The organism is Streptomyces sp. NPDC045846, assembly GCF_056431605.1.
Genome location: NZ_JBWKKJ010000018.1, coordinates 57,672 through 111,263 on the forward strand (window position 1 = coordinate 57,672; position 53,592 = coordinate 111,263).

Sequence of the window (53,592 nt, forward strand, 5' to 3'; positions counted from 1 at the left end):
GTCGAGTTCGCCACCTGGATGTCGACCACCGAGGCGGGCGTCGACGCACGCATCAAGTCCGGTACGTCGAGCGCCTTCCCCGCCGACATCGCGCTGCGCCCCGCCGCCAAGAAGGCCTTCGACGCGAGCTTCTACACCGGCCAGGACATCTACCAGCTCTTCGACGCCGCGGGCGCCTCGATCAACGCCAACTGGGGCTGGGGCCCGAGCATGGGCACCACCAACACCACGCTCAAGGACCAGCTCGGCAAGGTCGCCGGCGGCTCCGTGAAGATCACGGACGCCATCCGGGCCGCCCATGACGCCACGGTGACCGAGCTGAAGAAGCGCGGCCTGAAGGTCGAGGGCTGACCACCATGAGGACGAAGCGGCGTCCCCCGGGACCCACCGGACCAGGAGGCACGGCCCCCGGCGCACGGCCCCCCGGCGGCGCGGGCGGTGACCATGCGGCCGTGACCGACGGCGACGGCCCGGCGGCCGGACGCGCCGGGCCGCCCGGACCGGCCCACCGGGCACCCCGCGGAGCCCGGGCCCGTACCGGCGCCGCGGCGGGGGTGCTCCTCACCCCGTTCTTCGTCCTGTTCACGGCCGTGACGGTGGTGCCGATCGGGTACGCGCTCTGGCTGAGCCTGTTCACCGAGAAGCAGTCGGGGCTCGGCTTCGGCGGCGCCACGTCCGTGTTCAGCGGGCTCGACAACTACACGGCGGCGCTGAGCGACCGGGCCTTCCGGGAGGGCTTCTGGGTGCTGGCCGGCTACTGCGTCGTCTACATCCCGCTGATGGTCGGCGGCGCCCTCGCGCTCGCGCTGCTGCTCGACTCGGCGCTGGCCCGCGCCCGCCGCTTCTTCCAGTTGGCGCTGTTCCTGCCGCACGCCGTGCCCGGCATCATCGCGGCCCTCGTGTGGGTCTACCTCTACACCCCGGGCCTCAGCCCCGTCGTGAAGGCCCTGAACTCCGGCGGCATCGGCTTCGACTTCTTCTCCTCCGGCGGCACGCTCCCCTCCGTCGTCAACATCGCGCTGTGGGAATGGCTCGGCTACAACATGGTCATCTTCTACGCGGCGCTCCAGGCCATCGACCGCTCCGTCCTGGAGGCGGCCACCATGGACGGCGCCGGTGAGTGGCGCACCGCGTTCGGCATCAAACTCCCGCTGATCCGGGCCTCGTTGACGATGGTGGCGCTCTTCACCGTCATCGGCTCGCTCCAGCTCTTCACCGAACCGCTGATCCTCAACCAGGGCGGCAGCTCCACGGTCACCACCACCTGGACGCCCAACATGTACGCCTACACCGCCGCGTTCAACCGCAACGACTACGGCCTCGCCGCCGCCTCGGCCGTACTCCTCGCGCTCGCCGCCGCCCTGCTCTCCTTCGTCGTCACCCGCCTCACCAACCGGAAGGGGGCCACGGCATGACCTCCCCCACCGCCACCGAAGCAGCGACCTCCACCGCGCCGGGTGGCGCCGGGCACACCGCGCCCGCCGGTCCGTCGCGTACCGGAGCGGCCCGCCGGGCGCCCAGCCGCTGGCTGTCCAGGACCGCCGTCAACGGCGCGCTGCTGCTGTCCGTCCTCTACACGCTGTTCCCCCTGGTCTGGCTGGTCACGGCCGCCACCAAGGACACCGGCGGCCTGCTGTCCGGCGAGGCCTTCTCCTTCAAGGGCTTCGACCTGGGCCACAACCTGTCGCAGCTCGCCTCGTACAACGACGGCGTCTACTTCCGCTGGTACCTCAACTCCCTTCTGTACGCGGGCGGCGGCGCCGCCGTCTGCGCGCTGGTCAGCGTCGCCGCGGGGTACGCCTTCGACAAGTACGCCTTCCGGGGCAAGGAGAAGCTGTTCGGCGTCGTGCTGCTCGGCGTGCTCGTGCCGACCACGGCGCTCGCCCTGCCGATGTATCTCCTGGCGAGCAAGGTCGGCCTGGTCAACACGTACTGGTCGGTGCTCATCCCCGTTCTGGTCAATCCGTTCGGGGTCTATCTGTCCCGGGTGTTCAGCGCGAGCTACATCCCCGACGAGGCCCTGGAGGCCGCCCGTATCGACGGGGCGGGCGAGCTGCGCACCTTCTGGTCGATCGGTCTGCGCATGGTGATGCCGGGCTTCGTGACCGTCTTCCTCTTCCAGTTCACCGCGATCTGGAACAACTTCTTCCTCCCCCTGGTCATGCTCAGCGACCAGAAGCTCTTCCCGCTGAGCCTCGGCCTGTACGCCTGGAACAGCAACACCCATGCCGAGCCGGGCTACTACCCTCTCGTCGTCACCGGCTCGCTCCTCGCCGTCGTCCCCCTGATCGTCGCCTTCGTCTCCCTCCAGCGGCACTGGAAGGCCGGGCTCGCCGCAGGCAGCGTCAAATGACCGGCCCGGACACCCCGTTACCCCCGGCCCAGCGCCTCGTGAGGAGCCCGCGTCCCACCATGCACCACACCACTGACAACCGGCCCGCTCTGCTGCTCGCGATGGGTCCCGGCATCGCGGACCGCCTCCTGGCCGAGCGCCACCGCACCCGGCTCGCCGCCCTCGCCCGCACGGACCCGCACCTGGTCGCCCACGACCTCGCCCGCCCCACCCCACCGGTGGCCGCCGCCCTCGCCGAGGCCGAGGTCCTGCTCACCTGCTGGGGCGCTCCCCCGCTGACCGCGGACGTCCTGGCCGCGGCCCCGAAGCTGCGCGCCGTGGTCCACGCCGCGGGCTCCGTCAAGCACCACGTCACCGACGCCTGCTGGGAACGCGGCATCGCGGTGACCTCGGCCGCCGCCGCCAACGCCCTGCCGGTCGCCGAGTACACGCTGGCCGCGATCCTGTTCGCGGGCAAGGACGTGCTGGGCTCCGCGCAGCGCTACGCCGAGCTGCGCACCGCCCCCGAGTGGCTGGGCGAGGGCGACCGCACCGGCAACTACCGGCGCACCGTCGGCCTGGTCGGCGCCTCCCGCGTCGGACGCCGGGTGATCGAGCTGCTGCGCCCCTTCGACTTCGAGGTCCTGCTGTACGACCCGTACATGAGCGCCGCCGAGGCCGCCACGCTCGGCGTCGCGTCCGTGCCCCTGGACGATCTGTGCGCCCGCGCGGGAATCGTCTCCGTGCACGCGCCGCAGCTGCCCGAGACGTACCGCATGATCGGCGCGCGCCAGCTGGCCCTGATGCCGACGGGCGCCACCCTGATCAACACCGCGCGCGGCTCCCTGGTGGACGAGCCCGCCCTGCTCGCCGAGCTGCTCTCGGGCCGCCTGAACGCCGTGCTCGACGTGACCGACCCCGAACTCCCGCCCCGCGAGAGCCCGTTGTACGACCTGCCCAACGTGCTGCTCACCCCGCACATCGCGGGCTCGCTCGGCAACGAGCTGCACCGCATGGCGGACCAGGCGCTGGACGAGGTGGAGCGGTTCGCGGCCGGGGTGCCGTTCGCGCACCCCGTGCTTCCGGCGGCGCTGCACCACTCGGCATGAGCCGTCCCCCCTCGGAATAAAGCGGGCAAAGCTCACTAAAATGGAGGTGTCCCGCCCCGAGCCAGCCGGGAGGAGCCATGACATTCACGCAGGTGATCGACTTCAGGACCGAGCGGTTCAGAGACGTGGACCGGCTCATGGACCAGTGGGTCGCACAGACCCAGGGCAGGCGGACCGCCTCCCACAGCGTGGTGGGCAAGGACCGCTCCAACGCCTCCCACTATGTGGAGATCATCGAATTCCCCTCGTACGAGGAGGCGATGGCGAACTCCGACCTCCCCGAGACCAACCGGATCTTCGCGGAGATGGTGGCGCTCTGCGACGGCATGCCCACCTTCACGGACCTCGATGTGGTGCGCAACGACCAGTTGAACGCTTCAACCGCCCGCCGGTTCTTCCACGAGATCGCCTCGGGAGGCAACCTCGACGCCATCGGTGAGGTGTTCGCGGACGACTACGCCGACCACGACATCCTCAAGGAGCAGGACACGGTCGTCGGCTCCGACGGGATCCGCCGCGACGTCGCCGGATGGCGGTCGGCCTTCGACTTCGCCTTCGAACTCGACCGGCAGATCTGCGAGGGCGACGACGTGGTGACGCTGTGGACCCTGAACGGCACCCACACCGGTGACTTCCGGGGTGTCCCGGCCACCGGCCGGCGGGTCAGCATGACCGGCACCACGATCTTCCGGTTCCGGAACGACAGGATCCAGGAAGGCTGGTGGCACTACGACGCCCTGAAGCTGATGAGGCAGCTGGGCCTGGGGGGCTGAGCGGCCGGGCCCCTCCCGCAACGGGGAAGGCCCCCGCCCCGCCGATGGCGGGAGCGGGGGCCTTCGCACGTGGTGCGGGCCTGACGGCGTACGACGTCAGTGGGAGTGGCCGTGACCGTGGCCGTGACCGGCCTCGGCCTCCTCCTCGGCCGGCTTCTCGACGACCAGGGTCTCGGTCGTGAGCAGCAGGGAGGCGATGGAGGCGGCGTTCTCCAGGGCGGAGCGGGTGACCTTGACCGGGTCGATGACGCCGGCCTTGACCAGGTCGCCGTACTCGCCGGTGGCGGCGTTGAAGCCGAAGCCCTTGTCCAGCTCGCTCACCTTGGAGGTGATGACGTAGCCCTCGAGACCGGCGTTCTCGGCGATCCAGCGCAGCGGCTCGACGACGGCGCGGCGGACGACCGCGACACCGGTGGCCTCGTCGCCGGACTTGTCGAGGTTGCCCTCCAGGACCTTGGCGGCGTGCACCAGGGCGGAGCCACCACCGGAGACGATGCCCTCCTCGACCGCGGCGCGGGTCGCGGAGATGGCGTCCTCCAGACGGTGCTTGCGCTCCTTGAGCTCGACCTCGGTGGCGGCACCGACCTTGATCACGCACACGCCGCCGGCCAGCTTCGCGAGGCGCTCCTGGAGCTTCTCGCGGTCCCAGTCGGAGTCCGTGGCCTCGATCTCGGCCTTGATCTGGTTGACGCGGCCCTCGACGTCGGCGCTGTTGCCGCCGCCGTCGACGATCGTGGTGTCGTCCTTGGTGATGGTGACGCGGCGCGCGGTGCCGAGCACCTCGAGACCGGCCTGGTCCAGCTTGAGGCCGACCTCTTCGGCGATGACGGTCGCACCGGTGAGGGTGGCGATGTCCTGGAGCATGGCCTTGCGGCGGTCGCCGAAGCCCGGGGCCTTGACGGCCACGGCGTTGAACGTGCCGCGGATCTTGTTGACGACCAGGGTGGAGAGCGCCTCGCCCTCGACGTCCTCGGCGATGATCAGGAGCGGCTTGGAGGCGCCGGCCTGGATGACCTTCTCCAGGAGCGGCAGCAGGTCCTGGATCGAGGAGATCTTGCCCTGGTTGATCAGGATGTACGGGTCGTCGAGGACGGCCTCCATACGCTCCTGGTCGGTGACCATGTAGTGCGAGAGGTAGCCCTTGTCGAAGGCCATGCCCTCGGTGAACTCCAGCTCCACACCGAAGGTGTTGGACTCCTCGACGGTGATGACACCGTCCTTGCCGACCTTGTCCATGGCCTCGGCGATGAGCTCGCCGATCTGCTTGTCCTGGGCGGACAGCGCGGCGACGGCGGCGATGTCGGTCTTGTCCTCGATGGGACGGGCGGTCGCGAGGAGCTCGTCGGAGACGGCCTTGACCGCGGCGTCGATGCCCTTCTTCAGGGCGGCCGGGGAAGCACCGGCGGCGACGTTGCGCAGACCCTCGCGGACCAGCGCCTGGGCCAGCACGGTCGCGGTGGTGGTGCCGTCACCCGCGATGTCGTTGGTCTTGGTCGCCACCTCCTTGACGAGCTGGGCGCCCAGGTTCTCGTACGGGTCGTCGAGCTCGACCTCGCGCGCGATGGTGACACCGTCGTTGGTGATGGTGGGGGCGCCGAACTTCTTGTCGATGACGACGTTGCGGCCCTTGGGGCCGATCGTCACCTTGACGGTGTCGGCAAGCTTGTTGACGCCGCGCTCAAGGGCGCGACGGGCGTCCTCGTCGAACTTCAGGATCTTCGCCATGGGAGCGGTTCAGCCCTCTCGAAAACTCGGGTTAATGACACTGCGCCCCTCGCCGCCCGGCAATCAGCGGGGTGACCAGGGGCGCAGCTCTCAAAGCGTTTCGCTTCGAAGAAGTACTTCGATGAATTGCTTCGGTGAATTACTTCTCGATGATCGCGAGCACGTCGCGAGCCGAGAGGACGAGGTACTCGTCGCCGTTGTACTTCACCTCGGTGCCGCCGTACTTGCTGTACAGCACGACATCGCCGACCTTGACGTCGAGCGGCAGGCGCTCGCCGTTCTCGAAGCGGCCCGGACCCACGGCGAGGACGGCGCCCTCCTGGGGCTTCTCCTTCGCGGTGTCCGGAATGACCAGGCCCGAGGCCGTGGTCTGCTCGGCGTCGAGCGGCTGGACCACAATGCGGTCCTCGAGCGGCTTGATGGCAACCTTGGAGCTGGCGGTCGTCACGATCCGGTCTCCCCCTTCGGAGATCTCACGGGGTTAACTGTCTGGGGTGGCGACCAGGTGGATCCGTCGTCGCGGGTGCCGGACCTGCCCGTCGCTGTGTTGGCACTCTCCGGTGGGGAGTGCCAGAAGCGAGACTAGGACGGCGATTAGCACTCGGTCAAGCGGAGTGCCAATCTGCCACCGCCGCGGCGGACGCCGGCGGGGCCCGGGCCCGCCTGTGTGACCCTGGACGGCATGCGCATTCTGGTCGTCGAGGACGAAACCGGGCTCGCCGACTCGCTGCGTCGGGGCATCTCCGCCGAGGGGCACTGGGTCGACGTCGCCCACGACGGCCACCGCGGCCTCGACCTCGCGCTCACCGGCGGATACGACGCGATCGTGCTCGACCTGATGCTGCCGGGGCTCAGCGGTTATGAGATCTGCCGCCGCATGCGACGGCTCGACGACCTGACGCCGGTCCTGATACTGACCGCCAAGGACGGCGAGTACGACGAGGCCGACGGCCTCGACTCGGGGGCCGACGACTACCTGACCAAGCCGTTCTCGTTCGTGGTGCTGCTCGCCCGGCTCCGGGCGCTGGGCCGCCGGACGGGAGCCGCGCGCCCGGGCCCGCTCCAGGCGGGCGACCTCACCCTCGACCCGGCGGCCCGGCGCTGCCGGCGCGGCGGGCGCGAGATCGAGCTGACCGCGCGCGAAGTGGCCGTGCTGGCCTGCCTGATGGCCGAGCCGGGCCGGGCCGTCGCCAAGCAGCACATCCTCGACGAGGTCTGGGACAGCGCGGCGGGCCCCGACGGCGGGATCGACCCGAACATCGTCGAGGTCTACGTCTCGTCGCTCAGGAAGAAGATCGACTCTCCGTTCGGCCGCCGCTCGATCCTGACCGTGCACGGAGTGGGCTACCGGATGGCCCCCGATGGCGGCTGAACCGCCGCGCTGGGCCCGGCGGCCGCTGCCCCGGACCGTGCGCGGGAAGGTCGCCGCGGCCGCCGCCCTCGCGATGGCGCTGCTGCTCGCCGCGGGCGGGATCTGGCTCTACATCGTGCTGCGCTCCAACCTCCTCGACAACACCACGGGCCGCACCGAACTGGCCGCCCGCAAGGTCGCCGCCCAGGTCGACGCGGGCACCGCACGCGAGCTGCTTCCGCCGCCGGACGGCGGCGTCGACCTGATCATGGTCCTGGACGAGCGGGGCCGGGTGACCGCGGCGAGCCAGGAGACCGCCGCCGCCCCGGAGGAGCTGGCCGGATTCCGGCCGCCCGAAAGCCAGGACTCGGCGTCCCGGACCCTGAACGACCAGGGCCGCCACGAGGTCGCCGTCGTCGTACGCGCCCAGCTGCCGGGCGGCCCCGCGAGCTATGTGTACGGGATGACCGTGCTCAGCGACGTGGACGACGCGACCGGCGCCATCGCCTGGGCCCTGCTCGCCAGTGCCCCGCCGCTGATCGCGCTCGCCGCGGCCATCGCCTGGGCCGGCACCGGGCTGGCGCTGCGCCCGGTGACCTCGATCCGCACCGAGCTCGCCGAGGTCAGTTCCCGCGAGCTGGACCGCCGGGTGCCCGACCCCGGCGGCGCCGACGAGATCGCGCTGCTCGCCCGGACCGTGAACGCCACCCTGGACCGGCTCGAAGCGGCCCACGTCCGCCAGCGCGAGTTCGTCGCCGACGCCTCGCACGAGCTGCGCAACCCCATCGCCGCGGTCCGCTCGCGGCTCGAAGTCGCCCTCGCCGCACCGGACTCGGCCTCGGTGCGGGCCGCGCTCGACGACACCGAGCGGCTCCAGCGGATCGCCGCCGACCTCCTGCTCCTGGCCCGCCTCGACGCCCACCCGCAGCCCCTGGCCGAGCCGGTCGACCTGGCGCTGCTGGCGGCCGAGGACACCGCCCGCCGCCGTGGCGCCCGGGTCCCGGTGGAGCTGCTGGCCGACGCTCCCGTGCCGGTGCGCGGCGACCCGGCGCAGCTGGAGCGGATGCTGGCCAACCTCGTCGACAACGCGGTGCGCCATGCCCGTACGGCGGTACGGGTGCGGGCCGCCCGCGAAGGCCCCGACGCGGTCCTCGTCGTCGGCGACGACGGCCCCGGCGTCCCGGCCGCCGACCGGTCCCGGATCTTCGAGCGCTTCGTCCGCCTGGACACCGCCCGCGCCCGGGAGAGCGGCGGCACCGGGCTCGGGCTCGCCATCGCCCGGGAGATCGCGCGGGCGCACGGCGGTGAACTGTCGGCCGGGGCGGGTCCGGGCGCGACGTTCACGGTGCGCCTGCCGGGGCGGTTCTGAGGCGGCGCGGTCCACGGGTGCGGGCGTACGGGTTCTGAAGGCGTCTTCAGGACTCTCAGGATTCCTTCAGCGCCATGGGCCCAGCATCGGTCGGCGTGAGCCACCGTCGAATGAGCCGCAGCCGAAGGACCAGCCGCCGCAGGAAGCGCTCCGGCCCGGTGCGCCTGGTGCGCGCGTTCGCCGTCGCCGCCCTCGTCCTGGTGCTGTGCGCGCTGGCCGGCGGCTGGTACCTCTACCGCGATCTGGCCGGGAGCATCGGCACCTCGCACGCGCTCGGCGACGACGCGCCCAAGTCGGTGGGCGGGGACACCAACATCCTGCTGATGGGCCTGGACAGCCGCAAGGACCAGAACGGCGAGGACCTGCCGCCGGAGGTGCTCGACAAACTGCACGCGGGCAGCGGCGACATCGGGGGCTACAACACCAACACCCTGATACTGCTGCACGTGCCGGCCGGCGGCGGCAGGGCGAAGGCGTTCTCCGTGCCCCGCGACGACCTCGTCGACATCCCGGGCCACGGCCAGGACAAGATCAAGAAGGCGTACGGCCTGGAGAAGGCCCGTACCGAGGAGAAGCTGGCGGCCCAGGGCGTCACCGACCGGCGGAAGCTGGAGACGGCGGGCCGCGAGGCGGGACGCCGGGCCGAGATCGAGACCGTGCGCGCCTTCCTCGGCGTGCCGATCGACCACTTCGCCGAGATCAACCTCGCCGGGTTCTACCACCTGGCCGACGCCCTGGACGGGGTGACGGTCTGTCTGAAGAAGCCGGTGAAGGACCGGTACTCGGGGGCCGACTTCCCGGCCGGGAAGCAGACCCTCGACGGGCAGCAGTCACTGGCGTTCGTACGGCAGCGGCACGGGCTCCCCGGCGGCGACCTGGACCGTACGCGCCGCCAGCAGGCCTTCCTCGCCTCGGCGACGCACAAGCTCGACTCGGCGGGCACCTTCACCGACCCGGTCCGGCTGCTGAACCTGATGAACACGGCCAAGCAGGACCTCGTCACCGACAAGGGCTGGGACCTGCTGTCCTTCGTCAAGCAGGCCAAGAACCTCTCGGGCGGGAACGTGGAGTTCACGACCCTGCCGATCGAGCGGTTCGCCAAGCACCGGGGCGAGGACGTCAACATCGTCGACCCCGCGACGATCAAGCGGCTGGTCGCCGAAGGCATCGCGCCGGTGCGCTCCACCCCGCCCGCCGCGCCCCAGGGCTCGCCGGGGCCGGGGCCGAGGAGCAAGGCACCCGAGCCGGGCGGTGCGGCCATCGACGGCGGCGGCATCCCGTGCGTGAACTGACCGGGCCAGGCGCTCCGGTGTGCTCAGAGGTAGTCCTCCAGGCGGCCCACCGTGAAACCCTGGGCCTCGATCTCGTCGAGGATCCGCGCGGTCAGCCGGGTCGCGCCCGCCTCCCCGCCCGCGCCGGGGCCCGGCAGGTGGGCCCGCACGATGTCGCCGGGCCGCAGCCGGTGGGCTCCCTCGGCGTACCGCAGGCCGTCGGCCGTCATCGTGGCGCGGGCCAGCACGACCGCCGTGACCCCGCACTCGCGCGCGACGCGCAGGGTGGTCGCGTCGTAGGCACCGTACGGCGGCCGGAACAGGTGCGGGCGGGTGCCGAACCGGGCGGCGAGCCGGTCCCGCTGGCCGCAGATCTCCGCGCGTTGCGCCGGGTGGCCCAGGGTGCGCAGGTCGGGGTGGTGCAGGGTGTGGTTGTGCACCCCGGCGCCCAGCGCGCGCAGCGCGTCGACGCGGTCGTAGCCGGGCGCGGACACGCTGTCGGTGAGGAACAGGGCGATCGGCAGCCTGAGGTCGCGGACCATGCGGGGGAAGTCGGGGTCGGCGCCCGGCCCCCCGTCGAAGGTCAGGAAGACCACGTCGGAGCGGACCGGGACGCGGTCGACGACGAAGGGCAGCGCGGGCCGGGCGCCGGTCGGGCGCGGGGCGGGCGTGAACGGCGCGGCCAGGCCCCAGCGCCGGGCGGCGGCGGCCCGGGCGTCGGGGCCGGCCCGCGGCACGACCTTCTGCGCGGCCTTGCGCCCGAGCCGCTGGAACGGGTCGACGGGGGCGGTCGGCTCCGTGCAGCCGGCCAGCGGGCCCAGCAGCGCACCGGCGGCGAGCAGCCCGGCCAGAGCGGCCCGGAGCCGGTGCGCGCGCTTCACCGCGGCTCCCCTGGCACGGTCACACGTAGTCCTCGAGACGCGCCACGGCGTACCCCTTGTCGGTGATCACCTTCATCACCTGGCGGACCATGTCGGGCATGGTGCCGTTCCAGTCCTCGCGGCCGCGGAAGTGGGTGAGGATGATGTCGCCGGGGTGCAGATCGCGGTCCCACTCGCGCCACTCCATGTGGTCGGTGAAGGCCTCCTCCGCCCACAGCGGGGCGGCCTTGATGCCGCAGGACTGGGCGGCCTTGAGGGTGTCCTCGTTGTAGTTGCCGTACGGCGGCCGGAACAGCCGGGGCCGGGCGCCCGCCCACTGCCCGATCTTGTCCTGCTGGTCGCAGATCTCGTGCCGCTGCTCGTCGTAGGAGAGCGCGGGCATGTAGCGGTGGTTGAGGGTGTGGTTGTTGAGCGTGACCCCGAGGCCCTGCATCTTCTTGAAGTACTCGTGGTCGTTCTTGACCAGGTAGTCGCTGAGGAACGCGCTGTAGGGGATGCGCAGTTCCTGCATCATCTTCAGGAAGGTGGGGTCCTTCTCGGCGCCGTCGTCGATCGTCAGGAAGACGATGCGGTCCTTGGTGGGGACGGTGGTGAAGACGGGCGGCAGCGAGTCTCCCCCGTCCGTCTCGAACCCGGGGCGGTTGGTGATGTGCGGCTTGACCGCGGGCGGGGCGGGCGCGAGCAGCGGCGGCTTGGCGAGCCCCCACTTCTTGACGGCCGCGAGCCGGGCGGCCTCGGCGCGCTTGAGCTGCTCGGAGTAGCCGGTGAGGGCTCCGGCGGGGCCCTGCTGGGCGGCCTGGGCGCCGGGTCTGCCGGACCCGCCGTCCTCGGAGGAGCAGCCGGAGACGAGCAGGGCGGCGCCGAGCCCGAGGGCGACACAGGCGACCTTCGTCCGGGATTTACCCTTTTGTCGTACTAGTTGCATGGCGCCGCATCCTGTCAGGCCCGGGCCCCGCCGCCCGGCCGACACCGCCGCCGCGGGCGCACCATCGCCCGCCTGGCCCACAGCGCGGCGGCGGCTGGACGACAATGACGGGGTGAACGACCTCGACACCTTCTCCCTGCTGCTCACCGACGAGGGCCGCGCCCTGCTCGCCTCCCTGCGGGAGTACGACCCCGCCCAGGAGCTGGCGGTCGCCACCCGGCTGCGCCGCGAACACGAGGCGGGGCTGGTGTCGGCGGCGCTCGGGCAGGCGCGGCTGCGGCAGCGGGCGGTGGCGAAGTTCGGCCCGGCCGACGCGCACCGGATGTTCTTCACGCCCAACGGCGTCGAGCAGTCCACCCGCACCTCGGTCGCCACCCACCGCGCGCAGACCTTCGCCGCGCACGGCGTACGCAGCGTGGCCGACCTGTGCTGCGGCATCGGCGGCGACGCGCTGGCCCTCGCCCGGGCCGGGATCTCCGTCCTCGCCGTCGACCGCGACCCGCTGACGGCGGCGGTCGCCCGCGCCAACGCGGCGGCGCTCGGCCTCGCGGACCTGATCGAGGTGCGCTGCGCCGACGTCACCGAGATCGACACGGCCGGGTACGACGCGGTCTTCGTGGACCCCGCCCGGCGCGGGGGCCGGGGCCGGATCTTCGACCCGGAGGCGTACTCGCCCCCGCTCTCCTGGGCGACCTCGGCGGCGCTCGCCGCGCCCTTCGCCGCGCTGAAGATCGCCCCCGGCGTCCCGCACGAGGCGATCCCGCCGCAGGCCGAGGCGGAGTGGATCTCCGACGGGGGCGACGTCAAGGAAGCCGTGCTCTGGTTCGGCACCGGCGTGACCCCGGGCGCCTTCCGCGCCACCGTGCTGCCCGCGGCCGCCGCGCTGTGGACCGCGGCCCCGCTCCCCGCGCCGCCGGTCGGGCCGGTCGGCCGCTATCTGTACGAGCCGGACGGCGCGGTCATCCGGGCCCACCTCGTCGCCGAGATCGCCGAGCGGTGCGGGGGGCGTCTGATCGACGAGACGATCGCGTACGTGACGAGTGACGAGCCGTACGTGTCCCCGTACACCTCGGCGTACGAGATCACCGACCAACTCCCGTTCAACATGAAGAAGTTGAAGGCGTTGCTGCGGGAGCGGGAGGTGGGGGTGCTGACGGTGAAGAAGCGCGGGTCCGCCGTGGAGCCGGAGGAGGTTCGCCGCAAGGTGAAGCCGCGGGGGTCGCACTCGGCGACGGTCTTCCTGACCAGGGTGGCCGGCGCCCCCACCATGCTCATCGGCCACCCCGCGTAACCCCCGACGGGGCTCCGCCCCCCGTTCACGCCCCGAGGCAGGGACCCCGCCAGGAGCGCGAGGAACTGCGCAAGCGGCCACACACGGCCCGCAGAACCCCTGGGGCTCCGCCCCAGACCCCAATCGCGCCTAAACGGCGCTCGCCCTCAAACGCCGGACGGGCTAAAGATGCCCATGCAGACCAGCACCGTCCCGCTAAGGGGCGCGGGGAACTGCGCGAGCAAGCAGACACGGCCCGCAGCAAACCACCCGGGGCTCCGCCCCGAACCCCGATCGCGCCTGAACGGCGCTCGTCCTCAAACGCCGGACGGGCTAAAGATGCCCACGCAGACCAGCACGACCCTGCTAGGGGCGCGGGGAACTGCGCGAGAAGCGGGCACGGCCCGCAGGCCGAGGCGGGGTCAAGGGGCGCGGGGAACTGCGCGAGAAGCGGGCACGGTCCGCAGATCGAAGCGGGGTCAAGGGGCGCGGGGAACTGCGCGAGCGGGCACGCACGGTCGCAGGCCGAAAGCGGACCCGGGCACGCGGCCCCGCACGGGCACGGGGCTCCGCACGCGCCCCGCACGGGCGCAGGGCTCCGCACAGGCCGGCCCCGCAAGGGTCAGGTGAGGTCCGTCAGTTCGTCCGCGTAGACCTGGGAGAGGGGCTGAGGCCCCACATACTGCTGGCAGTTGCACTGCGCAGACTCGAACCGCAGCGGCTTCTTGTTCTCGTCCCAGGCGACCGGAACCTCAACCCGCTCATGACACTTCCCCGCCTTGTCATGCTTGGCCAAGTGGTGCGTGCACCCGCACACCGGCTCCGGGGGCTTGTGCGCGGCCTCCACCGCGAGCCGTTCCTGCCGGGCCGCCTCCAGACGCTCCATCCTGCGCTCGTGCCGCGTACGCAGCGCGGTGCGGCCGTTGTCGATGGCCCAGCCGAAGCCGCCCATCCAGAAAACGATCAGAATCCACCAGTACCAGGCCATAGCGACCGTCCTTCCCCCGGGATGTCACCGCGCCGCGCGCGGCAGCTCCCAGAATAGGCCCGAGGTCAGCGCGGTGCTCCCGGCGCCAGGGACCGCAGTACCCAGCGCCGGTGCGCCGCCGCCTTCACTACCCCCACCAGCCCGGTCAGCCAGCAGATGAGGCCGAGCCCCATGCCGTAGACGACCAGCGCGTACGTGTCGCGGCCCGGGTCGGCGGTCGCGGGCAGCACCAGGCAGACACCGAGCCCCGCCGCGCACAGCAGCACCGAGGGAAGCAGCCAGGCCAGGCTCAGGCCGGGCCTGCGCAGGTTCCGGTCGAGCACCGGATCACGGTCCAACTCTCCCCACTGGTGCAGGAGTTGGCGGATGCGCCGGTCCTTGCGCAGCCCGGACCCGATGGCGAGCCCGGTGGGGATCATCACGCCGAGGCCGAGCAGCAGGAACACCCCGCCGACGATCGCGGTCAGGACGTCGGTCAGCGAGGTGAGCGCCGTACCGACCAGCGACCAGCCGAGCGCGAACAGCGCCGCGCACAGCCAGTGCAGCCCGAGCCGCCCCACCCCCAAATACCCTCTGACCAGGGCCTCAAGGACCCTCGCGCGGTCGGCGAGCAGCGCGTTGCGGTCGGGCCAGGCCCGTATCTCGGCCGGGGGCGGAGAAGGGGGCAGCGACGAACGGGGCGACATGCGCCAGAGATTATCGGGGGCGCCGCACGGACAGGAGCCCGCCCTGAGTCATGTGCACAACAGTTGGCCGGTAACGGGCCCCCGGGGGACGTCAGGGGCGTTCGAGGGGGTTGGCCGCGACGAGCTCCGGCAGTCCGCGCGCCACCAGACCGGCGGCCGCACAGTCCGGCTTGCGCACCGCCTGGTCCCGGAAGAGCCCGACGAAGGCCGCACCGAAACCCAACCTCGGGCAGGCGCGCAGGAGTTCGCCCGAGAGGCCCGCGTCGAACGCGTCGAGTCCGCCGCCGGAGACGTCGGCGGTGGTGCCGATCTGGAGGAGGTGGCTCTCCACGTCCTGCTCCGCCGACACGTCGTCCCGCATGTGCAGCACGATGATCTCGGCCGCCCGGTCCCGCCGCGGCGTGGCCCAGCCGAACCCGGCCGTGAACACCCGGGCGAGATGGCCGCCGGCCTCCTCGAAGGGCAGCGTGTGGCTGTCGAAGGGCGGGGTGAGCGCGAGGTCGTGCAGCAGCGCCGAGACGTACAACAGCTCGGCGTCGAAGGAGAGTCCGCGCTGTTGCGCGGAGGCGGCGCCGAAGACGTAGGACCGTACCGAGTGGTGGAACAGCGCCTGGTCCGCGTACTCCGCGCACACCTCCCGCGCGGCCTCGCAGGCCCGGCCGCGCGGCATGTCCACTCCGGCGATCGACGTGCTGAACCCGGTCATGACTCCCCTCCCCGCCCGGGCCCGTCACCCGCGGCTCCCTGAGCCTAAACCGCAGGTGGCACGGGGCCTGGAGAGGGGCGGACCATCAGTGGGGCCCGCTCCCGCCGCGCGGGCGTCGCCTCACGCGTCCCGCAGGGTCTGGAGGTCGAGCTTCTTCATGCCCATGACGGCCGCCATGACGCGGTCGGACTTCTCCGCGTCCTGGCCGAGCAGTTCGGGCAGTTCGGCGGGGACGATCTGCCAGGAGAGGCCGTACTTGTCCTTCAGCCAGCCGCACGGTCCCTCCTCGCCGCCCTCACTCAGCCGCGACCAGAACCGGTCGATCTCCTCCTGGTCCTCGCAGGACACCGCGAGCGAGAGCGCCTCCGTGAAGGAGAACTGCGGGCCGCCGTTGAGGGCGGTGAGGCGCTGGCCCGCGAGCTCGAAGTCGACGGTCATGACGGAGCCGGTCTCGCCGGGGGCCGACGCGGCGTAGTGGGTGATGCCCACGATGCGCGAGTCGCCGCCGAAGACGGAGACGTAGTGCTGGGCGGCTTCCTCGGCCTGGGTGTCGAACCAGAGGAAGGGGGTGATCTTCTGGGTGATCTTCGCGGACATCGGTCGGCCTCCTTGCCGTTGCCTGGCCCCCTGCGGGCGGCATCAACAGGTAGACCGGACCCGCGGACGGAACTCATCGCCGTACGGGCCCCTGATGCCGCCTGCTCGCGGCCCGGCCGTTCCAGCAGAGCACCGCGCGCGGCGGGCGGCAACACGTGCCGGGCGGCCGGAGCCGGGGCCCCGGCCGCGTCCGGCGGGCGTCCTAGCCCTCGGCGATCTCCCGCACCTCCGAGGTGACGTCCCACTCGGCGCCGTGGATGCGCAGGAACCGCTGGGTCCACTCCAGGGCCTCCGCCTTGTCCTTGGCCTGGATCAGGGCGTAGCCGCCGATGACCTCCTTGGACTCGGTGAACGGGCCGTCGGTGACGGTCAGCTCGCCGTGGTTCCAGCGGACCCGGGTGCCCTGGGCGGAGGGCGTGAGGCCCGCGGTGTCGAGCAGGACCCCGGCCTTGGTCATCTCGCCGATGAGCTCGCCCATCCGCTCCATGAGCTCGGGGCTCGGGCCGCCCGCGGGGGTGTTGTTCTCGTCGATGCGGACCAGGGAAAGGTAGCGCGGCATGACCGTCTCCGTTCGTGCGATGCGTGCGGTGCGGGGCTCGTTCCCCGCCTCTCACTCATACGTCGAACGGGAGACGGCCCGATCGACACCACCCGCGAAATCCTCCGGGATTTTTTTGCGGCGCCCTCAGGAGCTCGTGAGGATCACCAGCTCCTGGGTCGCCCGGGTCATCGCGACGTAGCGGTCGACCGCCCCCTCGACGCCGTCCCCGAAGCCCTCCGGGTCGACGAGGACGACCAGATCGAATTCGAGCCCCTTCGACAGCTCCGGGGTCAGCCACCGCACGCGGGCGGTGTCCAGGAACCGGCTCGCTCCCGGGTCTCCGGCGCCGATGACGCAGGCGATCCCGTCCGTGTGCCCGGCGAGCCAGCCCTCCAGGACCGCGTCGAGCTCCGCGACGGACCCGTGGCCCACCGGGACGCCGCTGCTGCGGATCGAGGTCGGCACGTTGGCGTCCGGCAGCACGGCCCGGATCACCGGCTCGGCCCGGGTCATCACCTCTTGCGGCGTGCGGTAGTTGATGCTCAGGGAGGCCACGTCACCGCGGTCGAGGCCGATCCGCTCCAGGCGTTCGCGCCACGACTCGGTGAAGCCGTGCCGGGCCTGGGCGCGGTCCCCGACGATGGTGAAGCTCTTCGACGGGCAGCGGATCAGCAGCATCTGCCACTCAGCGTCCGTCAGCTCCTGGGCCTCGTCCACGACGACGTGCGCGAACGGACCGGCCAGCAGGTCCGGTTCGGCGGTGGGCAGGGCGCTCTCGTCGATCAGGGTGTCCTGGAGGTCCTTGCCGCGCAGCATCCGCACGGCGCCCTCGGAGTCGTCGCCGGCCGAGTCGAAGTTCGCGGCCGAGACGATCTCGTCGATGACGCCGGCCATGCGGGCGCGCTCGGCGGCGACCACCGCGTCGTGCCGCCGCCTGCGCCGTTCCGTCTCCGGGTCGCCGAGCCGCTGCCGGGCGGCGTCCAGGAGCGGCAGGTCGGACACGGTCCAGGCCCACGCGTCCGCGCGTCGCAGTCGGCGTACGTCGTCGCGGCCGAGCCAGGGCGCGCACAGCCGGAGATAGGCGGGCACCGACCACAGGTCGCCGACGAGGTCGGCCGCTTCGAGGAGCGGCCACGCGCCGTTGACGGTGTCGACCAGTTCCCGGTCCTGGAGCAGCACCCGGCGGAACTCCTCGGGCGTCACCTCGTCGCCGTCGTGCCGGTCGAGCAGGATCGCGACGAGCGCCTCCCAGACCTGCTCGCGGCCCTCGTTGTGCGGGGTGCCCGGCCCGGGCGCCGCGAACGCCTCGGCCCAGTCGTCGGCGCCGATCCGGAGGTCGGACCAGGGCGTGGTGACGGTCATCGGCTCGGTGGGCGGCTCCTCGTAGAAGCGGACGGCGGTCTCGACGGCCCTCACCATGTCCGCGGACGCCTTCAGGCGGGCCACCTCGGGGTCGCTCTCCTCTGCGGCCGACGCGCCCTCGGCCACGAGGTCCCGCAGCACGCAGGTCCGCACGCCCTCCTCGCCGAGGCTGGGCAGGACGTCGGCCACGTAGTCGAGGTAGGGCCGGTGCGGGCCGACGAAGAGGACGCCGCCGCGGCGGTGGCCGAGGCGCGGGTCGGAGTAGAGCAGGTAGGCGGAGCGGTGCAGGGCGACGACGGTCTTGCCGGTGCCGGGGCCGCCGTCCACGACCAGGGCGCCGCGCGATCCCGCCCGGATGATGGCGTCCTGGTCGGCCTGGATGGTGGAGAGCACGTCGCGCATCCGGGCCGAGCGGTTGGTGCCCAGGCTCGCGATGAAGGCCGACTGGTCGTCGAGCGCGGCATGTCCTTCGAGCCCGTCGGCGCTGAACACCTCGTCCCAGTAGTCGCTGATCCGGCCGCGGGTCCAGCGGTACCGGCGGCGGCTCGCGAGGCCCATCGGCTCGGCGTGGGTCGCCGCGAAGAACGGCTCGGCCGCGGGGGAACGCCAGTCGAGCAGCAGCCGACGGCCCTCGCTGTCGGTGAGGCCGAGGCGTCCGACGTACAGGGGCTCGGAGCCGTCCGCGCCCACCATGCGGCCGAGGCACAGGTCGAGGCCGAAGCGGCGCAGGGTGCGCAGACGGCCGGTCAGCTGGTGGACCTCGATGTCCCGGTCCATCGCCGCGCGGCCGATGCCGCCGGGCGACCGGCGCAGTTCGTCGAGCCGGCCGGACAGCTCGACGATCGTCTGGTCGAGGCTCCGCGCGACGGCGGCGAAGTGCCGCTCGTCCTCCCCGACGAGCGCCGGGTCGGCCTTGGAGGAAAGACGGTCGGGCAGGTCGAAGGCGCTGGCGGTGGCACCGCGGAATTCAGAATCCGACAACTGAGCACGCACTTCGTGAATCTCCCATTTCCGCAGGTACTGGCCTGAGGCGAGCGATTCTGCGGCATGAGGGGGGCCTTGCCGCAAGCCCCCCAGTGCGCTATATCTTGAGAGTGGCAAGGAGAGGATTTACTCCTTGCCCTCTTTTTTTGTCCTCTTTTCCTGTCCGGGCCTTCGTTTCGGCCCGCGCCCCTTTCGCCGGGGTGCGGGCCGGGCCCGTCCTCGTCGTCCTAGACGTAGTCCTCCAGGCGGGCCACGGTGAAGCCCTGCTCCTGGATGTGGCGCAGCATGTTCGCGGTCATCTCCGTCATGGAGGTGCCCTTGAGCTCCTTGGGGCCGCGGAAGTGCGCCAGGATGATGTCGCCCGGGTGCAGCTTCTTGTCACCGCGCTGGTACTGCATGTTCGTGATCTGCATCGATTCGCGCCACAGCACGATCGCCTGGAGGTCGCAGGACTTGGCGGCCGTCCGCGTGTTCTCGTTCCAGTTGCCGTACGGCGGCCTGAAGAGCCGGGGCGCCTTTCCGTACTCCTTGCCCAGCTTCTGCTCCTGGGTGCATATCTCGTTCTTCTGCGCGGCCTCGCCCAGGGTGCGCATGTTCGGGTGCGAGAGCGTGTGGTTCTCGATCGCGTTGCCGAGGTCCTGCAACGGCTTGAAGTAGCCGTAGTCGTTGCGGATGATGTCGTCGGTCAGGAACATCGTGAAGGGGATCTTCAGGTCCTTCATCATCTCGACGAACTTGGGGTCCTTCTCGGCCCCGTCGTCGAACGTCACGAAGACGATCTTCTCCTTGGTGGGGATGTCGCTCACCACCGGCACCTCGCCCGGCTTCGCCTTCACCGGCTTCTCGGCCGGCGGGGCGGGCGGCGCCGCGAAGGGCTTGAGCCCCCACTTGCGGTACGCGGCCTCGGCCCCCGCGGTGTCGGTGCCCGGTGACGCCGACGAGGACGTGCCGCCGTCCTTGCCGGACGGGGTGGCCGCGGACGGCGTGCTGCCCGAGCCACCGCCCGACGAACAGCCCGCGACCAGCAGAAGTCCGAGGGCGGCCGCACCGACCGCCTTCTTGCGCACGAGCCAGCCCATGTTCAATTACCCGTCCGTTTCGGCCATCACCTGCTCATAGCTTGATGCCAAAAACGGTCACAAGGTTGCCTTGAACGATCAGACGACGACACGCGTCGCGCCGGGGGTGGCCGGGTCCCCCGACCGGAGCGACCCGCTCGGGGGAAGGGGCGAGGGGCGTCAGCCGACCGACTCGAAGCGCCAGCGGTGCACCGGCCGGGCCACCAACTCCCCGTCGGGCTCGGGGAGTTCGGGCAGTTCCGCGTCGTAGGGCGCGTCCCACCAGGTGATGACGAGGACCCTCTCGCCGGGCGCGCGCAGGACCTCGCGGCGCAGCGGCGCACCGTCCAGCGGCCGCTCCCGCACCCAGGCGAGCAGTTCGGCGCCGCGGCCCTCGGCGGCCCGGGCCTCCCACATCAGCGCGACGGTCATGAGTACAGGTTCTTCTTGCTGACCTCGTGCACGTGGTCGTGGTCGTGCGTGTGGGAGTGGGAGTGCGCCTCGCCCGGTACGTGCGGCTCGGTCACCGGCAGCGAGGAGTCCGCCGAGAGCTCCAGGTCGGAGGAGGGCCGGTTCCTGGCCACCATCTCGGCGCCGAGGGCCGCGACCATCGCGCCGTTGTCGGTGCACAGGCCGGGCCGCGGCACCCGCAGCCGGATTCCGGCCCGCTCGCAGCGCTCCTGGGCGAGCGCCCGCAGCCGGGAGTTGGCGGCGACCCCGCCGCCGATCATCAGGTGGTCGACGCCCTCGTCCTTGCAGGCCCGTACGGCCTTGCGGGTCAGGACGTCCACCACGGCCTCCTGGAACGACGCGGCGACGTCGCGCACCAGCACCTCCTCGCCCGCCTTGCGCTTGGCCTCGATCCAGCGGGCCACGGCGGTCTTCAGGCCGGAGAAGGAGAAGTCGTACGCCGGGTCGCGCGAGCCGGTCAGGCCGCGCGGGAACGCGATGGCGTTCGGGTCGCCCTCCCGGGCGAGCCGGTCGATGACCGGGCCGCCGGGGAAGCCGAGGTCGAGCACCCGGGCGATCTTGTCGAAGGCCTCGCCCGCCGCGTCGTCGATGGTGGCGCCCATGGGGCGGACGTCGGCGGTGATGTCGGGGGCGAGCAGCAGCGAGGAGTGGCCGCCCGAGACCAGCAGCGCCATCGTCGGCTCGGGCAGCGGCCCGTGCTCCAACTGGTCGACGCAGATGTGCGAGGCGAGGTGGTTGACCCCGTACAGCGGCTTGTTCAGGGCGTACGCGTACGCCTTGGCCGCCGAGACGCCGACGAGCAGCGCGCCCGCGAGGCCGGGTCCGGCGGTGACGGCGATGCCGTCGAGGTCCTTCGCCGAGATGCCGGCGGTCTTCAGGGCGCGCTCGATGGTCGGCACCATCGCCTCCAGGTGCGCCCGCGAGGCGATCTCGGGGACCACGCCGCCGAACCGGGCGTGCGTGTCCACGGAGGAGGCCACGGCATCGGCGAGCAGCGTCGTACCGCGCACGATGCCGACGCCGGTCTCGTCGCAGGAGGTCTCGATGCCCAGTACGAGCGGTTCGTCAGCCATCAGTCAGTCTCTTCTGTTCCTTGGACGTGTTCCTGGACGGTCAGTCGCATCACGAGCGCGTCGACGTTGCCCGGCTGGTAGTAGCCGCGCCGGAAGCCGATGGGCTCGAAGCCGAAGCGCTCGTAGAGCTTCTGGGCCCGGGTGTTGTCCACGCGCACTTCGAGCAGGACCTCGTCGCACTCGAAGGCGGTGGCGTGCTTGAGCAGGTCGGTCAGGAGGCGGGCGCCGAGCCCGGTGCCCCACTGGTCGCGGGCGGCGGCGATGGTCTGGACGTCGGCGAGCCCGCCCGCCGCGGCGAGCCCGGCGTAGCCCACGATCCGTCCCCGCGCGTCCTCGGCGACCACGTAGTGGCGGGTGGCGCCGGGTCCGCGGGCGTGGGCGAGCTCGGACCAGAACATCCCCGGCGACCAGGCGTCCTCGGGGAACAGCTCGTGTTCGAGGTCGAGCACCGGCGCGATGTCCCACCAGCGCATCTCGCGCAGCGACGGAGAGAGGTCGCCGCCGGACGGTGTCACCGAGGGGCCGGGGCCGGGCGCGGGGCGGGAGGTCACTGGGGGGTGACCACCTTGTAGTTCTTGGGCACCTGCGCGTCCGGGCGGCGCAGGTACAGCGGCGTCGGCGGCAGGAACTCCGAGCCCTCGGCGAGCTTGTGCGCGGCCAGCGCCGCGAGCGCGCCCGCCGACTGGTACTCGGGGCCGCGCGCCTCGGGGAACGCCTCCGGGTAGAGCAGGGCGCCCGCACCGACGACGGGCAGCCCGGCCAGCTGGTCCGCGATGTCGGCGGGCCGGTCGACGGCGGGCTCGCCCGAGCGCGTCCGGAAGTCGTCGTAGCGGGCCCAGTAGACCTCCTTGCGGCGGGCGTCCGTGGCGACCGCGAAGGGGCCCTCGATGCCCGAGGCGTGGGCGAGCCCGTCCAGGGTGCACAGGCCGTGGACGGGGACGCCGAGCACCGAGCCGAAGGTCGCGGCGGTCACCAGCCCGACCCGCAGCCCGGTGTACGGGCCGGGGCCGACGCCGACGACCAGGTCCGTCACGGCTTCGAGGGTCAGGCCGGCCTCGGCGAGCACCCGGTCGACGGCGGGCAGCAGCAGCTCCCCGTGCCTGCGGGCGTCGACCTGACTCGACTCGGCGACGACGGCGGTGCCGTCGTGCAGGGCGACGGTGACGGCGGGGGTGGCGGTATCAACGGCGAGCAAGAGCACGCGAACAGCCTACGACCAAGGCGGCGGGGGCACGGCGTCCAGCCCGAGCCGTCACCTGCTGCTACCGTCAGCCGCAGGTATGACCGTAGACATGCACGTACGTACGAAAGGGGAAGCCCAGGTGGCAAGGAGCAGCACGGGATTCGTGGCCGGGCTCACCGCGGCCGCTCTCGCGGTGGTCGGCTTCCTCGCCTACCAGGCCTCGGCGAGCGCGCCCCCGGCCGGTGCGCTCGCGGCCCCCGGCACCAGCGCGTCCCCGTCCGCGAAGCCGTCGAACGCGCCGCCCGCCGGCTCCCCCGCCTCCAAGCCCGACCTCACGGTGCCGGCGAACTCCGGCACCGGCGTGCGGGTCGTGTACGCGCTCGGCGCGAAGCGGGTGTGGCTGGCGGGCGTGACGAAGACGCCGCGGACCTTCGCGGTCGTGCCGTCCTCGATCAGCCCCAAGCCCGGCACGTACTTCGTGATGTCCCGCTCGGGCAACGTGACCGGTTCGGACGGGGTGGCCGTCGAGCACGTGGTGCGGTTCGCCAGCAGCGAGAACGTGGCGATCGGCTTCAGCGCGGCGGTCAACGGCTCGATGGCGGGTCCCAAGGGGGACAAGAAGACCGGCGGCATCCGCATGACGCGGGCGGACGGCGACGCGATGTGGACGTTCGCCACCCGCAACTCGAAGGTCGTCGTCGTCCCGTAGGGCTTGTTCGTGCGGCGTGCCACCGCCGCCCCGTTCGTCACCCGCGTCCCGCCCGCGCGGGACTGCGCCCCTGCCCCGGCCGACACCCGACAGGACTACGCGGCGTCCTGGCGCGCGTCACCCTCGTCGGCGGCCGGGGCGCTCTCGCGCGGCGGGGTCGACACGGCGCTGGCCGCGGCGCACGAGGCGAGCAGATCGTGTATCGACACCCCGAGCGGCACCGGGACGCCCCGCGGGGCCTGCGGCTTCGCTTCGCGTTCCGGCACGGTCATGGCGGCCTCCTGAGGCTGCGGGGAGAAGGCGCGGTTAGGTAGACCTAACCAGGTCTCTGACTCCATGTGACCACGCCTGGTGCGACCCGCGCAACATTTTGCCGACGTCTTGTCGGAACGTACGGCTCGCTCAAGCCCCGCCCGGGTTCCGCCTCAGAGTCCCTCGACCCCGGCACCGGCCCAGCGCGGCCCGATTCCGGTGATCGTGACGATCCTGCGGTCGTCGGAATCGGTGTCGACCCCGCCCGCGGCGCGGTCGATCAGCACCTGGAGCCGGTCCTCGGACAGGTCCTCGACCTTGCCCTCGCCCCACTCGACGACCACCACGGACTCGGGCAGCGACACGTCGAGGTCGAGGTCCTCCATCTCGTCGAGCCCGCCGCCGAGCCGGTACGCGTCCACGTGCACCAGCGCGGGCCCGCCGACCAGCGAGGGGTGGACCCGGGCGATGACGAAGGTGGGCGAGGTGACGGCGCCGCGCACGCCGAGGCCCTCGCCGAGCCCGCGGGTGAGGGTCGTCTTTCCGGCGCCGAGCTCCCCGGTGAGCATGACGAGGTCGCCGGGGCGGAGCAGTTTGGCGATGCGGCGCCCCAACTCCTGCATTTCGGAAGGGGAGTTGAGGGTCAGGCGGGTGCCGGCGTCAGCGGCCGGGCTGCTGTGCGGTGCTTCCATACGTCCCAACGTTAGCGGCCTGCGGCACCGCCCCGACCCGGGCCAGGAGGTCCGCGAGGCGGTCGGTGACCGTCTCGGGGTGCTCCAGCATCACCAGGTGCCCGCCGTCCGGCACGATGACCAGCTCCGCGTCGGGCAGCAGATCGGCGATGGCCTCGCTGTGCGAGCTGGGCGTGACCAGGTCGCGGTCGCCGGCCAGGACCAGGACGGGGACCTCCGCGAAGATCGCCAGGGCCGCCGTCTTGTCGTGCTCGGAGAAGGCCGGGTAGAACTCCGCGACCACGTCGATCGGAGTGCCCTCGATCATCCGCTCGGCGAAGCGGGCGACCGCCGGGTCGACGTCCTTGGAGGAGAACGAGTAGCGCTTGATCATGCCCGCGAACAGGTCGGCCGTCGCCCGCCGCCCCCGCTCCACCAGCTCGGCCTGCGAGCCCAGCGCCTTGAGCACGCCCGGCAGCACCCGGCGCACCGCGTTGACCCCGGCCACCGGCAGCCCGTAGTTGACCTCGCCGAGCTTGCCCGAGGACGTGCCGACGAAGGCGACGCCGACCACGCGGTCCCGGATGAGCTCGGGGAACTGGTCGGCCAGAGCCATGATCGTCATGCCGCCCATGGAGTGGCCGACCAGGACGAGCGGGCCCTCGGGGGCGGCCGCGTCGATGACGGCCTTCAGGTCGCGGCCGAGCTGGTCGATGTCGACCGGCACGCCGTCGCGCTGGGCCTTGCCACGGTCGGAGCGGCCGTGGCTGCGCTGGTCCCAGTGCACCGTGCGCAGCACCCCGCGCAGGGCCGCCCGCTGGAAGTGCCAGGAGTCCTGGCTGAGGCAGTAGCCGTGCGAGAACACCACGGTGACCGGGGCCGGGACCTTGCGGCCGAAGAGCCGTCGCTTGCGCGAGCCGTTGGCGCCCGCCTCCGGCTCGACCTCGTCGCTCTCGTAGTACAGGACGGTGCCGTCGTCGGCGACCGCCTTGCCCGGCATGCCGCGCAGCGACCCGTAGGGCCCGGACGCGTCGAGCGCGAGCCGCGCCTTCCTGCGCATCCCGCGCCCGACCGTCAGCCGCTCTATCGCGACCCCGGCCGCCGCGCCCGCCGCGACCACGCCTATCGCGGCCCCCGCGATCCCGGCGAGGCGCCAGTTCCCCACCGCCGACTGGGCATCCTGGACCGCGGATACGACGGCGTCCCCCGTGCTGCTCTCGCTCACCGTGCCGCTCCGCTCTTACTCGTCGTCGTCGGAACACTCATTCACGTAGACGCGGGGCACCCGTGAACCGATGCGCGTCACGATCTCGTAGCCGATGGTGTCGGCCGCCCGCGCCCAGTCCTCGGCCGTGGGCTCCCCGTGGTCGCCCGGTCCGAACAGCACGGCCCGGTCGCCCGGTTCGACCCTGTCCCCCTCAAGGTCGACCACGAACTGATCCATGGCAATGCGGCCCGCCGCGGTACGTACTTTCCCGCCCACCAGAACCGGACCGCGCCCCGAGGCGTGCCGCGGGATGCCGTCCGCGTACCCGAGCGGCACGAGACCGAGCGTGGTCTCGCGCTCGGTGACGTAGTGATGCCCGTAACTGACGCCGTGACCCGCCGGGACCTGCTTGGTGAGCGCGACCGACGCGGACAGCGTCATGACCGGCCGCAGGCCGAGCTCGCGCGAGGTGCCGAGCTCCGGCGCCGGGGAGATGCCGTACATCGCGATGCCGGTGCGGACGAGGTCGTAGTGGGCCTCGGGGAGGGTGAGCGTGGCCGGGGAGTTGGCGATGTGCCGCACCTCCGGCTCGGCGCCCGCCTTCCGGGCAAACGCGGTCATCTCCTGGAACACCGAGAGCTGGGCGGCGATCGAGGGGTGGCCCGGCTCGTCGGCGCAGGCCAGGTGCGACCACAGGCCGGTGACGTTCACCTCGGGAGTGGCGAGCGTCGCGTGCACCAGCTCCGGCCAGTCGGCGGGCTGGCAGCCGTTGCGGCCGAGGCCCGTGTCGGCCTTGAGCTGGATCCTGGCCGTGCGTCCGGCGGCGCGGGCGGCGTCGGTGACCTCCCGCAGCGCCCACATGCCGCTGACCGAGACGTCGATGTCCGCCTCGATCGCCTCCCGCCAGGGCCCGCCCGGCGTCCACAGCCAGCACATCATGCGGCCCCGGTCGCCGGCCGCGCGCAGGGCCAGCGCCTCCTGCGGGGTGGCGGTGCCGAGCCAGGCGGCGCCCGCCTGGCGCGCCGCCCGGGCACACGGCACCGCGCCGTGCCCGTAGGCGTCCGCCTTCACCACGGCCATCAGCAGCGCGCCGGACGAACGGGCGCGCAGCGTCCGCACGTTGGCGCGCAGCGCGCCCAGGTCGATCTCGGCACGGGCGCGTTCGGCGGGGTCAAGAGTCATCGCGGTCATCGCGCCCAGTCTCTCAGAGCGCACGAGGACTCGGATTGTGCCGCAGGACACACCGCCCGCGCGGCCGGTTTCAGGTGCCGTCGCGGTGTCCCCACACGTAGACGGCGTCGCCGGTGCGCAGGACGTCCCACAGCTTGCGGGCGTCCGTCAGGCTGAGGTTCACACAGCCCTGGCTGCCGACCGACGTGTACACGGTGTGGTAGATCGCGTGGAAGGCCTGCCCGCCGTCGAAGAACTGGGCGTACGGCATGGACTGGTGGTAGATCGTCGACCAGTGGTTCTTGTGCCGCCAGTAGACCTTGTGCCAGCCGCCCCGGGTGGGCAGGGAGGCCCGCCCGCTGCGGATGGGCACCGGCCCGAAGGTCACCTTCTTGCCGCTCTGCACCCACATCAACTGCCGCGTCAGGTCCACGCACGCGACCCGCTGCGCCTTCACCGGGCACTGGTGCGCGGCGTTGGGGTTCTTGCGCGCGGACAGGAACTGCATCCTGGACCAGGTGACCGGCCCCGCGAACCCGATGGCCGGCGAAATCCCCTGCGCCTGCTGGAACTTGCGGATGGCCGCGCAGTCCGATGCGGACTGCCTGCCGTCCGCCTTGAGCCCCAGCCAGCGCTCGACCTGCTTCTGGTACGGCCCGGTCTTGGCGGTGCAACTGCCCGGCTTCGCGGCGACCTCGGTCTGCGGTACGTACTCGACGAGCCGGTACGCGCCCTCCGGCGCAGCGGCCGGTTCGAGCCGGTCCTCCGCGGCGCCGGGCTGGTAGACGAGGGGCGGCAGCACCTGGTCGGGGGTGTCCAGCGGAGCCGCCTGCCCCTCGGTCACGACCCCCGGCACGAGCACCTCGGCGGCCTCGGGCACGCCGCCGCCCGGCGCGGGGAAGGGGGGCGCGATGCCGCCGTCGTCGACGGCCTCACCCGGAGCGGGCGGGGCGGCAGGCGCCGGTGCGACGGGGCGGCCGGGCGGCGGGGGCAGCGGGTCCCCGGTGCCGGGCGCGGCGGCCCCGAGCGTCAGGACGGCCGCGAGCACCAGCCCGCAGGCTCCCCATTTCTGAAGTTTTTTACGCTTTTGTTCCTGGCTCATGTGCCCAGCGAACCCCGCGCTCCGGGCGTGTCGCGGAAGCCGCGCGGCACATGTCACCCGGCAGCGGGCGGCGGACCGCCCCCGCGGGCACGGCGGCGGCGCGCGGGTCCCGCGGAGGCGGCCTCCTCACCCCGCGGAAGCGTGCGCCACGTCGCGCCAGACGCCCGGCAGCGCCTCGGCCACCGCGTACGCCGTCGTGGGGGCGCCCTGGGCGGCGTGCCGCCCGGCCAGGCCGTGCAGGTAGGCGGCCGCCGACGCCGCGTCCCGGGCGGGCAGGCCGCCGGCGAGCAGGGAGCCCGCGAGGCCGGAGAGGACGTCGCCGCTGCCCGCGGTGGCCAGCCAGGGGGTGCCGGTCGGGTTGACCCGGACCGGCCCCTCGGCCTCCGCGACCAGGGTGGTCGAGCCCTTCAGGAGGACGGTGGCGCCGTAGCGCGCGGCCAGCTCCCGCACCGAGGCGAGCCGCTCGGCCTCGACCCGCTCGCGCGGGACGCCGAGCAGCGCGGCCGCCTCGCCCGCGTGCGGGGTCAGCAGGGTGGCCGCCGTGCGCGCCCGTACGGCGTCGGGGTCGAGCCCGCGCAGCCCGTCCGCGTCCACCAGGACCGGCACGTCCGAGGCGAGCACCTCCTCGACGCCCGGGCCGTCGCCGAGCCCGGGGCCAACCACCCAGGCCTGCACCCGCCCGGCCGTGGCGGGCGAGCCGTCCGACACCAGGGTCTCGGGGAAGCGCGCGATCACCGCGTCGCCGCCGGGGCCGACGTAGCGCACGGCGCCCGCGCCGCCGCGCAGCGCCCCGGCGACCGCGAGGACGGCCGCGCCGGGGTAGCGGGCCGACCCGGCCACGACCCCGACGACGCCCCTGCGGTACTTGTCGCTCTCGGCGGCCGGGGTGGGCAACAGGTCGGCCACATCGGCGTGCTGGAGGGCCTCGACGGCCGGCACGGAGGGGAGGTCGAGGCCGATCGGGACCAGCCGCACGGCCCCCGCGTACGCGCGCGCCGGGTCGATGAGCAGACCCGGCTTGTACGCGCCGAACGTGACCGTGGCGTCCGCCCGCAGCGCCTCGCCGGACACCGTGCCGGTGCCCGCGTCCACGCCGCTGGGCAGGTCGACGGCGACGACCAGCGCGTTCGAGCCGCGGGCGGCGCGGGCCACGGGCACCGCGTCGGGGCGCAGACCGCCGCGGCCGCCGATGCCGGTGATGCCGTCGAGTACGAGGTCGGCGACGGCCAGCACCTCGTACGGGTCGTCGGCGACCCGGCCGCCGGCCCGGGTGAGGGCGGCGAGCCCCTCGGGGTGGGCGCGGTCGGGGGCGAGCAGCACCGCGCTGACGCCCGCGCCGCGGCGGGCCAGACGGGCCCCGGCGTACAGGGCGTCACCGCCGTTGTCGCCGCTGCCGACGAGCAGGACGACTCTGGTGCCGTAGACCCGGCCGAGCATGTCCGCGCAGGCGGCGGCCAGGCCGGCGGCGGCGCGCTGCATGAGGGTGCCGGGCGGGACCCGAGCCATGAGCTCGGCCTCCGCGGCCCGGACGGTGTCGACGTCATAGCCAGTACGCATGCCGCCCACTCTCCCCCACCCCCCAGCCCCCCACACCCCGACCCGCCCCCACCGCAGCCCGTGCCGGGTTGGCCGCACCCCGCTTCCATGCGCAGACCGTGCTCGGTTGCTCGCGCAGTTCCCCGCGCCCCTGGCAGCATGCGGCAACCACCCACACGGGACAGCCCCGCACCCCCGCGCCTCCACCCGCGGACCGTGCGTGGTTGCTCGCGCAGTTCCCCGCGCCCCTTAGCGGCATGCGGCGACCGCGCCCCAACGGGGGCAGCCCCACCCCCGCCTCCATCCGCGGACCGTGCGTGGTTGCTCGCGCAGTTCCCCGCGCCCCTGGCAGTACCGGTGCTGGCCGGCATGGGCAACCTCAGCCCGTCCGGCGTTTGAGGACGAGCGCCGTTCAGGCGCGAACGGGGTCTGGGGCGGAGCCCCAGGAGCGCACCTCAACCCCCGGAGGGTCTCGGGAAGGGGCGGGGTGGGGAAAGGCTCAGCCCTCTGCGATGACCACCGCGGACGCCACCCCCGCATCATGGCTGAGCGAAACATGCCAGTGCCGAACCCCGAGCTCGGCGGCCCGAGCGGCAACAGACCCCCGCACCCGAAGCCGCGGCTGCCCACTCTCCTCCACGTACACCTCCGCATCCGTCCACAGCAGCCCCGCCGGCGCCCCCAACGCCTTCGCGAGCGCCTCCTTCGCGGCGAACCGCACCGCCAGCGAGGCGACCCCGCGCCGCTCCCCGCCGGGGAGTATCAGCTCGCTGTCCACGAACAGCCGCCGCAGCATCGCGGGCGTCCGCTCGATGGACTCCCCGAACCGCTCGACCTCGGCCACGTCGATCCCGACCCCGATGATCACGCGCTCACTCCACCGTGACGGACTTGGCGAGGTTGCGCGGCTGGTCGACCTCGTTGCCCCGGGCCGTGGCCAGCTCGCAGGCGAAGACCTGGAGCGGCACGGTCGCCACGAGCGGCTGGAGCAGCGTGGGCGTGACCGGGATGCGGATGAGGTGGTCGGCGTACGGCACCACCGCCTCGTCGCCCTGCTCCGCGATCACGATGGTCCGCGCTCCCCTGGCCCGGATCTCCTGGATGTTCGACACGATCTTGTCGTGGAGCACGGAACGCCCGCGCGGCGACGGGACGACCACGACCACCGGCAGGTCCTCCTCGATCAGCGCGATCGGCCCGTGCTTCAGCTCGCCCGCCGCGAACCCCTCGGCGTGCATGTACGCCAGCTCCTTGAGCTTGAGCGCGCCTTCGAGGGCGACCGGGTAGCCCACGTGCCGACCGAGGAAGAGCACGGTGTTCTTGTCGGCGAGCGAGCGCGCCAACTCCCGTACGGGCTCCATGGTTTCGAGGACCTGGTCCACCTCGCAGGCGATCTCGGCGAGGTCGTGGACGACGGCCCGCACCTCGTCGCCCCACTTGGTCCCGCGCACCTGGCCGAGGTAGAGCGCGACGAGGTAGCAGGCCACCAGCTGGGTGAGGAAGGCCTTCGTGGAGGCGACGGCGACCTCGGGGCCCGCGTGCGTGTACAGGACGGCGTCGGATTCGCGCGGGATCGTGGAGCCGTTGGTGTTGCAGATCGCCAGCACCTTCGCCCCCTGCTCGCGGGCGTGGCGCAGCGCCATCAGGGTGTCCATGGTCTCGCCGGACTGCGAGATGGCGATGACGAGCGTGCGCTGGTCGAGGATCGGGTCCCGGTAGCGGAACTCGCTGGCCAGCTCCGTCTCGCAGGGAATCCTGGTCCAGTGCTCGATCGCGAGCTTGGCGATCATGCCCGCGTGGTACGCCGTGCCGCACGCCACCACGACGACCTTGTCGACCTCGCGCAGCACCGCGTCGGGGATGCGCAGCTCGTCCAGGGTCAGCGAGCCCGCCGCGTCGATCCGGCCGAGCAGGGTGTCGGCGACGGCCTTGGGCTGCTCGGCGATCTCCTTGAGCATGAAGTAGTCGTAGCCGCCCTTCTCGGCGGCGGAGGCGTCCCAGTCGACGTGATAGGCCCGGGTCTCGGCGGGCGCCCCGTCGAAGTCGGTGACGGTGACGCCGTCCCGGCGCAGCTCGACGACCTGGTCCTGGCCGAGTTCGATCGCCGAGCGGGTGTGCGCGATGAACGCGGCGACGTCGGAGGCGAGGAACGCCTCGCCCTCGCCCACGCCCACCACGAGCGGCGAGTTGCGGCGCGCGCCCACCACGACGTCCGGCTCGTCGGCGTGCACCGCGACCAGCGTGAACGCGCCTTCGAGGCGACGGCACACCTGTCGCATGGCCTCGGCCAGGTCCTCGGCCGAGGAGTGGCACTCGGCGAGCAGGTGCGCGACGACCTCGGTGTCCGTCTCGGAGTCCAGCTGGTGGCCGCGCTCGGCGAGCTCGGCCCGCAGCGCGGCGAAGTTCTCGATGATCCCGTTGTGCACGACCGCGACCCGCCCGGCGTTGTCCAGGTGCGGGTGCGCGTTCGCGTCGGTCGGCCCGCCGTGCGTGGCCCACCGGGTGTGCCCGATGCCGGTCGCCCCGGCGGGCAGCGGCGCTTCAAGGAGCGCCTTCTCCAGATTGACCAGCTTCCCGGCCTTCTTCGCCGCGGCCAGCCCGCCGTCGGCGAGGACCGCGACGCCCGCCGAGTCGTAGCCGCGGTACTCCAGCCGCTTCAGCCCCGCCACCACGACGTCCAGCGCCGACTGCCCGCCTACGTAACCCACGATTCCGCACATGGCGGCAGCCTACGACCGAGACCCCCCGTTCCCGGGACACCCGCCGCCCCGGCCCGTCCCTTCGTCCGGATTTCGTGCTGTGCGCCACGTGACCCACCCCACCCCCCACGCGGGACATACAGCCGCAACAATGGAGTCGTGATCACTTCGCCGCCACGGAGCGCCCACCGCAAGCCGGAGGCGACTCCCTACGTGGACCTGACGCGCGCAGAGTGGAGCGCCCTGCGCGACAAGACGCCGTTGCCGCTCACCGCCGAGGAGGTCGAGCGGCTGCGCGGGCTCGGGGACGTCATCGACCTCGACGAAGTGCGCGACATCTACCTGCCGCTGTCCCGGCTCCTCAACCTGTACGTGGAGGCCACGGCCAATCTGCGCGGCACCCTCAACACCTTCCTGGGCGACGCGGGCAACGGCCACGGCACCCAGCGCGGCACCCCGTTCGTCATAGGGGTCGCGGGCTCCGTGGCGGTCGGCAAGTCGACGGTGGCCCGACTGCTCCAGGCCCTGCTGGCCCGCTGGCCCGAGCACCCCCGGGTCGAACTGGTCACCACCGACGGCTTCCTGTACCCGATGGCCGAGCTCCAGCGCCGCGGCCTGATGTCGCGCAAGGGCTTCCCCGAGTCGTACGACCGCCGCGCCCTGACCCGGTTCGTCGCGGACATCAAGGCGGGCAAGGACGAGGTCAGCGCACCCGTCTACTCGCACCTGATCTACGACATCGTCCCGGACGAGCGGCTCGTGGTGCGCCGCCCGGACATCCTGATCGTGGAGGGCCTCAACGTCCTGCAACCCGCGCTGCCCGGCCAGGACGGCCGCACCCGGGTCGGCCTCGCGGACTACTTCGACTTCAGCGTGTACGTGGACGCGCGCACCGAGGACATCGAGACCTGGTACCTCAACCGCTTCCGCAAGCTGCGCGAGACGGCCTTCCAGAACCCGTTCTCGTACTTCCGCAAGTACACCCAGGTGTCCGAGGAGGAGGCGCTCGACTACGCCCGGACGACCTGGCGGACCATCAACCGGCCCAATCTGGTGGAGAACGTGGCCCCCACGCGCGGCCGGGCCACCCTCGTCGTGCGCAAGGGGCCCGATCACAAGATCCAGAAGATCTCCCTGCGCAAGCTCTGAAGCGGCCGCGACCCAGCCCCGCACACACACGCGGCCCGCCCGGAGAAACCTCCGAGCGGGCCGCGCGAGCGTCAACTGCCCTAGCCGAGCGCCGACTTGACGACGTCGGCGAGACGGCCCGCCACCGAGCGGGCCTGCTCGATGTCGGCGGCCTCGACCATGACGCGGACCAGCGGCTCGGTGCCCGAGGGGCGCAGCAGCACCCGGCCGGTGGCGCCCAGCTCGCGCTCGGCCTCGGCGACCGCGGCGCCCAGCTCGGCGGAGGTGGAGACGCGGGACTTGTCCACGTCGGGGACGTTGACCAGGACCTGCGGCAGGCGCTCCATGACCGCGGCGAGGTCGGCGAGCGTGCGGCGGGTGGCGGCGACCCGGGCGGCCAGCATCAGGCCGGTCAGCGTGCCGTCACCGGTGGTCGCGTGGTCCAGGATGATCACGTGGCCGGACTGCTCGCCGCCGAGCGCGTAGCCGTGCTCCTTCATCGACTCCAGGACGTAGCGGTCGCCGACCGCGGTCTGGACGAGCTGGATGCCCTCGCCCTCCATGGCGATCTTGAAGCCCAGGTTGGACATCACGGTGCCGACGACGGTGTTGCCGCGCAGCGTGCCCGCCTCGCGCATGGCGAGGGCCAGGACCGCGAGGATCTGGTCGCCGTCGACCTCGTTGCCCGCGCCGTCCACGGCCAGGCAGCGGTCGGCGTCGCCGTCGTGCGCGATGCCGAGGTCGGCGCCGTGCTCGACGACGGCCGCCTTCAGCAGGTCGAGGTGGGTCGAGCCGCAGCCGTCGTTGATGTTGAGCCCGTCCGGCTCGGCACCGATCGTGACGACCTCGGCACCGGCCCGCGCGAACGCCTCCGGCGAGACCCGGGCGGCCGCGCCGTGCGCCTCGTCCAGGACCACCTTGAGCCCGTCGAGGCGGTTGGGCAGCACCCCGATGAGGTGGGCCACGTACCGGTCGAAGCCCTCGTCGTACGTCCGGACACGGCCCACGCCCGCCCCGGTCGGGCGCTCCCAGGGCTCGCCCGTGCGGTGCTGCTCGTAGATCGACTCGATGCGGTCCTCCAGCTCGTCGGCGAGCTTGTGGCCGCCGCGCGCGAAGAACTTGACACCGTTGTCCGGCATGGCGTTGTGGCTGGCCGAGAGCATCACGCCGAGGTCGGCGCCCAGCACACCGGTGAGGTACGCCACCGCGGGGGTGGGCAGCACACCGGCCCGCAGGACGTCCACGCCCGCGCTCGCGAGGCCCGCGACGACCGCGGCCTCCAGGAACTCTCCCGACGCCCGGGGGTCACGCCCGACCACCGCGGTCGGCCGATGGCCCTCGAAGGTCCCCGCCTCGGCGAGCACGTGCGCCGCCGCGACCGACAGGCCGAGCGCGAGCTCAGCCGTCAGATCCGAATTGGCGACACCGCGCACGCCGTCCGTGCCGAAGAGTCGTCCCACGTCTGTCCTCCGAAAACCTCAAAGTGCGGGGTAGATAGACGAACGCCCCGGCAGCACCGAGAGTGCTGCCGGGGCGAACGAGAGCCGTAGTGGCAGGCGCGGATTTAGCGCTTGCTGTACTGCGGGGCCTTACGGGCCTTCTTGAGACCGGCCTTCTTGCGCTCGACCGCACGGTCGTCGCGGGAGAGGAAGCCGGCCTTCTTGAGGGCGCCGCGGTTGTTGTCCACGTCAGCCTCGTTCAGCGCACGGGCCACGCCGAGGCGCAGGGCGCCGGCCTGACCGGACACGCCGCCACCCGAGATGCGGGCGATGACGTCGTAGCGGTTGTCGAGCTCGAGCACCTTGAAGGGCTCGTTGACTTCCTGCTGGTGGACCTTGTTCGGGAAGTAGTCCTCGAGCGTACGCCCGTTGATCTTCCACTTGCCGGTGCCCGGGACGATCCGGACGCGGGCGATGGCGTTCTTGCGGCGACCCAGGCCGGCGGCCGGCTGCGGGTCACCGAAGCGGGAGGCCATCGACTCGGAGGTGTACTCGCCCTCGACGGGCACCTCGGACTCGAAGGTGGTCACTTCGGCGTAGGTCTCGTCGCCCTCGAGCGGGGTCTCGACGGTGGTCTCGGCCACGATTCTCCTCAGATTTCTTTACGTCTTAGGGGGTGGCCGGAACTACTGCGCGACCTGGGTGATCTCGAACGGCACCGGCTGCTGGGCAGCGTGGGGGTGCTGGTCGCCCGAGTAGACCTTCAGCTTCGAGAGCATCTGACGGCCCAGGGTGTTCTTGGGGATCATGCCCTTGATGGCCTTCTCGACGGCCTTCTCCGGGTTGTTCGCCAGGAGGTCGTCGTAGCGCACCGAGCGGAGACCGCCCGGGTAGCCGGAGTGGCGGTAGGCCATCTTCTGGGTCTTCTTGTTGCCGGACAGGTGAACCTTGTCGGCGTTGATGATGATGACGAAGTCACCCATGTCCATGTGGGGCGCATACACGGGCTTGTGCTTGCCCCGGAGGAGGTTCGCGGCGGTGGTCGCCAGACGACCCAGGACGACGTCCCGGGCATCAATGACGTGCCACTGGCGAGTGATGTCGCCGGGCTTGGGGCTGTACGTACGCACTTCGTAGCCTTCGCTTCTTAGTGGATGGGGTACCAGACACATTGCACCCTGAAGCGATCATGCAGCTGGGGCTCACAATGCCGGGGACGCTGCCCGTATGCGAGCCACTGGTAACTGCTCCAGGAAACTTACGTAAGGGCCCATCGCGTGAGAACGACCAAGCCAATACGCATAACGAACCAGAAGAATACCCGGGCGCCCCCGAGCGGGTCAAAACGGCCCGGGTCGCCCCAGGCCGCTTCCCACCCTACCGGGCCCTGAGCTGCGCAAACACCTAGCGCGCCCGCTCCACGCGGCGCTCGTCCCACACCGGCTCCGGCGTCTCGCGCACCACGCCGTCCGAGCCGAAGACCAGATAGCGGTCGAACGTCTTCGAGAACCAGCGGTCGTGGGTGACGGCGAGCACCGTGCCGTCGTACGACTCCAGGCCGTCCTGGAGCGCCTCCGCCGACTCCAGGTCGAGGTTGTCCGTCGGCTCGTCGAGCAGCAGCGCCGTGGTGCCGGCCAGCTCCAGGAGCAGGATCTGGAAGCGGGCCTGCTGGCCGCCCGACAGCTTCTCGAAGGGCTGGTCCCCCTGCCGCTCCAGCTCGTAGCGGCGCAGCACCCCCATCGCGGCTCCGCGGTCCTTGGAGTGCTCGCTCCACAGGATGTCGACGAGCGTGCGCCCGAGCAGCTCGGGGTGGGCGTGGGTCTGCGCGAAGTGGCCGGGCACGACCCGCGCCCCCAGCTTCCAGCTCCCGGTGTACGCCACCGACGGATCCCCCGCGAGCAGCCGCAGGAAGTGCGACTTCCCGGAGCCGTTGGAGCCGAGGACCGCGACCCGCTCGCCGTAGAAGACCTCCAGCGAGAACGGCTTCATCAACCCGGTGAGCTCAAGGTTCTCGCAGGTCAGAGCGCGCACGCCGGTACGGCCGCCGCGCAGCCGCATGGTGATCTCCTGCTCGCGCGGCGGCTCCGGCGGCGGGCCCGCGTCCTCGAACCGCTTGAAGCGGGTCTGCATCGCGTGGTAGCGCGACGCCATGTCCGGGCTGCTCGCCGCCTGGTTGCGCAGCCGCAGCACCAGCGCCTTCAGCCGCGCGTGCTCCTCGTCCCAGCGCCGCTTGAGCTCCTCGAAGCGCGCGAACCGCTCCCGGCGGGCCTCGTGATAGGTCGAGAACCCGCCGCCGTGCACCCACACGTCCGTGCCCGCGGGGCTCGGCTCCAGGCTCACGATCCGCTCGGCGGCCCGCGAGAGCAGCTCCCGGTCGTGCGAGACGAACAGGACGGTCTTGCGGGTCTCGCGCAGCCGCTCCTCCAGCCAGCGCTTGCCGGGCACGTCCAGGTAGTTGTCCGGCTCGTCCAGGAGCAGCACCTCGTCCGGCCCGCGCAGCAGCGCCTCGAGGACGAGGCGCTTCTGCTCGCCACCACTGAGCGTGCGCACCTCGCGGAACTGGGCCTTGTCGTACGGCATGCCGAGCGCGGCCGTCGTGCACATGTCCCAGACCGTCTCGGCCTCGTACCCGTGCGCCTCGGCCCAGTCGCTGAGCGCCTGCGCGTACTTCATCTGCGCGGCCTCGTCGTCCACCGTCATGATCAGGTGCTCGGCCGCGTCCACCTCGGCCGCCGCCTTCCTGATCCGCGGCTGCGCGACGGAGACCAGCAGGTCGCGCACGGTCCGCTCGTCGCGCACCGAACCGACGAACTGCGGCATCACCCCGAGCCCGCCGCTCACCGACACCGAGCCGCCGTGCGGCTGGAGCTCACCGGAGATCATGCGAAGGAGCGTCGTCTTGCCGGCCCCGTTGGCGCCGACCAGGGCCACCACCGAGCCCTCCGCCACCCGGAACGAAGCGTCGCCGAGCAGCACCCGCCCGTCCGGCAGGTAGTACTCCAGGTGTGCAGCCTCTAGATGTCCCATGGGCGGATTGTCACCCAGGCCGTGCCCCCCTGAACAATCGAATTAGGATGCGCGGCATGAGCTTTGGGCATGGGGGACCCGGGTGGGGCCCGGGGGATCAGCAGACACCCGACTGGGCGGCGCTCGCCGACCAGTCGGCCGCGCGCAGCAGACGCAGGAAATGGCTGTTCATAGGGGGCGGCGCGGTGGCGACGGCGGCGGTCGTCGCGGTCGTGGCCACCGTGATCGTCAACGCGGGCTCCCAGGACGACGGCAAGTCCGCCGGCCAGCTGCCCTCTCCCCCGGCGCTGCCCAGCAACAGCGCGCAGCCGCAGCCGTCGTTCTCCCAGGTGGCCCCGCCGCCCCCGCCCAACCCGTACGACTACGTCTCCAGCGCGAAGAAGGACACGGCCCCGCTCAGCGCCGACACCCTCTTCCCCGGCAAGAGCCTGACGCTGGGCAGCGGCGTATACGCCAAGGGCCCCACCGACCAAGTCACCGACTGCTCCTCGGTCACCCAGGGCTCGCTCGGCCCAACCCTCAACGGCAACGGCTGCCGCCAGGTCATCCGGGCCACCTTCACCAAGGACGGGATCGCGGTCACGGTGGGGGTCGCCGTCTTCGACACCGACACCGCGGCGAAGAAGGCGAAGGACCAGGCGTCGGGCGGCATCGCCTCGCTGTCCGGCGCGGGCGTGAACACCTTCTGCCGGGGCGGCTCGGTCTGCCGCAGCACCACCAACTCCTATGGCCGCTATGCCTACTTCACGACCGGCGGCTTCGCCGACGGCAAGAACGTGACCAAGGGCGACGGAGCCGTCTTCACGGCGGGCGACGACCTCGCCAAGTTCACCTTCGACCAGATCGTCGCCCGCGGCCGCAACCAGGCCTCAGCAGCAGCCGCCCGGCCCGCCGGCTGAACTCCCGGGCAGCGTCCGCATGTTGCGCGCCTCCTTGCTGCGCGCGGCGAGCAACTCGTCGGCGGGGTAACCGACTTCCTCAAGAGTGAGGCCGTGCGGCTTCACCACGTGCACGGAGGAGTCGCGCACCGCCGCCGCGAGCACCTTCCCCGGCCACTCCGGGCCCCGGTGCCCGTCGCCCACGTGCAGCAGCGCCCCGACCAGCGAGCGCACCATGTTGTGGCAGAAGGCGTCCGCGCGCACGGTCGCGGTGACGATCCCGTCGGCGCCGCGCTCCCAGGACAGCTCCTGGAGGGTGCGGATGGTGGTGGCGCCCTCGCGCCTCTTGCAGTACGCCGCGAAGTCGTGCTCGCCGAGCAGGGCGGCGGAGGCCGCGTTCATGGCCTCGACGTCCAACTCCCAGTCGTGCCACAGGACATGACCGCGCAGCAGCGGGTCGACACCGCCCACATTGTCGGTGACCCGGTACGCGTAGCGCCGCCAGATCGCCGAGAACCGCGCGTTGAACCCGCTCGGGGCCTCGGCGATCCGCCAGATGCGCACGTCGTGCGGCAGCCGCCCGGCCATGCGCCGCAGCAGCTTCTCGCGGTGCTCGGCCCACACCGCCTCCGGCAGGTCGACGTGCGCGACCTGGCCGCGCGCGTGCACTCCGGCGTCCGTGCGCCCGGCGACGGTCAGGTCGAAGTTCACGTCCGACCGCGTCACCGTGCGCAGCGCGTCCTCGATCTCGCCCTGCACCGTCCGGCGCCCCAGCGGCTGCCGGGCCCAGCCGGAGAAGTCCTTGCCGTCGTACGACAGATCGAGCCGCACCCGGACGAGGCCGGGCTCCACCTCATCACTCACGTAACAGATCCTCTCAAAGCATCCACACAGCAGAACGGGCCCGCCCCCCGAAGGGAACGGGCCCGTTCACCAGCCTTCAGAACGCTTACGCGTCCTTCGCCTCGTCGGCCGGCTTGGCGTCCTCGACGACCTCGGCCTCGGCGGCCTTGGCGTCGGACTCCTTGACGGCGCGCACGGTGGCGGCCTCGGCCTCGGCGACGGTCGCCTTCTTGGCGATCTCGCCCTCGACCAGCTCGATCACGGCCATCGGCGCGTTGTCACCACGGCGGTTGCCGATCTTGGTGATACGGGTGTAGCCACCCGGACGCTCCTCGTAGCGGGGCGCGATCTCGGTGAAGAGGGTGTGGACGATGCCCTTGTCGGTGATCGTCTGCAGCACCAGGCGACGGTTGTGGATGTCGCCCTTCTTCGCCTTGGTGATCAGGCGCTCGGCGACCGGACGCAGGCGGCGGGCCTTGGCCTCGGTCGTCGTGATGCGGCCGTGCTCGAAGAGCGACTTCGCCAGGTTGGCGAGGAGCAGCTTCTCGTGCGCGGCGCCGCCGCCGAGACGAGCACCCTTTGCGGGACGCGGCATGGTGATTCTCCTAGTGATCTGCACCGGCCGTACGAGGTACCGATGTCAGTGTCCGAGCAGGGCGGTCGCCCGTCGGAGATCCAAGCCCCCGAAGGGGCTTGGAAGGGGCGCGGGGAACTGCGCGACCAGCCGAAGCCGGTCCGCAGCAGCAGTACAGCCTCCCCGCGGAGCGTCTTAGTACTGCTCGGTCTCCACGAAACCGGCATCCGCGTCGTCGTCCGCGCCGAACGCGTCCGCCGCGGCGGTCGGGTCGAAGCCGGGAGGCGAGTCCTTCAGGGCGAGGCCCATACCGGCCAGCTTCGCCTTGACCTCGTCGATCGACTTCGCACCGAAGTTGCGGATGTCGAGCAGGTCGGCCTCGGAGCGCGCCACGAGCTCACCCACGGAGTGGATGCCCTCACGCTTGAGGCAGTTGTACGACCGAACGGTGAGCTCGAGCTCCTCGATCGGCAGGGCGAGATCGGCGGCGAGGGCAGCGTCCGTGGGGGACGGGCCCATGTCGATGCCCTCGGCGTCGATGTTGAGCTCGCGCGCCAGACCGAACAGCTCGACCAGGGTCTTGCCGGCCGACGCCATGGCGTCACGGGGACGCATGGCCTGCTTGGTCTCGACGTCGACGATCAGCTTGTCGAAGTCGGTGCGCTGCTCGACACGGGTCGCCTCGACCTTGTACGTGACCTTGAGCACCGGGGAGTAGATGGAGTCGACCGGGATGCGGCCGATCTCCTGGCCCAGCTGCTTGTTCTGCACGGCGGAGACGTAGCCGCGACCGCGCTCGACGGTCAGCTCCATCTCCAGCTTGCCCTTGCCGTTGAGCGTGGCGAGCACCAGGTCGGGGTTGTGCACCTCGACACCGGCCGGCGGGGCGATGTCAGCAGCGGTGACCAGGCCGGGACCCTGCTTGCGCAGGTACATCACGACCGGCTCGTCGTGCTCCGAGGAGACGACCAGCTGCTTGATGTTCAGGATGAGGTCGGTGACGTCCTCCTTGACGCCCGGCACGGTGGTGAACTCGTGCAGGACACCGTCGATCCGGATGCTGGTGACAGCGGCACCGGGGATCGAGGAGAGGAGCGTACGACGCAGGGAGTTGCCGAGCGTGTAGCCGAAGCCGGGCTCCAGGGGCTCGATGACGAACCGCGAGCGGTACTCGTCAACGACCTCTTCGGTCAGCGAAGGGCGCTGAGCGATAAGCATGGGGAGATCCTTCAGTCATGGGCACCCACTATTTGATGCCCTGCTGGGTACTGCGTACTGCAAGGGTACGGGCGGCACGGCCCGAATGAGCCGTACCGCCCGATCCCTTCAAGGCAATCCTTGAAGCAGCCCTGCGTCAGACGCGGCGGCGCACCGGGCGCCGCCCCGGATCAGACGCGGCGGCGCTTCGGGGGACGGCAGCCGTTGTGCGGCGTCGGGGTGACGTCCTGGATCGAGCCGACCTCGAGGCCAGTGGCCTGGAGGGAGCGGATCGCGGTCTCGCGACCGGAGCCCGGGCCCTTGACGAAGACGTCAACCTTGCGCATGCCGTGCTCCTGCGCGCGGCGGGCGGCCGACTCGGCGGCCATCTGCGCGGCGAACGGAGTCGACTTGCGGGAGCCCTTGAAGCCGACGTGGCCGGCGGACGCCCAGGAGATCACGTTGCCCGAGGGGTCCGTGATCGAGACGATGGTGTTGTTGAACGTGCTCTTGATGTGCGCGTGGCCGTGAGCGACGTTCTTCTTTTCCTTGCGGCGCACCTTCTTGGCAGCGCCCTGACGACCCTTGGGGGGCATGTCTTACTCCAGCTGGAGAGGGGAGGTGATCGGTCCTACAGCGAAGACCGCTGAAAAGCGTCCGCTGTGGACTACTTCTTGCCCGGCTTCTTCTTACCGGCGATGGCGCGACGCGGGCCCTTGCGGGTACGAGCGTTCGTGCTGGTGCGCTGACCGTGGACCGGCAGACCACGACGGTGGCGCAGACCCTGGTAGCAGCCGATCTCGACCTTGCGGCGGATGTCGGCGGCAACCTCACGGCGAAGGTCACCCTCGGTGCGGAGGTTGGCGTCCACGTACTCGCGGATCTTGACCAGGTCCTCTTCGGCCAGGTCACGAACGCGGGTGTTCGGGTTCACGCCGGTCGAGGCGAGGATCTCCTTGGACCGGGTGCGCCCGATACCGAAGACGTAGGTGAGTGCGATCTCCACACGCTTTTCGCGCGGGATGTCAACACCGGAAACGCGTGCCATTTACTGGCTCCAGTTGTTTTCGGGGGTCTTCCGCAGCACCGCTCCCGACCGCCGTACTAGGTACGTTTCGGGTCCCCGGCCCCCGCCGGAGGTGTCACCAGCCGGGGAAACCGGCCAGGTGGATGCTGCGTATGTACGTTTTGCTCGCGTCGCGGGAAGAACTGCGAAGTGCAGGTCGGTCGGCGTGCGTCAGCCCTGGCGCTGCTTGTGGCGCAGGTTGTCGCAGATGACCATGACCCGGCCGTGACGGCGGATCACCTTGCACTTGTCGCAGATCTTCTTGACGCTCGGCTTGACCTTCATGGGATGTCAGGTTCTCCGGGTCAGTGCCACCACCGCCGGAACGGCAGTGTGGGCAAGATCTACTTGTACCGGTAGACGATCCGGCCACGCGTCAGGTCGTAGGGAGAAAGCTCCACCACGACCCGGTCATCCGGGAGGATGCGGATGTAGTGCATCCGCATCTTGCCGCTGATGTGCGCGAGGACTTTGTGACCGTTCTGGAGTTCCACCTTGAACATGGCGTTCGGGAGGGACTCGATCACGGTGCCCTCGATTTCGATGGCACCTTGCTTCTTGGCCACGCTTCGCCTTTCGAATCGGCTACCTTGATCGACTCCCGCAGCCGTGTGTGGACACACGGGTACACGAGAGCCGACGCATCAGTCTACGTCAGGGCACTCGAAAAGACGAATCAGATGAGTTTGCCCCAACGCGGAGATCGTTACGCCAGGGGGTCCGGCCCCCGGCTCCGCACGGGTGCGGGGCCTCAGCCCAGCGGGTCCGGGGCGGTGGTGACGCCGTACTCCGCCAGCTTCGCCCTGCCGCAGTCCGGCATCGTCAGGACCAGCGGGCCGTTCTCGGTGAGGGCCACCGAGTGCTCCCAGTGCGAGGACCAGGAACCGTCCGTCGTGATGACGGTCCAGTCGTCCTCCAGGACCTCGGTGCGGGGCGTGCCGAGCGAGACCATCGGCTCGATCGCCAGGCAGAAGCCCGGGATCAGCTTCGGGTTGTGGCGGCCCAGCATGCGGCGCTTGTCGACGTAGTTCAGCAGGTGCGGGTCCATGTGCATCTCGGACCCGATGCCGTGGCCCCCGTAGTCCTCGACGATGCCGTACTTGCCGGTCGAGGGGCGCGGCTGGCGGCGGATGTAGGACTCGATCGCGCGCGAGACGTCGATGAGCTTGTTGCCCTTCTTCACCGCGGCGATACCGGCCCACATCGACTCCTCGGTCACCCGGGAGAGCTCGACCAGCTCGGGCGCGTGCCCGCTGCCCACGAACGCGGTGTACGCGGCGTCGCCGTGCCAGCCGTCGATGATCGCGCCGGCGTCGATCGAGATGATGTCGCCGTCCTTGAGGACGGTCTTGTCGTCCGGGATGCCGTGCACGACGACCTCGTTGACCGAGGTGCAGATCGTCGCGGGGAAACCGCCGTAGCCCAGGAAGTTCGACTTGGCACCGTGCTCGGCGATCACCTTGCGGGCCACCTCGTCCAGGTCCTTCGTCGTGGACCCGGGCACCGCGGCCTCGCGGGTGGCGGCGTGGATCGCGGCGACGACCAGCCCCGCCTCGCGCATCTTCGCGATCTGCTCGGGGGTCTTGATCTCCACCATGTGCGGCTCACGCCTTTCTGGACGGCTACGGGTCACCCCCAACGATACGGCGTCCCGCCCCAGCCCCGGGGCCTCGGTCTTCGGGTGCGGCCCGTGCGTGGCCGACCGTGCGGTGCCGCGCACCCCCAACCGCTCAGGCCAGCGAAGGGCCGCCCAACCAGGCACCCCCAGCCAGGCACCCCCAGCCCGTCCGGCGATTGAGGACGAGCGCCGTTCAGGCGCGAACGGGGTCTGGGGCGGAGCCCCAGGGCGACCGGCACCCGGAGACGCAGAACGGCCGCGGCACCCCCGGAGGGGCACCGCGGCCGTCGGCAGCGTAAGGACTAGGCGGCGTCGCGACGCAGCGCGTCCATCGCCTTCTTGGTGACCTCGTCGACCTTCCCGAGGGCGGAGATGGTGATGACCAGCCCCTGCGCGCGGTAGTAGTCGATGATCGGCTCGGTCTCGCTGTGGTAGACCTCGAGCCGCTTGCGCACGGTGTCCTCGGTGTCGTCACCGCGCTGGTACAGCTCGCCGCCGCACTTGTCGCAGACGCCGTCCTGCTGCGGGGCGTTGTACGCCACGTGGAAGACGTGCGAGCTGTCGTTGCGGCAGATGCGCCGGCCGGCGATGCGCTTGACGACCTCGTCCTCGGGGACTTCCAGGTCGAGCACGGCGTCCAGCTTCACGCCGTCGGCCTTGAGCACCTCGTCCAGCGCCTCGGCCTGCACCACGTTGCGCGGGAAGCCGTCGAGCAGAAAGCCGTTCTCGGCGTCCGGCGCTTCCATGCGGTCCTTGGCCATCCCGATGGTGACCTCGTCCGGTACCAGGTTGCCGGCGTCCATGTACGCCTTGGCCTGCTTGCCGAGGTCCGTGCCCTGGCTGATGTTGGCACGGAAGAGGTCGCCCGTGGAGATGTGCGGGATCGCCAGGTTCTGGGCAAGGAACGCGGCCTGCGTTCCCTTGCCTGCACCGGGCGGTCCGACGAGGACGATTCGCATCAGCGGAGGAACCCTTCGTAATTGCGCTGCTGAAGCTGGCTCTCGATCTGCTTAACGGTTTCCAGACCCACACCCACGATGATGAGGATGCTCGTCCCGCCGAGCGGGAAGCTCTGGACACCGCCGAAGATGATCAACGCCATTGTCGGTACGAGCGCGATCAGCCCCAGATACAGCGACCCCGGCCAGGTGATCCGGTTGAGTACGTAGCTCAGGTACTCAGCGGTCGGTCGGCCAGCCCGGATGCCCGGGATGAAGCCACCATACTTCTTCATGTTGTCGGCGACTTCCTCGGGGTTGAACGAGATCGCCACGTAGAAGAAGGCGAAGAACACGATCAGGAGGAAGTAGCTGACGATGTAGTAAGGATGGTCGCCCTTGGTCAAGTTGTCCTTGATCCAGGTCGCCCAGCCCGCCGTCGAGTTCGAGAACTGGACGATCAGCGCCGGGATGTAGAGCAGCGACGAGGCGAAGATGACCGGGATCACACCGGCCTGGTTGACCTTCAGCGGGATGTAGGTCGAGGTGCCGCCGTACGAACGGCGGCCGATCATGCGCTTCGCGTACTGCACCGGGATGCGCCGCTGGGCCTGTTCGACGAAGACCACGAGCCCGACCATGACGAGGCCGACCAGGACCACGGTGCCGAACTCGATCCAGCCACCGGCGAGGTGACCCTGCTTCTTGATGGCCCACAGGGAGCTCGGGAAGCTGGAGGCGATCGAGATGAACATCAGGATGGACATGCCGTTGCCGATGCCGCGGTCGGTGATGATCTCACCGAGCCACATGACGCAGGCGGTACCGGCGGTCATCGTGATGACCATGGTGATGGTGGTGAAGATCGAGCGGTTCGGGATGATCTCGGTGGCGACCTGGCAGCCGTTGAAGAGCGCGCCGTTGCGGGCGGTGGCGACGAGGCCGGTGCCCTGCAGGATGGCCAGCGCGACGGTCAGGTAACGCGTGTACTGCGTGATCTTCGCCGTACCCGCCTGACCCTCCTTCTTGAGGGCTTCCAGGCGTGGGATCACCACGGTCAGCAGCTGCAGGATGATGCTCGCCGTGATGTACGGCATGATGCCGAGCGCGAAGATCGTGATCTGCAGCAGCGCACCGCCGCTGAACATGTTCACCAAGCTGAACAGACCGCTGTTCTGCTGAGCCTGGTCCACACAGATCTGGACGTTCTTGTAGCTCACCCCAGGCATCGGCACATGCGTACCGAGCCGGTAGATCACGATGATGCCGAGTGTGAAGAGCAGCTTCTTGCGCAGGTCAGGCGTCTTGAACGCCTGGGCGAACGCGGTGAGCACGGTGCCTCCTGCGACCCCCGCGCAAGTGCGTCAGGGTGACGGTCTTGAGGATCGACGAATAAGGATTGAAGTCTTGATCTGCCAAAAAACCGTGCCGGAGCCGTCCAGGCACACAGCACGGAACTTAGACAGTGCACGCCACCTTACCGGCGACCGTGCCCCCCTAGGAACGACCAACCGGGGATGCCCCATTTGAGAGGCATCCCCGGTCGGATGTTCAAGCCATCAAGCTGTCTCAGACGAGCTCGGTGACGGTGCCGCCGGCGGCGGCAATCTTCTCCTTGGCGGAGCCGGAGACGGCGTCAACCGTCACCTGCAGCGCCACGGAGATCTCGCCCTGGCCCAGGACCTTGACGAGGCTGTTCTTGCGCACCGCGCCCTTGGCGACCAGGTCGGCCACCGTGACCTCTCCACCCTCGGGGTAGAGAGCGCCGAGCTTGTCCAGGTTGACCACCTGGTACTCGGTGCGGAACGGGTTCTTGAAGCCCTTGAGCTTCGGGAGACGCATGTGAAGGGGCATCTGGCCACCCTCGAAGCGCTCCGGCACCTGGTAACGAGCCTTGGTGCCCTTGGTACCACGACCTGCGGTCTTACCCTTGGACGCCTCACCACGACCCACACGGGTCTTGGCGGTCTTGGCGCCCGGGGCGGGCCGGAGGTTGTGGACCTTCAGCGGGTTCTGCTCCGCCATGTCAGTCGACCTCCTCAACCGTCACGAGGTGGCGGACGGTGTGCACCATGCCGCGGAACTCGGGACGGTCCTCCTTGACAACCACGTCGTTCAGGCGCTTGAGCCCGAGCGAACGCAGGGTGTCGCGGTGGTTCTGCTTGCTGCCGATGTACGACTTCGTCTGCGTGATCTTGAGACGGGCCATTACGCACCCGCTCCCGCACGCGCACGAAGCAGAGCCGCGGGGGCGACGTCCTCGAGGGGCAGACCACGGCGGGCCGCGATCTCCTCGGGACGCTGCAGGCCACGGAGGGCCTCCACGGTCGCGTGCACGATGTTGATCGCGTTGTCGGAGCCGAGCGACTTCGACAGGATGTCGTGAACGCCGGCGCACTCGAGCACCGCGCGCACCGGGCCACCGGCGATAACACCGGTACCGGGGGAAGCAGGCTTCAGCAGGACAACGCCGGCCGCCTTCTCGCCCTGGATCGGGTGCGGGATGGTGCCCTGGATGCGCGGGACCTTGAAGAAGTGCTTCTTGGCCTCTTCGACGCCCTTGGCGATGGCCGCGGGAACTTCCTTGGCCTTGCCGTAACCGACACCTACGGTGCCGTCACCGTCGCCCACCACGACCAGCGCGGTGAAGCTGAAGCGGCGACCACCCTTGACAACCTTGGCAACGCGGTTGATCGCGACAACGCGCTCAACGTAAGCGGTCTTCTCGGCGGCAGCGCCACCGTCGCGACCCTTCCGGTCCCGCCGCTCGCCGCCACCGGCACCGCTTCCGCGGCGCTGGGGTCCAGCCATTGGATTTACCTCTCTCTGTTACGTCCGTTAGTCCCGGAACCGGGGCTTAGAACTTCAGCCCGGCTTCGCGGGCGGCGTCAGCCAGAGCGGCAATGCGCCCGGCGTACCTGTTGCCACCACGGTCGAACACGACGGCCTCGACGCCGGCGGCCTTGGCGCGCTCAGCGACCAGGGCACCGACCTGCTTGGCCTGCGCGGACTTGTCGCCCTCGCCACCGCGGATCGAAGCGTCCAGGTTCGACGCCGACGCCAGGGTGTGACCCTTGAGGTCGTCGATGACCTGAGCGGTGATACCGCGGTTGGAACGCGTCACGACGAGGCGCGGACGCTCCGCCGTACCCGACACGTGCTTGCGGATGCGGACGTGGCGACGTGCCTTGGCGGCACGCTTGTAAGCGTCGCCCTTGGCGATCTTCACACCGTATGCCATGGCTTACTTACCAGCCTTTCCGACCTTGCGGCGGATGACCTCGCCGGCGTACTTGACACCCTTGGCCTTGTACGGGTCGGGCTTCCGCAGCTTGCGGATGTTGGCGGCGACCTCGCCGACCTTCTGCTTGTCGATGCCCTCGACCGAGAACTTCGTGGGCGACTCGACCTTGAAGGTGATGCCTTCGGGGGCCTCGACGGTGATCGGGTGGCTGTAGCCCAGCGCGAACTCCAGGTTGGAGCCCTTCGCCTGGACGCGGTAACCGACACCGCTGATCTCGAGCGCCTTGGTGTATCCCTGGGTCACACCGGTGATCATGTTGGCCACCAGCGTGCGGGACAGGCCGTGCAGGGCCTTGTTCTGACGCTCGTCGTTGGGGCGGGTGACGTTCAGAACGCCGTCCTCACCCTTCACGATCTCGATGGGAGCCGCAACGGCGTGCGTGAGGGAACCCTTGGGGCCCTTCACGTGAACCGTACGGCCATCGATGGTGACGTCCACACCGGCGGGAACCTGGATGGGGAGCTTGCCGATTCGCGACATTAGCTTTTCCTCCGTTCCCGACTACCAGACGTAGGCGAGGACTTCCCCACCTACGCCCTTCTTGCCTGCCTGCTGACCGGTGAGCAGACCGTGCGACGTGGAGATGATCGCCACGCCCAGGCCGCCGAGCACCTTCGGCAGGTTGGTGGACTTCGCGTACACACGCAGACCGGGCTTCGAGATCCGCTTGATGCCCGCGATGGAGCGCTCACGGTTCGGCCCGAACTTCAGCTCGAGGACGAGGTTCTTGCCGACCTCGGCGTCCTCGACCTTCCAGCCAGTGATGAAGCCCTCCTGCTGGAGGATCTCCGCGATGTGCGACTTGATCTTGCTGTGCGGCATCACGACGGTGTCGTGGTACGCCGAGTTTGCGTTACGCAGACGAGTGAGCATGTCTGCGATCGGGTCAGTCATGGTCATGAATCGGCCTTCGGCCTCTCTCGCCGCGGTTTCCTGTATGCGCCATCCCTCTCCCCACTCAGTGGCGGGACGGGTGCGGTGCGGGGACCTACGGCGTAGTAAGTCGTTATGGGCGGCGGACGCCCAACCCCACAAGCCTACGGCATGTGAGGGAGGGCATCCGCCGACCAGATACTTACCGAGAGCGTCCGGAAATTCCCAAGTCCCTGAGGACAGAGGGGAATTACCAGGAGCTCTTGGTCACGCCCGGCAGCTCGCCACGGTGAGCCATCTCACGGAGGCACACGCGGCACAGGCCGAACTTGCGGTACACGGAGTGGGGGCGACCGCAACGCTGGCAGCGGGTGTACGCACGCACACCGAACTTGGGCTTGCGGGCAGCCTTCGCGATGAGAGCCTTCTTCGCCATCTCGCTTACGCCTCCTTGAAGGGGAAGCCGAGGTGACGAAGGAGCGCGCGGCCCTCGTCGTCGTTGGTCGCCGTGGTGACCACGGTGATGTCCATACCCCGGGTACGGTCGATCTTGTCCTGGTCGATCTCGTGGAACATGACCTGCTCGGTGAGACCGAAGGTGTAGTTGCCACGGCCGTCGAACTGCTTCGGCGACAGACCACGGAAGTCACGGATACGCGGCAGCGCGAGCGACAGCGTACGGTCCAGGAACTCCCACATGCGGTCACCACGGAGGGTGACGTGGCAGCCGATCGGCTGACCCTCACGCAGCTTGAACTGCGCGATGGACTTGCGGGCCTTGGTGACGGCCGGCTTCTGGCCGGTGATCGTGGTGAGGTCGCGAACCGCGCCATCCATCAGCTTGGAGTCGCGGGCGGCGTCGCCCACACCCATGTTGACCACGATCTTCACGAGGCCGGGAACCTGCATGACGTTCTCGTACGAGAACTCCTCACGCAGCTTGCCCGCGATCTCCTCGCGGTACTTCGTCTTGAGACGCGGAGTGGTGGTGGTAGCCATCAGATGTCCTCACCCGTCCGCTTGGCAACGCGGATCTTGTTGCCCTCGTCGTCGAAGCGGAAACCGACGCGGGTAACGACCTTGTTGCCGTCCTTCTCCACGACGAGCTGAACGTTGCTCACGTGGATCGGGGCCTCGGTCGTCACAATGCCACCGGTCTGCGAACCGCGAGCGGTCTGGCCGGCCTTGGTGTGCTTCTTGACCCGGTTGACACCCTCGACCAGGACGCGGTCCTCGCGGGGGAAGGCCGCGATGACCTTGCCCTGCTTGCCCTTGTCCTTACCGGTGATGACCTGAACCAGGTCGCCCTTCTTGATCTTCATGCTTACAGCACCTCCGGCGCGAGCGAGATGATCTTCATGAACTTCTTCTCGCGCAGCTCCCGGCCCACCGGGCCGAAGATGCGGGTGCCGCGGGGGTCGCCATCGTTCTTGAGGATGACGGCCGCGTTCTCGTCGAAGCGGATGTACGAGCCGTCCTGACGACGACGCTCCTTGACGGTGCGCACGACGACAGCCTTGACGACGTCGCCCTTCTTCACGTTGCCACCGGGGATCGCGTCCTTGACGGTGGCGACGATGACGTCACCGATACCCGCGTAGCGGCGACCGGAGCCACCGAGCACACGGATGCAAAGGATTTCCTTCGCACCAGTGTTGTCGGCGACGCGCAGTCGCGACTCCTGCTGGATCACGTCTATCTCCTGATCGTCTGCCGGTTCCCGGCGGGGACCACGGTCCTCTTACGAGGTGCGGCCCCCACCGAGCCTGGCGGAACCACTCTGAGGGAAACCCCCCAGAGAATTACTTACTTGGCCTTCTCGAGGATCTCGACGATGCGCCAGCGCTTGCTCGCCGACAGCGGACGCGTCTCCATGATGAGGACGCGGTCGCCGACACCGGCAGCGTTCTGCTCGTCGTGCGCCTTGAGCTTGTTCGTACGGCGGATGACCTTGCCGTACAGCGCGTGCTTCACACGGTCCTCGACAGCGACGACGACGGTCTTGTCCATCTTGTCGCTGACGACCAGACCCTCACGGGTCTTGCGGAAACCGCGCTGCTCAGTCGTCTCAGTCACATTCTTCTCGCTCATCAGACGCTCTCCACCGTCTCGATGCCCAGCTCGCGCTCGCGCATCAGGGTGTAGATCCGGGCGATGTCCTTACGGACGGACTTGAGCCGACCGTGGTTCTCGAGCTGGCCCGTCGCCGCCTGGAAGCGGAGGTTGAACAGCTCTTCCTTGGCTTCGCGGAGCTTGCCGAGAAGCTCCTCGTCACCCAGCTCGCGCAGTTCGGACGCCTTGGTTCCGGCCGACATCACGCCTCACCTGCCTCGCGCCGGACGATGCGGCACTTCATCGGGAGCTTGTGAGCAGCTCGGGTGAGCGCCTCACGAGCAATCTTCTCGTTCGGGTAGGACAGCTCGAACATCACCCGGCCCGGGTGAACGTTCGCGACCCACCACTCCGGAGAACCCTTACCGGAACCCATGCGGGTCTCGGCAGGCTTCTTCGTCAGCGGGCGGTCCGGGTAGATGTTGATCCAGACCTTGCCGCCACGCTTGATGTGGCGGGTCATCGCGATACGAGCCGCCTCGATCTGGCGGTTGGTCACGTACGCCGGCGTGAGGGCCTGAATGCCGTACTCGCCGAACGCAACCGTCGTACCACCCTTGGCCATACCGCGGCGCTTGGGGTGGTGCTGCTTGCGGTGCTTGACCCTACGGGGGATCAGCATTTCGGTCAGGCCTCCGTTCCGGTGCTCTCAGCCGGAGCGGCGGCGGCGGGAGCCTCGGCCTTGGGGGCCTCGGCAGCCGGCGCAGCCTGCTGCGGCTTGCGGCCGCGACCGCCACGCTCGCCGCCACGGCCACCGCGGCCACCGGCCGGACGGTCGTTGGCGCCACCACGGGCCGGGCGGTTACCCGCACGGGCCGCTGCGTTCTCGGCGCGAACCTCGGCGATGTTCTTGACGTCGCCCTTGTAGATCCAGACCTTCACGCCGATGCGGCCGAAGGTCGTCTTGGCCTCGAAGAAGCCGTAGTCGATGTTCGCGCGCAGGGTGTGCAGCGGCACACGGCCTTCGCGGTAGAACTCCGAGCGGGACATCTCGGCGCCGCCGAGACGGCCGCCGCACTGGATCTTGATGCCCTTGGCGCCGGCCTTCATGGTGCCCTGCATGCTCTTGCGCATGGCACGGCGGAAGGAGACGCGGGAGGAGAGCTGCTCGGCAACGGCCTGAGCAACCAGCTGAGCGTCCATCTCGGGGTTCTTGACCTCGAGGATGTTCAGCTGGACCTGCTTGCCCGTGAGCTTCTCGAGGTCACCGCGGATGCGGTCGGCCTCGGCGCCACGGCGGCCGATGACGATGCCGGGACGCGCGGTGTGGATGTCCACCCGCACGCGGTCACGGGTGCGCTCGATCTCAACCTTCGAGATGCCGGCGCGCTCCATGCCGGACGTCATCATCCGACGGATGGCGACGTCTTCCTTGACGTAGTCCTTGTACAGCTTGTCGGCGTACCAGCGGGACTTGAAGTCCGTGGTGATACCGAGCCGGAACCCATGCGGGTTAACCTTCTGGCCCATTACCGGGTTCCTTCCTTGCTGCTGACGACCACGGTGATGTGGCTGGTCCGCTTACGGATCCGGTAGGCACGGCCCTGAGCACGCGGACGGAACCGCTTCAGGGTCGGACCCTCGTCCACAAACGCCTCGCTGATGAACAGCGAAGAGGCGTCCGTGTGGTCGTAGTTGTGCGCGGCGTTGGCAATGGCGCTGTCAAGCACCTTGCCGACCGGCACGCTCGCGGCCTGCGGGGCGAAACGCAGGACCGCCTGAGCCTCCGTGGCATCCATGCCACGGATAAGGTCCACCACTCGGCGGGCCTTCATGGGCGTAACGCGGATGTACCGCGCCTGGGCCCTGGCTTCCATGGTTGTCCTTCCAGTGTCTGTCATGGTCATTCCACCCCGCGTTAGCGGCGCTTCGACTTCCGGTCGTCCTTGACGTGGCCGCGGAAGGTGCGAGTCGGCGAGAACTCACCGAGCTTGTGGCCGACCATCGACTCGGAGACAAACACCGGGACGTGGGTCTTGCCGTTGTGCACCGCGATCGTGTGGCCGAGCATGGCCGGGATGATCATCGAGCGACGGGACCAGGTCTTGATGACGTTCTTGGTACCAGCTTCGTTCTGAGCGTCCACCTTCTTGATGAGGTGTCCGTCGACGAAGGGTCCCTTCTTGAGACTGCGCGGCATCTAAACCCGCTCCTAGCGCTTCTTGTTCGTCTTGCGGCGGCGGACGATGTACTTGCTCGATGCCTTCTTCGGCGAGCGAGTACGACCCTCCTTCTGACCCCACGGGGAGACCGGGTGGCGACCACCACTGGTCTTGCCCTCACCACCACCGTGCGGGTGGTCAACCGGGTTCATCGCGACACCGCGGACGGTCGGGCGGACGCCCTTCCAGCGCATGCGGCCGGCCTTGCCCCAGTTGATGTTCGACTGCTCGGCGTTGCCGACCTCGCCGATGGTGGCGCGGCAGCGGGCGTCGACCAGGCGAATTTCGCCGGACGGCATACGAAGGTGGGCCATCGTGCCCTCCTTCGCCAGCAGCTGCACCGAAGCACCCGCGGAGCGGGCGAACTTCGCACCGCCGCCGGGACGCAGCTCGATGGCGTGGATGGTCGTACCGACCGGGATGTTGCGCAGC

The 53,592-nt window shown here is 70.6% G+C and carries 66 protein-coding genes (2 of these 66 running past the window's edge); 12 read left to right on the forward strand and 54 right to left on the reverse strand.

Features of this window, described 5'->3' with window-relative positions:
- The 5 genes from AC07F3_RS35975 to AC07F3_RS35995 all read left to right on the forward strand — a co-directional run.
- Window positions 1–351 carry the 3' portion of an ABC transporter substrate-binding protein gene (locus tag AC07F3_RS35975; protein ID WP_479118933.1) on the forward strand. Its footprint begins 978 nt before the window's first position, so the window shows 351 of its 1,329 coding nt (coding positions 979–1,329); the start codon falls outside the window, past its left edge; the stop codon is at window positions 349–351.
- A gap of 101 nt (window positions 352–452) precedes the next feature.
- The gene (locus tag AC07F3_RS35980) at window positions 453–1,415 is read left to right on the forward strand and encodes a carbohydrate ABC transporter permease (protein ID WP_479118935.1); all 963 of its coding nucleotides are present in this window, start codon (window positions 453–455) and stop codon (window positions 1,413–1,415) included.
- Complete coding sequence (locus AC07F3_RS35985) at window positions 1,412–2,353, forward strand: carbohydrate ABC transporter permease (protein ID WP_479118937.1); 942 nt, start codon at window positions 1,412–1,414, stop codon at window positions 2,351–2,353. The genes AC07F3_RS35980 and AC07F3_RS35985 overlap by 4 nt, the downstream gene beginning before the upstream one ends.
- 59 nt (window positions 2,354–2,412) lie before the next feature.
- A complete protein-coding gene (locus tag AC07F3_RS35990) occupies window positions 2,413–3,441 on the forward strand; it encodes a hydroxyacid dehydrogenase (RefSeq protein ID WP_479118939.1) in 1,029 nt (342 codons plus the stop codon).
- A gap of 77 nt (window positions 3,442–3,518) precedes the next feature.
- Window positions 3,519–4,214 carry an ester cyclase gene (locus tag AC07F3_RS35995; RefSeq protein WP_479118941.1) on the forward strand — a complete coding sequence of 232 codons (696 nt, stop codon included), beginning with the start codon at window positions 3,519–3,521 and terminating at the stop codon, window positions 4,212–4,214.
- A gap of 96 nt (window positions 4,215–4,310) precedes the next feature.
- Here AC07F3_RS35995 and groL read toward each other — a convergent pair whose 3' ends face one another.
- Window positions 4,311–5,939 (reverse strand): chaperonin GroEL, encoded by a 1,629-nt coding sequence (gene groL / locus AC07F3_RS36000; protein ID WP_479118942.1) that lies wholly within the window; start codon window positions 5,937–5,939, stop codon window positions 4,311–4,313.
- Window positions 5,940–6,078: 139 nt separating this feature from the next.
- Window positions 6,079–6,387, reverse strand: coding sequence for a co-chaperone GroES (groES, locus tag AC07F3_RS36005; RefSeq protein WP_004955293.1), 309 nt, complete (start codon window positions 6,385–6,387; stop codon window positions 6,079–6,081).
- A 234-nt stretch (window positions 6,388–6,621) separates the two neighbouring features.
- Between groES and AC07F3_RS36010 the strand changes: the two genes are divergently transcribed.
- The 3 genes from AC07F3_RS36010 (at window position 6,622) to AC07F3_RS36020 (ending at window position 9,951) form a co-directional block, all read left to right on the forward strand.
- Window positions 6,622–7,311 (forward strand): response regulator transcription factor, encoded by a 690-nt coding sequence (locus AC07F3_RS36010; protein WP_479118943.1) that lies wholly within the window; start codon window positions 6,622–6,624, stop codon window positions 7,309–7,311.
- Complete coding sequence (locus tag AC07F3_RS36015; protein WP_479118944.1) at window positions 7,301–8,659, forward strand: sensor histidine kinase; 1,359 nt, start codon at window positions 7,301–7,303, stop codon at window positions 8,657–8,659. The genes AC07F3_RS36010 and AC07F3_RS36015 overlap by 11 nt, the downstream gene beginning before the upstream one ends.
- 95 nt (window positions 8,660–8,754) lie before the next feature.
- Window positions 8,755–9,951 (forward strand): LCP family protein, encoded by a 1,197-nt coding sequence (locus tag AC07F3_RS36020; protein WP_479118945.1) that lies wholly within the window; start codon window positions 8,755–8,757, stop codon window positions 9,949–9,951.
- A gap of 23 nt (window positions 9,952–9,974) precedes the next feature.
- Here the strand turns inward: AC07F3_RS36020 and AC07F3_RS36025 are convergent, their stop codons facing one another.
- Window positions 9,975–10,811, reverse strand: coding sequence for a polysaccharide deacetylase family protein (locus AC07F3_RS36025; RefSeq protein WP_479118947.1), 837 nt, complete (start codon window positions 10,809–10,811; stop codon window positions 9,975–9,977).
- Between the two features lie 19 nt (window positions 10,812–10,830).
- Window positions 10,831–11,736: a polysaccharide deacetylase family protein gene (locus AC07F3_RS36030; RefSeq protein ID WP_479118948.1), complete on the reverse strand. Its 906-nt coding sequence runs from the start codon at window positions 11,734–11,736 to the stop codon at window positions 10,831–10,833.
- Here AC07F3_RS36030 and AC07F3_RS36035 point away from each other — a divergent pair.
- Window positions 11,735–13,027 carry a THUMP-like domain-containing protein gene (locus AC07F3_RS36035; protein ID WP_479118949.1) on the forward strand — a complete coding sequence of 431 codons (1,293 nt, stop codon included), beginning with the start codon at window positions 11,735–11,737 and terminating at the stop codon, window positions 13,025–13,027. The genes AC07F3_RS36030 and AC07F3_RS36035 overlap by 2 nt on opposite strands.
- 601 nt (window positions 13,028–13,628) lie before the next feature.
- On the opposite strand, the gene AC07F3_RS36040 is transcribed toward AC07F3_RS36035, so the two are convergent.
- The 11 genes from AC07F3_RS36040 to tsaB form a co-directional block, all read right to left on the reverse strand.
- On the reverse strand, window positions 13,629–13,994 hold the full coding sequence (locus AC07F3_RS36040; protein WP_479118950.1) for a hypothetical protein: 366 nt from the start codon (window positions 13,992–13,994) through the stop codon (window positions 13,629–13,631).
- A 65-nt stretch (window positions 13,995–14,059) separates the two neighbouring features.
- The gene (locus AC07F3_RS36045) at window positions 14,060–14,680 is read right to left on the reverse strand and encodes a hypothetical protein (RefSeq protein ID WP_479118951.1); all 621 of its coding nucleotides are present in this window, start codon (window positions 14,678–14,680) and stop codon (window positions 14,060–14,062) included.
- Window positions 14,681–14,771: 91 nt separating this feature from the next.
- Window positions 14,772–15,386 (reverse strand): HD domain-containing protein, encoded by a 615-nt coding sequence (locus AC07F3_RS36050; protein ID WP_479118952.1) that lies wholly within the window; start codon window positions 15,384–15,386, stop codon window positions 14,772–14,774.
- A 120-nt stretch (window positions 15,387–15,506) separates the two neighbouring features.
- On the reverse strand, window positions 15,507–15,983 hold the full coding sequence (locus tag AC07F3_RS36055; protein ID WP_479118953.1) for a VOC family protein: 477 nt from the start codon (window positions 15,981–15,983) through the stop codon (window positions 15,507–15,509).
- 202 nt (window positions 15,984–16,185) lie between these two features.
- A complete protein-coding gene (locus tag AC07F3_RS36060) occupies window positions 16,186–16,542 on the reverse strand; it encodes a YciI family protein (RefSeq protein ID WP_479118954.1) in 357 nt (118 codons plus the stop codon).
- A 126-nt stretch (window positions 16,543–16,668) separates the two neighbouring features.
- Entirely contained in the window at window positions 16,669–18,867 is a 2,199-nt protein-coding gene (gene helR / locus AC07F3_RS36065) for an RNA polymerase recycling motor ATPase HelR (protein WP_479118956.1), read from the reverse strand.
- 230 nt (window positions 18,868–19,097) lie between these two features.
- Window positions 19,098–19,949 (reverse strand): polysaccharide deacetylase family protein, encoded by an 852-nt coding sequence (locus tag AC07F3_RS36070; RefSeq protein WP_479118957.1) that lies wholly within the window; start codon window positions 19,947–19,949, stop codon window positions 19,098–19,100.
- A 159-nt stretch (window positions 19,950–20,108) separates the two neighbouring features.
- Window positions 20,109–20,360, reverse strand: coding sequence for a hypothetical protein (locus AC07F3_RS36075; protein ID WP_479118958.1), 252 nt, complete (start codon window positions 20,358–20,360; stop codon window positions 20,109–20,111).
- Window positions 20,357–21,472, reverse strand: coding sequence for a tRNA (adenosine(37)-N6)-threonylcarbamoyltransferase complex transferase subunit TsaD (gene tsaD / locus AC07F3_RS36080; protein ID WP_479118959.1), 1,116 nt, complete (start codon window positions 21,470–21,472; stop codon window positions 20,357–20,359). The genes AC07F3_RS36075 and tsaD overlap by 4 nt, the downstream gene beginning before the upstream one ends.
- Entirely contained in the window at window positions 21,472–21,945 is a 474-nt protein-coding gene (gene rimI / locus AC07F3_RS36085; protein ID WP_114037274.1) for a ribosomal protein S18-alanine N-acetyltransferase, read from the reverse strand. The genes tsaD and rimI overlap by 1 nt, the downstream gene beginning before the upstream one ends.
- A 74-nt stretch (window positions 21,946–22,019) precedes the next feature.
- On the reverse strand, window positions 22,020–22,673 hold the full coding sequence (gene tsaB, locus AC07F3_RS36090) for a tRNA (adenosine(37)-N6)-threonylcarbamoyltransferase complex dimerization subunit type 1 TsaB (protein ID WP_479118961.1): 654 nt from the start codon (window positions 22,671–22,673) through the stop codon (window positions 22,020–22,022).
- A 145-nt stretch (window positions 22,674–22,818) separates the two neighbouring features.
- On the opposite strand from tsaB, the gene AC07F3_RS36095 reads away from it, so the two are divergent.
- Entirely contained in the window at window positions 22,819–23,364 is a 546-nt protein-coding gene (locus AC07F3_RS36095) for a hypothetical protein (RefSeq protein ID WP_479119003.1), read from the forward strand.
- A 95-nt stretch (window positions 23,365–23,459) separates the two neighbouring features.
- Here the strand turns inward: AC07F3_RS36095 and AC07F3_RS36100 are convergent, their stop codons facing one another.
- The 8 genes from AC07F3_RS36100 to glmS form a co-directional block, all read right to left on the reverse strand.
- Complete coding sequence (locus AC07F3_RS36100; protein ID WP_479118963.1) at window positions 23,460–23,636, reverse strand: hypothetical protein; 177 nt, start codon at window positions 23,634–23,636, stop codon at window positions 23,460–23,462.
- 153 nt (window positions 23,637–23,789) lie between these two features.
- Entirely contained in the window at window positions 23,790–24,308 is a 519-nt protein-coding gene (gene tsaE, locus AC07F3_RS36105; protein ID WP_479118965.1) for a tRNA (adenosine(37)-N6)-threonylcarbamoyltransferase complex ATPase subunit type 1 TsaE, read from the reverse strand.
- Entirely contained in the window at window positions 24,277–25,512 is a 1,236-nt protein-coding gene (locus AC07F3_RS36110) for an alpha/beta fold hydrolase (RefSeq protein ID WP_479118967.1), read from the reverse strand. The genes tsaE and AC07F3_RS36110 overlap by 32 nt, the downstream gene beginning before the upstream one ends.
- Before the next feature lie 15 nt (window positions 25,513–25,527).
- Window positions 25,528–26,676 (reverse strand): alanine racemase, encoded by a 1,149-nt coding sequence (gene alr / locus AC07F3_RS36115; protein WP_479119005.1) that lies wholly within the window; start codon window positions 26,674–26,676, stop codon window positions 25,528–25,530.
- 79 nt (window positions 26,677–26,755) lie between these two features.
- The gene (locus AC07F3_RS36120; protein WP_479118968.1) at window positions 26,756–27,766 is read right to left on the reverse strand and encodes a L,D-transpeptidase family protein; all 1,011 of its coding nucleotides are present in this window, start codon (window positions 27,764–27,766) and stop codon (window positions 26,756–26,758) included.
- A gap of 126 nt (window positions 27,767–27,892) precedes the next feature.
- Window positions 27,893–29,323: an NAD(P)H-hydrate dehydratase gene (locus AC07F3_RS36125; protein ID WP_479118969.1), complete on the reverse strand. Its 1,431-nt coding sequence runs from the start codon at window positions 29,321–29,323 to the stop codon at window positions 27,893–27,895.
- 478 nt (window positions 29,324–29,801) lie between these two features.
- Window positions 29,802–30,170 carry a holo-ACP synthase gene (locus tag AC07F3_RS36130; RefSeq protein WP_114037171.1) on the reverse strand — a complete coding sequence of 123 codons (369 nt, stop codon included), beginning with the start codon at window positions 30,168–30,170 and terminating at the stop codon, window positions 29,802–29,804.
- A gap of 4 nt (window positions 30,171–30,174) precedes the next feature.
- The gene (gene glmS, locus AC07F3_RS36135; RefSeq protein WP_479118970.1) at window positions 30,175–32,022 is read right to left on the reverse strand and encodes a glutamine--fructose-6-phosphate transaminase (isomerizing); all 1,848 of its coding nucleotides are present in this window, start codon (window positions 32,020–32,022) and stop codon (window positions 30,175–30,177) included.
- Window positions 32,023–32,160: 138 nt separating this feature from the next.
- Here glmS and coaA point away from each other — a divergent pair, with 138 nt between their 5' ends.
- The gene (gene coaA / locus AC07F3_RS36140) at window positions 32,161–33,150 is read left to right on the forward strand and encodes a type I pantothenate kinase (protein WP_479118971.1); all 990 of its coding nucleotides are present in this window, start codon (window positions 32,161–32,163) and stop codon (window positions 33,148–33,150) included.
- Between the two features lie 80 nt (window positions 33,151–33,230).
- On the opposite strand, the gene glmM is transcribed toward coaA, so the two are convergent.
- The 4 genes from glmM to AC07F3_RS36160 all read right to left on the reverse strand — a co-directional run bounded on the left by glmM (window position 33,231) and on the right by AC07F3_RS36160 (window position 37,595).
- Entirely contained in the window at window positions 33,231–34,589 is a 1,359-nt protein-coding gene (gene glmM, locus AC07F3_RS36145; protein ID WP_479118972.1) for a phosphoglucosamine mutase, read from the reverse strand.
- Between the two features lie 104 nt (window positions 34,590–34,693).
- Window positions 34,694–35,212, reverse strand: a complete 519-nt coding sequence (gene rpsI, locus AC07F3_RS36150) for a 30S ribosomal protein S9 (protein WP_053727626.1) — start codon at window positions 35,210–35,212, stop codon at window positions 34,694–34,696.
- A 42-nt stretch (window positions 35,213–35,254) separates the two neighbouring features.
- The gene (rplM, locus tag AC07F3_RS36155) at window positions 35,255–35,698 is read right to left on the reverse strand and encodes a 50S ribosomal protein L13 (RefSeq protein ID WP_053727625.1); all 444 of its coding nucleotides are present in this window, start codon (window positions 35,696–35,698) and stop codon (window positions 35,255–35,257) included.
- Window positions 35,699–35,972: 274 nt separating this feature from the next.
- Entirely contained in the window at window positions 35,973–37,595 is a 1,623-nt protein-coding gene (locus AC07F3_RS36160; RefSeq protein ID WP_479118974.1) for an ABC-F family ATP-binding cassette domain-containing protein, read from the reverse strand.
- A gap of 56 nt (window positions 37,596–37,651) precedes the next feature.
- Here AC07F3_RS36160 and AC07F3_RS36165 point away from each other — a divergent pair, with 56 nt between their 5' ends.
- Window positions 37,652–38,494, forward strand: a complete 843-nt coding sequence (locus AC07F3_RS36165) for a hypothetical protein (RefSeq protein WP_479118975.1) — start codon at window positions 37,652–37,654, stop codon at window positions 38,492–38,494.
- Here AC07F3_RS36165 and truA read toward each other — a convergent pair.
- The 27 genes from truA to rplB all read right to left on the reverse strand — a co-directional run.
- Window positions 38,465–39,337 (reverse strand): tRNA pseudouridine(38-40) synthase TruA, encoded by an 873-nt coding sequence (gene truA / locus AC07F3_RS36170; protein WP_479118976.1) that lies wholly within the window; start codon window positions 39,335–39,337, stop codon window positions 38,465–38,467. The genes AC07F3_RS36165 and truA overlap by 30 nt on opposite strands.
- Window positions 39,338–39,422: 85 nt before the next feature.
- The gene (gene rplQ, locus AC07F3_RS36175; protein WP_114037178.1) at window positions 39,423–39,911 is read right to left on the reverse strand and encodes a 50S ribosomal protein L17; all 489 of its coding nucleotides are present in this window, start codon (window positions 39,909–39,911) and stop codon (window positions 39,423–39,425) included.
- Window positions 39,912–40,085: 174 nt separating this feature from the next.
- Window positions 40,086–41,108, reverse strand: a complete 1,023-nt coding sequence (locus tag AC07F3_RS36180) for a DNA-directed RNA polymerase subunit alpha (RefSeq protein ID WP_010473911.1) — start codon at window positions 41,106–41,108, stop codon at window positions 40,086–40,088.
- 170 nt (window positions 41,109–41,278) lie between these two features.
- Window positions 41,279–41,683, reverse strand: coding sequence for a 30S ribosomal protein S11 (gene rpsK, locus AC07F3_RS36185; RefSeq protein ID WP_003956432.1), 405 nt, complete (start codon window positions 41,681–41,683; stop codon window positions 41,279–41,281).
- A 71-nt stretch (window positions 41,684–41,754) separates the two neighbouring features.
- A complete protein-coding gene (gene rpsM, locus AC07F3_RS36190) occupies window positions 41,755–42,135 on the reverse strand; it encodes a 30S ribosomal protein S13 (protein WP_053727621.1) in 381 nt (126 codons plus the stop codon).
- A gap of 189 nt (window positions 42,136–42,324) precedes the next feature.
- Window positions 42,325–42,438, reverse strand: a complete 114-nt coding sequence (rpmJ, locus tag AC07F3_RS36195) for a 50S ribosomal protein L36 (RefSeq protein WP_003956441.1) — start codon at window positions 42,436–42,438, stop codon at window positions 42,325–42,327.
- Window positions 42,439–42,497: 59 nt separating this feature from the next.
- Entirely contained in the window at window positions 42,498–42,719 is a 222-nt protein-coding gene (gene infA, locus AC07F3_RS36200; RefSeq protein WP_003956442.1) for a translation initiation factor IF-1, read from the reverse strand.
- Window positions 42,720–42,904: 185 nt separating this feature from the next.
- Window positions 42,905–43,750, reverse strand: a complete 846-nt coding sequence (gene map, locus AC07F3_RS36205; RefSeq protein ID WP_393836618.1) for a type I methionyl aminopeptidase — start codon at window positions 43,748–43,750, stop codon at window positions 42,905–42,907.
- A gap of 323 nt (window positions 43,751–44,073) precedes the next feature.
- Window positions 44,074–44,730 carry an adenylate kinase gene (locus AC07F3_RS36210; protein ID WP_479118978.1) on the reverse strand — a complete coding sequence of 219 codons (657 nt, stop codon included), beginning with the start codon at window positions 44,728–44,730 and terminating at the stop codon, window positions 44,074–44,076.
- A complete protein-coding gene (gene secY, locus AC07F3_RS36215; protein ID WP_344375265.1) occupies window positions 44,730–46,043 on the reverse strand; it encodes a preprotein translocase subunit SecY in 1,314 nt (437 codons plus the stop codon). Before secY ends, AC07F3_RS36210 begins: the two co-directional genes overlap by 1 nt.
- Before the next feature lie 235 nt (window positions 46,044–46,278).
- Complete coding sequence (gene rplO / locus AC07F3_RS36220) at window positions 46,279–46,734, reverse strand: 50S ribosomal protein L15 (RefSeq protein WP_114037182.1); 456 nt, start codon at window positions 46,732–46,734, stop codon at window positions 46,279–46,281.
- Window position 46,735: 1 nt separating this feature from the next.
- Window positions 46,736–46,918: a 50S ribosomal protein L30 gene (gene rpmD / locus AC07F3_RS36225; RefSeq protein WP_005313525.1), complete on the reverse strand. Its 183-nt coding sequence runs from the start codon at window positions 46,916–46,918 to the stop codon at window positions 46,736–46,738.
- Window positions 46,918–47,520, reverse strand: coding sequence for a 30S ribosomal protein S5 (gene rpsE, locus AC07F3_RS36230; protein ID WP_030742217.1), 603 nt, complete (start codon window positions 47,518–47,520; stop codon window positions 46,918–46,920). The genes rpmD and rpsE overlap by 1 nt, the downstream gene beginning before the upstream one ends.
- 46 nt (window positions 47,521–47,566) lie before the next feature.
- Window positions 47,567–47,950 (reverse strand): 50S ribosomal protein L18, encoded by a 384-nt coding sequence (rplR, locus tag AC07F3_RS36235; RefSeq protein WP_114037183.1) that lies wholly within the window; start codon window positions 47,948–47,950, stop codon window positions 47,567–47,569.
- Between the two features lie 3 nt (window positions 47,951–47,953).
- Window positions 47,954–48,493 (reverse strand): 50S ribosomal protein L6, encoded by a 540-nt coding sequence (gene rplF, locus AC07F3_RS36240; protein WP_114037184.1) that lies wholly within the window; start codon window positions 48,491–48,493, stop codon window positions 47,954–47,956.
- 21 nt (window positions 48,494–48,514) lie between these two features.
- Window positions 48,515–48,913 carry a 30S ribosomal protein S8 gene (gene rpsH, locus AC07F3_RS36245; protein ID WP_067163170.1) on the reverse strand — a complete coding sequence of 133 codons (399 nt, stop codon included), beginning with the start codon at window positions 48,911–48,913 and terminating at the stop codon, window positions 48,515–48,517.
- A gap of 223 nt (window positions 48,914–49,136) precedes the next feature.
- Window positions 49,137–49,322: a type Z 30S ribosomal protein S14 gene (locus AC07F3_RS36250; RefSeq protein WP_003956452.1), complete on the reverse strand. Its 186-nt coding sequence runs from the start codon at window positions 49,320–49,322 to the stop codon at window positions 49,137–49,139.
- A 5-nt stretch (window positions 49,323–49,327) separates the two neighbouring features.
- Window positions 49,328–49,885, reverse strand: a complete 558-nt coding sequence (gene rplE, locus AC07F3_RS36255; RefSeq protein WP_053727613.1) for a 50S ribosomal protein L5 — start codon at window positions 49,883–49,885, stop codon at window positions 49,328–49,330.
- Window positions 49,885–50,208, reverse strand: coding sequence for a 50S ribosomal protein L24 (gene rplX / locus AC07F3_RS36260; protein ID WP_053727612.1), 324 nt, complete (start codon window positions 50,206–50,208; stop codon window positions 49,885–49,887). Before rplX ends, rplE begins: the two co-directional genes overlap by 1 nt.
- A 2-nt stretch (window positions 50,209–50,210) precedes the next feature.
- Complete coding sequence (gene rplN / locus AC07F3_RS36265; protein ID WP_053727611.1) at window positions 50,211–50,579, reverse strand: 50S ribosomal protein L14; 369 nt, start codon at window positions 50,577–50,579, stop codon at window positions 50,211–50,213.
- 113 nt (window positions 50,580–50,692) lie between these two features.
- Window positions 50,693–50,977 (reverse strand): 30S ribosomal protein S17, encoded by a 285-nt coding sequence (gene rpsQ / locus AC07F3_RS36270; protein WP_008739702.1) that lies wholly within the window; start codon window positions 50,975–50,977, stop codon window positions 50,693–50,695.
- Entirely contained in the window at window positions 50,977–51,201 is a 225-nt protein-coding gene (gene rpmC / locus AC07F3_RS36275; RefSeq protein WP_114037275.1) for a 50S ribosomal protein L29, read from the reverse strand. Before rpmC ends, rpsQ begins: the two co-directional genes overlap by 1 nt.
- Window positions 51,201–51,620, reverse strand: coding sequence for a 50S ribosomal protein L16 (gene rplP, locus AC07F3_RS36280; protein ID WP_053727610.1), 420 nt, complete (start codon window positions 51,618–51,620; stop codon window positions 51,201–51,203). Before rplP ends, rpmC begins: the two co-directional genes overlap by 1 nt.
- A 5-nt stretch (window positions 51,621–51,625) precedes the next feature.
- Window positions 51,626–52,468 (reverse strand): 30S ribosomal protein S3, encoded by an 843-nt coding sequence (gene rpsC / locus AC07F3_RS36285; protein ID WP_053727609.1) that lies wholly within the window; start codon window positions 52,466–52,468, stop codon window positions 51,626–51,628.
- Window positions 52,468–52,815: a 50S ribosomal protein L22 gene (gene rplV / locus AC07F3_RS36290; protein WP_030359020.1), complete on the reverse strand. Its 348-nt coding sequence runs from the start codon at window positions 52,813–52,815 to the stop codon at window positions 52,468–52,470. Before rplV ends, rpsC begins: the two co-directional genes overlap by 1 nt.
- Window positions 52,816–52,856: 41 nt before the next feature.
- The gene (gene rpsS, locus AC07F3_RS36295; RefSeq protein WP_053727608.1) at window positions 52,857–53,138 is read right to left on the reverse strand and encodes a 30S ribosomal protein S19; all 282 of its coding nucleotides are present in this window, start codon (window positions 53,136–53,138) and stop codon (window positions 52,857–52,859) included.
- Between the two features lie 12 nt (window positions 53,139–53,150).
- Window positions 53,151–53,592 carry the 3' portion of a 50S ribosomal protein L2 gene (rplB, locus tag AC07F3_RS36300; RefSeq protein WP_114037186.1) on the reverse strand. It continues 395 nt past the right edge of the window, so the window shows 442 of its 837 coding nt (coding positions 396–837); its start codon lies beyond the right edge, outside the window — the gene reads right to left on this strand; it ends in the stop codon at window positions 53,151–53,153.

Excerpts from the sequence above, each read along its gene's own strand:
- rplE (WP_053727613.1), bottom strand. The coding sequence starts at position 49,885 with ATGGCTACCACCACCACTCCGCGTCTCAAGACGAAGTACCGCGAGGAG.
- rpsC (WP_053727609.1), bottom strand. The coding sequence starts at position 52,468 with ATGGGCCAGAAGGTTAACCCGCATGGGTTCCGGCTCGGTATCACCACG.
- alr (WP_479119005.1), bottom strand. The coding sequence starts at position 26,676 with ATGACTCTTGACCCCGCCGAACGCGCCCGTGCCGAGATCGACCTGGGC.
- AC07F3_RS36075 (WP_479118958.1), bottom strand. The coding sequence starts at position 20,360 with ATGACCGTCGCGCTGATGTGGGAGGCCCGGGCCGCCGAGGGCCGCGGC.
- rplF (WP_114037184.1), bottom strand. The coding sequence starts at position 48,493 with ATGTCGCGAATCGGCAAGCTCCCCATCCAGGTTCCCGCCGGTGTGGAC.
- rplQ (WP_114037178.1), bottom strand. The coding sequence starts at position 39,911 with ATGCCGCGTCCCGCAAAGGGTGCTCGTCTCGGCGGCGGCGCCGCGCAC.
- rpmD (WP_005313525.1), bottom strand. The coding sequence starts at position 46,918 with ATGGCCCGTCTCAAGATCACGCAGACGAAGTCGTACATCGGCAGCAAG.
- rpsE (WP_030742217.1), bottom strand. The coding sequence starts at position 47,520 with ATGGCTGGACCCCAGCGCCGCGGAAGCGGTGCCGGTGGCGGCGAGCGG.
- AC07F3_RS36045 (WP_479118951.1), bottom strand. The coding sequence starts at position 14,680 with ATGTCGCCCCGTTCGTCGCTGCCCCCTTCTCCGCCCCCGGCCGAGATA.
- AC07F3_RS36125 (WP_479118969.1), bottom strand. The coding sequence starts at position 29,323 with ATGCGTACTGGCTATGACGTCGACACCGTCCGGGCCGCGGAGGCCGAG.
- rpmC (WP_114037275.1), bottom strand. The coding sequence starts at position 51,201 with ATGTCGGCCGGAACCAAGGCGTCCGAACTGCGCGAGCTGGGTGACGAG.
- AC07F3_RS36050 (WP_479118952.1), bottom strand. The coding sequence starts at position 15,386 with ATGACCGGGTTCAGCACGTCGATCGCCGGAGTGGACATGCCGCGCGGC.
- glmS (WP_479118970.1), bottom strand. The coding sequence starts at position 32,022 with ATGTGCGGAATCGTGGGTTACGTAGGCGGGCAGTCGGCGCTGGACGTC.
- AC07F3_RS36250 (WP_003956452.1), bottom strand. The coding sequence starts at position 49,322 with ATGGCGAAGAAGGCTCTCATCGCGAAGGCTGCCCGCAAGCCCAAGTTC.
- rpsS (WP_053727608.1), bottom strand. The coding sequence starts at position 53,138 with ATGCCGCGCAGTCTCAAGAAGGGACCCTTCGTCGACGGACACCTCATC.
- AC07F3_RS36165 (WP_479118975.1), top strand. The coding sequence starts at position 37,652 with ATGAGCTTTGGGCATGGGGGACCCGGGTGGGGCCCGGGGGATCAGCAG.
- AC07F3_RS35995 (WP_479118941.1), top strand. The coding sequence starts at position 3,519 with ATGACATTCACGCAGGTGATCGACTTCAGGACCGAGCGGTTCAGAGAC.
- rpsM (WP_053727621.1), bottom strand. The coding sequence starts at position 42,135 with ATGGCACGCGTTTCCGGTGTTGACATCCCGCGCGAAAAGCGTGTGGAG.
- map (WP_393836618.1), bottom strand. The coding sequence starts at position 43,750 with ATGGTGGAGATCAAGACCCCCGAGCAGATCGCGAAGATGCGCGAGGCG.
- rpsH (WP_067163170.1), bottom strand. The coding sequence starts at position 48,913 with ATGACCATGACTGACCCGATCGCAGACATGCTCACTCGTCTGCGTAAC.
- rplV (WP_030359020.1), bottom strand. The coding sequence starts at position 52,815 with ATGGAAGCCAGGGCCCAGGCGCGGTACATCCGCGTTACGCCCATGAAG.
- tsaD (WP_479118959.1), bottom strand. The coding sequence starts at position 21,472 with ATGGCTGACGAACCGCTCGTACTGGGCATCGAGACCTCCTGCGACGAG.
- rimI (WP_114037274.1), bottom strand. The coding sequence starts at position 21,945 with ATGCGCTGGTGGGACATCGCGCCGGTGCTCGACCTCGAACACGAGCTG.
- rpsQ (WP_008739702.1), bottom strand. The coding sequence starts at position 50,977 with ATGAGCGAGAAGAATGTGACTGAGACGACTGAGCAGCGCGGTTTCCGC.
- AC07F3_RS36055 (WP_479118953.1), bottom strand. The coding sequence starts at position 15,983 with ATGTCCGCGAAGATCACCCAGAAGATCACCCCCTTCCTCTGGTTCGAC.
- rplO (WP_114037182.1), bottom strand. The coding sequence starts at position 46,734 with ATGGCGGAGCAGAACCCGCTGAAGGTCCACAACCTCCGGCCCGCCCCG.
- AC07F3_RS36070 (WP_479118957.1), bottom strand. The coding sequence starts at position 19,949 with ATGGGCTGGCTCGTGCGCAAGAAGGCGGTCGGTGCGGCCGCCCTCGGA.
- AC07F3_RS36160 (WP_479118974.1), bottom strand. The coding sequence starts at position 37,595 with ATGGGACATCTAGAGGCTGCACACCTGGAGTACTACCTGCCGGACGGG.
- groL (WP_479118942.1), bottom strand. The coding sequence starts at position 5,939 with ATGGCGAAGATCCTGAAGTTCGACGAGGACGCCCGTCGCGCCCTTGAG.
- rpsK (WP_003956432.1), bottom strand. The coding sequence starts at position 41,683 with ATGCCCCCCAAGGGTCGTCAGGGCGCTGCCAAGAAGGTGCGCCGCAAG.
- rplX (WP_053727612.1), bottom strand. The coding sequence starts at position 50,208 with ATGAAGATCAAGAAGGGCGACCTGGTTCAGGTCATCACCGGTAAGGAC.
- AC07F3_RS36040 (WP_479118950.1), bottom strand. The coding sequence starts at position 13,994 with ATGGCCTGGTACTGGTGGATTCTGATCGTTTTCTGGATGGGCGGCTTC.
- rplR (WP_114037183.1), bottom strand. The coding sequence starts at position 47,950 with ATGGCATACGGTGTGAAGATCGCCAAGGGCGACGCTTACAAGCGTGCC.
- AC07F3_RS35990 (WP_479118939.1), top strand. The coding sequence starts at position 2,413 with ATGCACCACACCACTGACAACCGGCCCGCTCTGCTGCTCGCGATGGGT.
- AC07F3_RS36010 (WP_479118943.1), top strand. The coding sequence starts at position 6,622 with ATGCGCATTCTGGTCGTCGAGGACGAAACCGGGCTCGCCGACTCGCTG.
- AC07F3_RS36180 (WP_010473911.1), bottom strand. The coding sequence starts at position 41,108 with ATGCTTATCGCTCAGCGCCCTTCGCTGACCGAAGAGGTCGTTGACGAG.
- rpmJ (WP_003956441.1), bottom strand. The coding sequence starts at position 42,438 with ATGAAGGTCAAGCCGAGCGTCAAGAAGATCTGCGACAAGTGCAAGGTG.
- tsaE (WP_479118965.1), bottom strand. The coding sequence starts at position 24,308 with ATGGAAGCACCGCACAGCAGCCCGGCCGCTGACGCCGGCACCCGCCTG.
- AC07F3_RS36120 (WP_479118968.1), bottom strand. The coding sequence starts at position 27,766 with ATGAGCCAGGAACAAAAGCGTAAAAAACTTCAGAAATGGGGAGCCTGC.
- AC07F3_RS36100 (WP_479118963.1), bottom strand. The coding sequence starts at position 23,636 with ATGACCGTGCCGGAACGCGAAGCGAAGCCGCAGGCCCCGCGGGGCGTC.
- AC07F3_RS36060 (WP_479118954.1), bottom strand. The coding sequence starts at position 16,542 with ATGCCGCGCTACCTTTCCCTGGTCCGCATCGACGAGAACAACACCCCC.
- AC07F3_RS35985 (WP_479118937.1), top strand. The coding sequence starts at position 1,412 with ATGACCTCCCCCACCGCCACCGAAGCAGCGACCTCCACCGCGCCGGGT.
- AC07F3_RS36030 (WP_479118948.1), bottom strand. The coding sequence starts at position 11,736 with ATGCAACTAGTACGACAAAAGGGTAAATCCCGGACGAAGGTCGCCTGT.
- AC07F3_RS36015 (WP_479118944.1), top strand. The coding sequence starts at position 7,301 with ATGGCGGCTGAACCGCCGCGCTGGGCCCGGCGGCCGCTGCCCCGGACC.
- AC07F3_RS36210 (WP_479118978.1), bottom strand. The coding sequence starts at position 44,730 with ATGCGAATCGTCCTCGTCGGACCGCCCGGTGCAGGCAAGGGAACGCAG.
- rplP (WP_053727610.1), bottom strand. The coding sequence starts at position 51,620 with ATGCTGATCCCCCGTAGGGTCAAGCACCGCAAGCAGCACCACCCCAAG.
- AC07F3_RS36035 (WP_479118949.1), top strand. The coding sequence starts at position 11,735 with ATGGCGCCGCATCCTGTCAGGCCCGGGCCCCGCCGCCCGGCCGACACC.